At 72.5% G+C, this 55,656-nt stretch carries 57 protein-coding genes and 1 tRNA gene (2 of these 58 only partly in view); 28 read left to right on the top strand and 30 right to left on the bottom strand.

What is annotated here, in order from left to right; translation table 11 throughout:
* Positions 1-994: the 5' portion of a hypothetical protein gene (locus ACFYYW_RS12565; RefSeq protein WP_387647825.1), read on the bottom strand. The gene continues 482 nt to the left of window position 1, outside the view; the window shows 994 of its 1,476 coding nt (coding positions 1-994); the start codon lies at positions 992-994; the stop codon falls past the left edge of the window.
* Positions 995-1,096: 102 nt separating this feature from the next.
* Here ACFYYW_RS12565 and ACFYYW_RS12570 point away from each other — a divergent pair, with 102 nt between their 5' ends.
* Positions 1,097-3,097 carry a hydantoinase/oxoprolinase family protein gene (locus tag ACFYYW_RS12570; RefSeq protein ID WP_387647828.1) on the top strand — a complete coding sequence of 667 codons (2,001 nt, stop codon included), beginning with the start codon at positions 1,097-1,099 and terminating at the stop codon, positions 3,095-3,097.
* Positions 3,094-4,794: a hydantoinase B/oxoprolinase family protein gene (locus ACFYYW_RS12575; protein ID WP_387647831.1), complete on the top strand. Its 1,701-nt coding sequence runs from the start codon at positions 3,094-3,096 to the stop codon at positions 4,792-4,794. Before ACFYYW_RS12570 ends, ACFYYW_RS12575 begins: the two co-directional genes overlap by 4 nt.
* Here the strand turns inward: ACFYYW_RS12575 and ACFYYW_RS12580 are convergent.
* From ACFYYW_RS12580 to ACFYYW_RS12625, 10 genes are all read right to left on the bottom strand, one after another.
* On the bottom strand, positions 4,737-5,351 hold the full coding sequence (locus ACFYYW_RS12580) for a Uma2 family endonuclease (RefSeq protein ID WP_387647833.1): 615 nt from the start codon (positions 5,349-5,351) through the stop codon (positions 4,737-4,739). The two genes, ACFYYW_RS12575 and ACFYYW_RS12580, sit on opposite strands and share 58 nt — an antisense overlap.
* 21 nt (positions 5,352-5,372) lie before the next feature.
* Complete coding sequence (locus ACFYYW_RS12585) at positions 5,373-6,011, bottom strand: adenosylcobinamide amidohydrolase (protein ID WP_387647836.1); 639 nt, start codon at positions 6,009-6,011, stop codon at positions 5,373-5,375.
* Complete coding sequence (locus ACFYYW_RS12590) at positions 6,008-6,784, bottom strand: ABC transporter ATP-binding protein (protein WP_352323661.1); 777 nt, start codon at positions 6,782-6,784, stop codon at positions 6,008-6,010. The genes ACFYYW_RS12585 and ACFYYW_RS12590 overlap by 4 nt, the downstream gene beginning before the upstream one ends.
* Positions 6,781-7,830, bottom strand: coding sequence for an iron ABC transporter permease (locus tag ACFYYW_RS12595; RefSeq protein ID WP_364411939.1), 1,050 nt, complete (start codon positions 7,828-7,830; stop codon positions 6,781-6,783). Before ACFYYW_RS12595 ends, ACFYYW_RS12590 begins: the two co-directional genes overlap by 4 nt.
* A gap of 2 nt (positions 7,831-7,832) precedes the next feature.
* Positions 7,833-8,798, bottom strand: a complete 966-nt coding sequence (locus ACFYYW_RS12600) for an ABC transporter substrate-binding protein (protein WP_387647839.1) — start codon at positions 8,796-8,798, stop codon at positions 7,833-7,835.
* Positions 8,799-9,035: 237 nt separating this feature from the next.
* Positions 9,036-9,893 (bottom strand): Gfo/Idh/MocA family protein, encoded by an 858-nt coding sequence (locus ACFYYW_RS12605; protein WP_387647842.1) that lies wholly within the window; start codon positions 9,891-9,893, stop codon positions 9,036-9,038.
* A 72-nt stretch (positions 9,894-9,965) separates the two neighbouring features.
* Positions 9,966-10,802, bottom strand: coding sequence for an SDR family NAD(P)-dependent oxidoreductase (locus tag ACFYYW_RS12610; protein WP_387647844.1), 837 nt, complete (start codon positions 10,800-10,802; stop codon positions 9,966-9,968).
* Positions 10,799-12,016, bottom strand: coding sequence for a cytochrome P450 (locus ACFYYW_RS12615; RefSeq protein WP_387647847.1), 1,218 nt, complete (start codon positions 12,014-12,016; stop codon positions 10,799-10,801). The genes ACFYYW_RS12610 and ACFYYW_RS12615 overlap by 4 nt, the downstream gene beginning before the upstream one ends.
* Positions 12,013-12,969, bottom strand: coding sequence for a phosphotriesterase-related protein (locus ACFYYW_RS12620; RefSeq protein ID WP_352323668.1), 957 nt, complete (start codon positions 12,967-12,969; stop codon positions 12,013-12,015). Before ACFYYW_RS12620 ends, ACFYYW_RS12615 begins: the two co-directional genes overlap by 4 nt.
* On the bottom strand, positions 12,954-13,721 hold the full coding sequence (locus ACFYYW_RS12625; RefSeq protein ID WP_387647850.1) for a phytanoyl-CoA dioxygenase family protein: 768 nt from the start codon (positions 13,719-13,721) through the stop codon (positions 12,954-12,956). Before ACFYYW_RS12625 ends, ACFYYW_RS12620 begins: the two co-directional genes overlap by 16 nt.
* A 59-nt stretch (positions 13,722-13,780) precedes the next feature.
* Here ACFYYW_RS12625 and ACFYYW_RS12630 point away from each other — a divergent pair, with 59 nt between their 5' ends.
* Together ACFYYW_RS12630 and ACFYYW_RS12635 are read left to right on the top strand one after the other, a co-directional pair.
* Entirely contained in the window at positions 13,781-14,707 is a 927-nt protein-coding gene (locus tag ACFYYW_RS12630; RefSeq protein ID WP_387647853.1) for a TIGR03621 family F420-dependent LLM class oxidoreductase, read from the top strand.
* On the top strand, positions 14,700-15,284 hold the full coding sequence (locus ACFYYW_RS12635) for a histidine phosphatase family protein (RefSeq protein ID WP_352323671.1): 585 nt from the start codon (positions 14,700-14,702) through the stop codon (positions 15,282-15,284). Before ACFYYW_RS12630 ends, ACFYYW_RS12635 begins: the two co-directional genes overlap by 8 nt.
* A gap of 10 nt (positions 15,285-15,294) precedes the next feature.
* Here the strand turns inward: ACFYYW_RS12635 and ACFYYW_RS12640 are convergent, their stop codons facing one another.
* The 5 genes from ACFYYW_RS12640 to ACFYYW_RS12660 all read right to left on the bottom strand — a co-directional run bounded on the left by ACFYYW_RS12640 (position 15,295) and on the right by ACFYYW_RS12660 (position 18,313).
* Positions 15,295-16,092: a maleylpyruvate isomerase family mycothiol-dependent enzyme gene (locus ACFYYW_RS12640; protein ID WP_387647856.1), complete on the bottom strand. Its 798-nt coding sequence runs from the start codon at positions 16,090-16,092 to the stop codon at positions 15,295-15,297.
* A gap of 35 nt (positions 16,093-16,127) precedes the next feature.
* Entirely contained in the window at positions 16,128-16,871 is a 744-nt protein-coding gene (locus tag ACFYYW_RS12645) for a hypothetical protein (RefSeq protein WP_387647858.1), read from the bottom strand.
* Between the two features lie 43 nt (positions 16,872-16,914).
* The gene (locus tag ACFYYW_RS12650; RefSeq protein WP_352323674.1) at positions 16,915-17,154 is read right to left on the bottom strand and encodes a hypothetical protein; all 240 of its coding nucleotides are present in this window, start codon (positions 17,152-17,154) and stop codon (positions 16,915-16,917) included.
* 100 nt (positions 17,155-17,254) lie between these two features.
* On the bottom strand, positions 17,255-17,491 hold the full coding sequence (locus ACFYYW_RS12655; RefSeq protein ID WP_352323675.1) for a DUF397 domain-containing protein: 237 nt from the start codon (positions 17,489-17,491) through the stop codon (positions 17,255-17,257).
* Entirely contained in the window at positions 17,492-18,313 is an 822-nt protein-coding gene (locus tag ACFYYW_RS12660; protein WP_352323686.1) for a helix-turn-helix transcriptional regulator, read from the bottom strand.
* 232 nt (positions 18,314-18,545) lie between these two features.
* On the opposite strand from ACFYYW_RS12660, the gene ACFYYW_RS12665 reads away from it, so the two are divergent.
* Together ACFYYW_RS12665 and ACFYYW_RS12670 are read left to right on the top strand one after the other, a co-directional pair.
* Positions 18,546-19,040 carry an ATP-binding protein gene (locus ACFYYW_RS12665; protein ID WP_352323676.1) on the top strand — a complete coding sequence of 165 codons (495 nt, stop codon included), beginning with the start codon at positions 18,546-18,548 and terminating at the stop codon, positions 19,038-19,040.
* Between the two features lie 77 nt (positions 19,041-19,117).
* A complete protein-coding gene (locus ACFYYW_RS12670; RefSeq protein WP_387647862.1) occupies positions 19,118-21,535 on the top strand; it encodes a helicase-associated domain-containing protein in 2,418 nt (805 codons plus the stop codon).
* On the opposite strand, the gene ACFYYW_RS12675 is transcribed toward ACFYYW_RS12670, so the two are convergent.
* Complete coding sequence (locus tag ACFYYW_RS12675) at positions 21,529-22,554, bottom strand: ABC transporter substrate-binding protein (protein WP_387647865.1); 1,026 nt, start codon at positions 22,552-22,554, stop codon at positions 21,529-21,531. The two genes, ACFYYW_RS12670 and ACFYYW_RS12675, sit on opposite strands and share 7 nt — an antisense overlap.
* An 85-nt stretch (positions 22,555-22,639) precedes the next feature.
* Here ACFYYW_RS12675 and ACFYYW_RS12680 point away from each other — a divergent pair, with 85 nt between their 5' ends.
* Genes ACFYYW_RS12680 through ACFYYW_RS12690 form a run of 3 tightly spaced genes read left to right on the top strand, consistent with a single transcriptional unit; the run spans position 22,640 to position 25,598 of the window.
* Positions 22,640-23,791, top strand: coding sequence for a FecCD family ABC transporter permease (locus tag ACFYYW_RS12680; RefSeq protein WP_387647867.1), 1,152 nt, complete (start codon positions 22,640-22,642; stop codon positions 23,789-23,791).
* Positions 23,788-24,795, top strand: coding sequence for a FecCD family ABC transporter permease (locus ACFYYW_RS12685; protein WP_387647870.1), 1,008 nt, complete (start codon positions 23,788-23,790; stop codon positions 24,793-24,795). The genes ACFYYW_RS12680 and ACFYYW_RS12685 overlap by 4 nt, the downstream gene beginning before the upstream one ends.
* Positions 24,795-25,598 (top strand): ABC transporter ATP-binding protein, encoded by an 804-nt coding sequence (locus ACFYYW_RS12690; RefSeq protein WP_352323682.1) that lies wholly within the window; start codon positions 24,795-24,797, stop codon positions 25,596-25,598. Before ACFYYW_RS12685 ends, ACFYYW_RS12690 begins: the two co-directional genes overlap by 1 nt.
* 15 nt (positions 25,599-25,613) lie before the next feature.
* On the opposite strand, the gene ACFYYW_RS12695 is transcribed toward ACFYYW_RS12690, so the two are convergent.
* Positions 25,614-26,252, bottom strand: a complete 639-nt coding sequence (locus ACFYYW_RS12695) for a TetR/AcrR family transcriptional regulator (RefSeq protein ID WP_387647872.1) — start codon at positions 26,250-26,252, stop codon at positions 25,614-25,616.
* A gap of 37 nt (positions 26,253-26,289) precedes the next feature.
* Here ACFYYW_RS12695 and ACFYYW_RS12700 point away from each other — a divergent pair, with 37 nt between their 5' ends.
* On the top strand, positions 26,290-26,607 hold the full coding sequence (locus ACFYYW_RS12700) for a rhodanese-like domain-containing protein (protein ID WP_352323684.1): 318 nt from the start codon (positions 26,290-26,292) through the stop codon (positions 26,605-26,607).
* Positions 26,608-26,626: 19 nt separating this feature from the next.
* On the opposite strand, the gene ACFYYW_RS12705 is transcribed toward ACFYYW_RS12700, so the two are convergent.
* On the bottom strand, positions 26,627-27,880 hold the full coding sequence (locus ACFYYW_RS12705; protein ID WP_352323685.1) for an ArgE/DapE family deacylase: 1,254 nt from the start codon (positions 27,878-27,880) through the stop codon (positions 26,627-26,629).
* Between the two features lie 67 nt (positions 27,881-27,947).
* Here ACFYYW_RS12705 and ACFYYW_RS12710 point away from each other — a divergent pair, with 67 nt between their 5' ends.
* A complete protein-coding gene (locus tag ACFYYW_RS12710) occupies positions 27,948-28,883 on the top strand; it encodes an endonuclease/exonuclease/phosphatase family protein (protein ID WP_387647875.1) in 936 nt (311 codons plus the stop codon).
* Positions 28,884-28,958: 75 nt separating this feature from the next.
* Complete coding sequence (locus ACFYYW_RS12715) at positions 28,959-29,279, top strand: co-chaperone GroES (RefSeq protein ID WP_352327236.1); 321 nt, start codon at positions 28,959-28,961, stop codon at positions 29,277-29,279.
* Here the strand turns inward: ACFYYW_RS12715 and ACFYYW_RS12720 are convergent.
* Positions 29,274-30,203, bottom strand: a complete 930-nt coding sequence (locus tag ACFYYW_RS12720) for a hypothetical protein (RefSeq protein ID WP_387647878.1) — start codon at positions 30,201-30,203, stop codon at positions 29,274-29,276. The genes ACFYYW_RS12715 and ACFYYW_RS12720 overlap by 6 nt on opposite strands.
* Positions 30,204-30,275: 72 nt before the next feature.
* Entirely contained in the window at positions 30,276-30,731 is a 456-nt protein-coding gene (locus ACFYYW_RS12725) for a TIGR02611 family protein (protein WP_352327238.1), read from the bottom strand.
* A gap of 149 nt (positions 30,732-30,880) precedes the next feature.
* Here ACFYYW_RS12725 and ACFYYW_RS12730 point away from each other — a divergent pair, with 149 nt between their 5' ends.
* The 3 genes from ACFYYW_RS12730 (at position 30,881) to ACFYYW_RS12740 (ending at position 34,078) form a co-directional block, all read left to right on the top strand.
* Entirely contained in the window at positions 30,881-31,786 is a 906-nt protein-coding gene (locus tag ACFYYW_RS12730; protein WP_387647882.1) for a phosphotriesterase, read from the top strand.
* A gap of 223 nt (positions 31,787-32,009) precedes the next feature.
* Positions 32,010-33,299, top strand: a complete 1,290-nt coding sequence (locus ACFYYW_RS12735) for a histidine kinase (protein ID WP_387647884.1) — start codon at positions 32,010-32,012, stop codon at positions 33,297-33,299.
* An 80-nt stretch (positions 33,300-33,379) separates the two neighbouring features.
* On the top strand, positions 33,380-34,078 hold the full coding sequence (locus ACFYYW_RS12740) for a response regulator (RefSeq protein WP_387647887.1): 699 nt from the start codon (positions 33,380-33,382) through the stop codon (positions 34,076-34,078).
* Positions 34,079-34,130: 52 nt separating this feature from the next.
* Here the strand turns inward: ACFYYW_RS12740 and secY are convergent, their stop codons facing one another.
* Positions 34,131-35,420: a preprotein translocase subunit SecY gene (gene secY / locus ACFYYW_RS12745; RefSeq protein ID WP_387647890.1), complete on the bottom strand. Its 1,290-nt coding sequence runs from the start codon at positions 35,418-35,420 to the stop codon at positions 34,131-34,133.
* An 85-nt stretch (positions 35,421-35,505) separates the two neighbouring features.
* Between secY and ACFYYW_RS12750 the strand changes: the two genes are divergently transcribed.
* A complete protein-coding gene (locus tag ACFYYW_RS12750) occupies positions 35,506-36,102 on the top strand; it encodes an AAA family ATPase (protein ID WP_387647893.1) in 597 nt (198 codons plus the stop codon).
* On the opposite strand, the gene ACFYYW_RS12755 is transcribed toward ACFYYW_RS12750, so the two are convergent.
* Entirely contained in the window at positions 36,044-36,664 is a 621-nt protein-coding gene (locus ACFYYW_RS12755; protein WP_352327244.1) for a TetR/AcrR family transcriptional regulator, read from the bottom strand. The two genes, ACFYYW_RS12750 and ACFYYW_RS12755, sit on opposite strands and share 59 nt — an antisense overlap.
* 52 nt (positions 36,665-36,716) lie before the next feature.
* Between ACFYYW_RS12755 and ACFYYW_RS12760 the strand changes: the two genes are divergently transcribed.
* Complete coding sequence (locus ACFYYW_RS12760) at positions 36,717-38,990, top strand: excinuclease ABC subunit UvrA (RefSeq protein WP_387647896.1); 2,274 nt, start codon at positions 36,717-36,719, stop codon at positions 38,988-38,990.
* Here the strand turns inward: ACFYYW_RS12760 and ACFYYW_RS12765 are convergent.
* A complete protein-coding gene (locus ACFYYW_RS12765) occupies positions 38,899-39,678 on the bottom strand; it encodes a putative hydro-lyase (protein ID WP_387647899.1) in 780 nt (259 codons plus the stop codon). The genes ACFYYW_RS12760 and ACFYYW_RS12765 overlap by 92 nt on opposite strands.
* Before the next feature lie 224 nt (positions 39,679-39,902).
* On the opposite strand from ACFYYW_RS12765, the gene ACFYYW_RS12770 reads away from it, so the two are divergent.
* Both ACFYYW_RS12770 and ACFYYW_RS12775 read left to right on the top strand, forming a co-directional pair.
* Positions 39,903-41,534 (top strand): sodium:solute symporter family protein, encoded by a 1,632-nt coding sequence (locus ACFYYW_RS12770; RefSeq protein ID WP_364390790.1) that lies wholly within the window; start codon positions 39,903-39,905, stop codon positions 41,532-41,534.
* A gap of 48 nt (positions 41,535-41,582) precedes the next feature.
* Positions 41,583-41,750, top strand: a complete 168-nt coding sequence (locus ACFYYW_RS12775) for a hypothetical protein (protein WP_387647902.1) — start codon at positions 41,583-41,585, stop codon at positions 41,748-41,750.
* 123 nt (positions 41,751-41,873) lie between these two features.
* Here the strand turns inward: ACFYYW_RS12775 and ACFYYW_RS12780 are convergent, their stop codons facing one another.
* Together ACFYYW_RS12780 and ACFYYW_RS12785 are read right to left on the bottom strand one after the other, a co-directional pair.
* A complete protein-coding gene (locus tag ACFYYW_RS12780) occupies positions 41,874-42,113 on the bottom strand; it encodes a hypothetical protein (protein WP_352327066.1) in 240 nt (79 codons plus the stop codon).
* A complete protein-coding gene (locus ACFYYW_RS12785) occupies positions 42,113-42,337 on the bottom strand; it encodes a DUF6158 family protein (protein WP_125631040.1) in 225 nt (74 codons plus the stop codon). The genes ACFYYW_RS12780 and ACFYYW_RS12785 overlap by 1 nt, the downstream gene beginning before the upstream one ends.
* Positions 42,338-42,433: 96 nt before the next feature.
* Here ACFYYW_RS12785 and ACFYYW_RS12790 point away from each other — a divergent pair, with 96 nt between their 5' ends.
* On the top strand, positions 42,434-43,366 hold the full coding sequence (locus ACFYYW_RS12790; RefSeq protein ID WP_352327067.1) for a LysR family transcriptional regulator: 933 nt from the start codon (positions 42,434-42,436) through the stop codon (positions 43,364-43,366).
* A 331-nt stretch (positions 43,367-43,697) separates the two neighbouring features.
* On the opposite strand, the gene ACFYYW_RS12795 is transcribed toward ACFYYW_RS12790, so the two are convergent.
* Positions 43,698-44,225 carry a histidine phosphatase family protein gene (locus ACFYYW_RS12795; RefSeq protein ID WP_352327068.1) on the bottom strand — a complete coding sequence of 176 codons (528 nt, stop codon included), beginning with the start codon at positions 44,223-44,225 and terminating at the stop codon, positions 43,698-43,700.
* Positions 44,226-44,464: 239 nt separating this feature from the next.
* On the opposite strand from ACFYYW_RS12795, the gene ACFYYW_RS12800 reads away from it, so the two are divergent.
* The 7 genes from ACFYYW_RS12800 to ACFYYW_RS12830 all read left to right on the top strand — a co-directional run bounded on the left by ACFYYW_RS12800 (position 44,465) and on the right by ACFYYW_RS12830 (position 49,286).
* Positions 44,465-44,541, top strand: a tRNA-Ile gene (locus ACFYYW_RS12800).
* 910 nt (positions 44,542-45,451) lie between these two features.
* Complete coding sequence (locus ACFYYW_RS12805) at positions 45,452-46,414, top strand: phosphotransferase enzyme family protein (protein WP_387647907.1); 963 nt, start codon at positions 45,452-45,454, stop codon at positions 46,412-46,414.
* A gap of 53 nt (positions 46,415-46,467) precedes the next feature.
* A complete protein-coding gene (locus ACFYYW_RS12810) occupies positions 46,468-46,770 on the top strand; it encodes a hypothetical protein (protein ID WP_387647910.1) in 303 nt (100 codons plus the stop codon).
* Positions 46,767-46,970 carry a hypothetical protein gene (locus tag ACFYYW_RS12815; protein ID WP_387647913.1) on the top strand — a complete coding sequence of 68 codons (204 nt, stop codon included), beginning with the start codon at positions 46,767-46,769 and terminating at the stop codon, positions 46,968-46,970. The genes ACFYYW_RS12810 and ACFYYW_RS12815 overlap by 4 nt, the downstream gene beginning before the upstream one ends.
* A gap of 607 nt (positions 46,971-47,577) precedes the next feature.
* Positions 47,578-47,904: a hypothetical protein gene (locus ACFYYW_RS12820; protein WP_387647915.1), complete on the top strand. Its 327-nt coding sequence runs from the start codon at positions 47,578-47,580 to the stop codon at positions 47,902-47,904.
* A 78-nt stretch (positions 47,905-47,982) separates the two neighbouring features.
* Positions 47,983-48,270 carry a hypothetical protein gene (locus ACFYYW_RS12825; protein ID WP_387647918.1) on the top strand — a complete coding sequence of 96 codons (288 nt, stop codon included), beginning with the start codon at positions 47,983-47,985 and terminating at the stop codon, positions 48,268-48,270.
* A gap of 680 nt (positions 48,271-48,950) precedes the next feature.
* The gene (locus ACFYYW_RS12830; RefSeq protein WP_387647921.1) at positions 48,951-49,286 is read left to right on the top strand and encodes a hypothetical protein; all 336 of its coding nucleotides are present in this window, start codon (positions 48,951-48,953) and stop codon (positions 49,284-49,286) included.
* On the opposite strand, the gene ACFYYW_RS12835 is transcribed toward ACFYYW_RS12830, so the two are convergent.
* The 3 genes from ACFYYW_RS12835 to ACFYYW_RS12845 form a co-directional block, all read right to left on the bottom strand.
* A complete protein-coding gene (locus tag ACFYYW_RS12835) occupies positions 49,283-49,696 on the bottom strand; it encodes a nuclear transport factor 2 family protein (RefSeq protein ID WP_387647924.1) in 414 nt (137 codons plus the stop codon). The two genes, ACFYYW_RS12830 and ACFYYW_RS12835, sit on opposite strands and share 4 nt — an antisense overlap.
* A 539-nt stretch (positions 49,697-50,235) precedes the next feature.
* Positions 50,236-51,504: a cytochrome P450 gene (locus ACFYYW_RS12840; protein ID WP_387647927.1), complete on the bottom strand. Its 1,269-nt coding sequence runs from the start codon at positions 51,502-51,504 to the stop codon at positions 50,236-50,238.
* A gap of 187 nt (positions 51,505-51,691) precedes the next feature.
* The gene (locus ACFYYW_RS12845) at positions 51,692-53,581 is read right to left on the bottom strand and encodes a hypothetical protein (RefSeq protein WP_387647929.1); all 1,890 of its coding nucleotides are present in this window, start codon (positions 53,579-53,581) and stop codon (positions 51,692-51,694) included.
* 182 nt (positions 53,582-53,763) lie between these two features.
* On the opposite strand from ACFYYW_RS12845, the gene ACFYYW_RS12850 reads away from it, so the two are divergent.
* Positions 53,764-55,656 carry the 5' portion of a hypothetical protein gene (locus ACFYYW_RS12850; RefSeq protein ID WP_387647932.1) on the top strand. The gene runs 180 nt beyond the window's last position, so the window shows 1,893 of its 2,073 coding nt (coding positions 1-1,893); the start codon lies at positions 53,764-53,766; its stop codon lies beyond the right edge, outside the window.

The raw sequence follows: 55,656 nt of genomic DNA on the forward strand, positions 1-55,656 counted from the left end.
GGTAGCGGGTCAGCGCGGCCTCGAAGGCGGTGTCGATCGCGCCCCGGCGCGGCGCGACCTTGGCCGCGGCCAGGGTGGCGGTGATCTCCCTGACACCCAGCATGGTGGCCGACTTGCCGCCGCCGATGAGCATGCCGATGACGTGCCCGTCCTTGTCGCCGATCACCGGCGCGCCGGCCAGGCCCTGGTCGGCCAGCGCGCCCAGCTTGACCGGCTCGTCCACCTTCTTCTCCGGGTCGGCGAACGGCCTGCCGGACACCCCGGCCTGGCCGCCCTTGGCCAGGTGGGCGATCTGCACGGTCTCCTGGACGCCGGGCCCCGGCCGGCCGAGGAAGCCGGCCACGTTGGTCGGCGAGCCCTCCTGCTCGGGCACCTTGTCGGCGAGCGGCGCGGTCGGCATGCCGACGCTGCCGGCGGCGGGCGTGAGCGGGACCAGCACGGCGGGGGTGTCGGGGGTCTTGCCGGCCTTGATGCACTTGTACTTCAGGCCCTGGCCGGGCGGCGAGACGTTGGTGAACACCGTGATGTCGGTGGTCACGTCGATGATGCAGGTGGCGGTGCTGGTCTTGGGCGGGTAGCACTCCTGCAGGTGGTGGTCGAGCAGGTCGTCCTTGAGCTTGTGCTTCTGGTAGTCGAGCGGGATCTTGACCTTGTGGTGCTCGGCGAAGATCTTGTTGGCGGCGTAGACGGCGACGTCATCGGGGTTGACGGCGTTGCGCCTGAGCGTGACGACGTCGCCCTCGGGGTTGACGACCGTCCCCGTGCCCGAGGCGAACGGGATGTCGTAGGAGCGCTCCACGTGTTTCAGCTCGCCGATGTGGTCGAGCAGGGTGATCTCCACATGGGACACCGCCTCCACCCGCACCACGGCCGGCGTCACCAGGTCGGTGATCCCGCTGGGATGGTTGTGGGCCGCGGCGGGAAGAGCCGCGGGGATCGCGAGCAGCACGAGCGCCGCCGCCACGCCGCCCGCCAGAGCTGTGATGCGCGCCATCTTGGCTCCAAACACTGAATAGGTCCAGGTTCCCAATCAGATGCCGTAAGTCAATAGATCGATACATAGACAAGCGCTTGCTCGGGGATCTACCGTACCGGGATGGGGTTCGCGATCGGCGTCGACGTCGGCGGCACCTTCACCGACGTGGTCCTGAGCGGCCCCGGCGGGGTCGTCGCCGTGGCCAAGTGTCTGAGCACCCACGACGACCCCATCGCGGGCATACTCACCGGCGTTACTCGCGCGCTCGGAGCCGTGGACCCCGCCCGGGTCACCCGGGTCGTGCACGCCACCACGCTGGCGACCAACGCGGTGCTCGAACGCACCGGCGCGCGGGTGGCGTTCGTGACCACCCGGGGCTTCCGCGCCGCCGTCCCGCTCGGCCGTTACGCCCGCGTGGAGGAGGACCGGTACGACCTGCGCTTCACCCCGCCCCCTCCCCCGGTCGCGCCCGGCGACTGCTTCGAGGTGGACGAGCGCGTCTCGGCCCGCGGCGCCGTGCTGACCCCCCTGGACCCCGGCTCGGTGCGGCGGGCCGCGGCGGAGATCGCCCGGCGCGGCATCACCTCGGCGGCCGTCTGCCTGCTGCACTCCTACGCCGAGCCCGCCCACGAACGGCAGGCCGCGGCGATCCTGCGCGAGCACGTGCCGCACGTGGTGGCCTCCTGCGAGATCTGGCCCGAGATCCGCGAGTACGAGCGCGCCACCACCACCGTCATGTCCGCCTACATCGGCCCGCTGATGACCTCCTACCTGTCGCGCCTGCGCGAGCGCCTGGCCGCGGTCGGGATCGACGCGCCCGTGCACGTCATGGAGTCCGGCGGCGGGGTCGTCTCGGCCGAGCTGGCGGCCCGGCGCGCGGTGTCCACCATCGAGTCGGGCCCGGCCGCCGGGGTGCTGGCGGCGGCCGGGACCGGGCTGCCGGACGTGATCTCGTTCGACATGGGCGGCACGACGGCCAAGGCGTGCGTGGTGCGCGGGGGACGTCCGGAGATCACCCACGAGTTCCACGTGGGCGGCAAGGGCAGCTTCGGCGGGCGGCGGGCGGGCACCGGCGTGCCGATCAAGACCCCGGCCATCGACCTGGCCGAGGTCGGCGCGGGCGGCGGCAGCATCGCGTGGCTGGACCCGGCGGGCGCGCTGCGCGTCGGGCCCCGGTCGGCGGGCTCCTCCCCCGGTCCCGCGTGCTACGGGCTCGGCGGCGGCGAGCCGACGGTGACCGACGCCGACCTCGTGCTCGGCTACCTCTCCTCGGCCTCGACGCCGCTGTCGGCGCCGCTCGCGGCCAAGGCCGTGGACCGGCTGGCCGGGCCGCTCGGGGTGTCGCGGGAGGAGGCCGCGCACGCCGTGCACGAGATCGTCAACGCCTCGATGGCCGCGGCCGTGCACGTGGTGACGGTCCAGCGCGGGATCGACCCGCGGGGGTTCGCACTGGTGGCGTTCGGCGGCGCGGGGCCGATGCACGCGGCCGGGGTGGCGCGGCGGTTCGGGATCGCGACGGTGGTGGTGCCCGCGTACTGCGGGGTGGCCTCGGCGGCCGGGCTGCTGGCGGGGGCGCTCTCGACGGACCGGGTGTTGTCGCGGCTGGACGCGGCCGACCCGGAGGAGGTCTTCGCCGCGCTGGCCGCCGACGCCGCCGCCGATCTGGGCCTCGCCCGGGTGCGGGTGGCCCGGTCGGTGGACGTGCGGTTCAAGGGCCAGTCGCACGACCTGACCGTGGACTGGGCGGAGTCGCGGGAGGAACTGGCCTCACGATTCTTCGCGAAATATGCGCAGGTGTATGGGATTGTCCAGCAGGGGGAGATCGAGCTGGTCAGCTACCGCGTCCGCGTCACCGACGCCACCACGCCCACCCCCACCCCCGGCCCCGCTCCCGCCCGGCCCGCGCCGTCCGGTGGCGGCGCGGAGGGGGGCAGGCGGGCGTACTTCCCCGAGGCCGGGGGGTGGCTCGACGTCCCGGTGCACACGCGGCGGACGCTGGACCGGGTGCGCGGCCCCGCGATCGTCGAGGACGCCGAGTCCACGATCGTCGTCCCGCCCGGCTGGCGGGCCGCGGCGGAGCCGTCGGGCGCCGTGCGCCTCACCCTGGAGGATGCGCCGTGAACGACGCGCTCACCGCCGAGGTGCTGAGGAACGCGCTGGTCGTGGCCGCCGAGGAGGCCAGCATCGTGGTGGTGCGGTCGGCGTACTCGACGTTCATCGTGGAAGGCTCCGACGCCTCGGCGGCGATCCTGGACGCCGGGGGCCGCCTGGTCGCGCAGTCCATGGCGACCACGCTGATGAACAGCATGGCCCTGAAGGCCGCGCTGCCGGAGCTGCTGAAGGACGTCCCGCCGCACACCATGCGGCCCGGCGAGGCGTACGCGCTCAACGACGCCTACCGGGGCGGCGTGCACACCAACGACCTGCTGGTCTACCGGCCGGTGTTCGCCGGCGGGGTCCCCGCGTACTTCACCGCCACCATGATCCACGTCTCCGACCTGGGCGGGCTGTCGGCCGGCGGGATGGCGCCGCTGGCCACCGACATCTTCCTCGAAGGGCTCCAGCTCCCGCCGGTCCGCCTGGCCACCCGGGACGGCCTCGAACCGGCCGTGGAGGCCGTCCTGCGGGCCAACAGCCGCACGCCCGACAAGGTCATGGGCGACGTGCGGGCGCTGGTGGCCGGGACGGCGGTCGCGGCGGCCCGCGTGGCGGCCCTGATGGCCGAGTACGGCGTGGCGGGCCTGGCCGCGGGCGTCGAGGACTACCTGGACCACACCGAGACCAGGACCCGGGCGGCGCTGGCGGAGCTGCCCCGGGGGCGGTTCGAGGCGTCGTACCCGATCGACGACGACGGGGTGCGGCCGGGGGTGGCGCACCACGTACGGGTCGCCGTCACGCTCGGCGGGGACGCGGCCGTCCTCGACTTCACCGGCACCGGGCCGCAGGTGCCCGCCGCGATCAACGCCTCGGCGTCGCAGTCGCTGGCGGCGGCCGTCTTCGCGGTGCGCTGCTTCCTGGACCCGACGATCCCGATGAACGACGGCTGCCTGCGCGCGATCGAGGTCGTCCTGCCGGAGGGCTCCCTGCTGAACGCCCGTTCCCCGTATCCGTGCGGCGGCCGGTACGTCCCCATCTACGCCGCCATGGAAGCCGTGTTCCAGGCGATGTCGGACGCGATGCCGGACCGCGCGATCGCGGCCAGCGGGATCCTCCAGCCGTTCTCGATCGCCGCGGTGGGGGCGCCGTACTGGATCCACCTGTCCTACGACTTCGGCGGGGTGGGCGCCCGGCAGGGGCTGGACGGGCCGGACGCGACGGGCGTGCATTTCGGCATCGGCCGCAACTCGGTGCCGCAGGCCGAGCCGGTGGAGAGCCGCTGCCCGCTGATCGTGGAGTCGGTCGGGACGATCGCCGACTCCGGCGGCCCCGGCCGCTTCCGGGGCGGGCTCGGCTCGCGTACCGTCTACCGCTTCCTGGCCGACTGCCACGTCACCACCCGCGGCGACCGCCTCCGCCTCCCGCCCCCGGGCCGGGACGGCGGCCTGCCCGGCAGGGTGGGCGGCTTCCACAAGCGCCACCTGGACGGACGGGTGGAACGCCTGGCCTCGAAGGTCAACAACGTGCGGTTCGCGGCGGGCGAGGCGTTCGTCGTGGAGACCACGGGCGGCGGCGGCCTCGGCCCCCCGTCGGAAAGGGACCCGGCGGCGATCCTGGCCGACCTGGAGTCCGGCCACATCACCCCCGAAGGCGCCGCGAACGACTACGGCTTCGACCCCCGCGCGGCCACCAGGACGGCTGGGTCGAAACTCACCGGGTAGGGCGCTGAGAGACTGACCGTGGTGCCCGCCTCGTACGCGACGGGCCCCTTGTAGGAGTCGTCGTCGAGCTCGTAGACGTAGAGCGTCGGCCCCTCGTCGGGCTCCACCCGCCAGTAGACGGGGATTCCGGCTGCCGCGTAGGACAGCACTTTGTTCGTACCGTCGAACAGCCGGGTGTGCGGGCCTGCGACCTCCACGGCCAGCAACACGTCGCCGGCCGCGAGCGGCCCCGATCCGCAGGCTTTCTCGGGCACCACGACGAGGTCGGGGATGTGGAGGCACTCCTCGTCGGTGCGAACGCCGGCCCCGGGCAAGGGCTCCAGCCCGGGCGGGGCCGCGTCGTCGAGAATCACCAGCAGCCGGCTGATCACCCGCTGGTGATCGGGGGTGGAGGGAGGACTCACCACCAGGCTCCCGTAGACGCGCTCGTAACGGTTCCCGCCGTTGGGGAACGTAAGGAGGTCATCGTCCGGGCCGGGAAGAACGGTGCACCTTGTGGGGGGTTCGATCGGCGTTGCGGTCACCCACTCAGTATCGGGAGTCACGCCCTTGTCCACATGCTGCTTCCCCCAAAATCGTCACCTGTAGTCACCGGGCCGCCACGCCTCGGCGCCGCGGCGGACGGCGGTGTGGACGGCGCGGGCCGCGCGGGCGCCCCACTCCGAGCGGGGCCCGCCGAAGAGCTGCTCCGGGCCGTCCTGCGGCACCACCACGCAGACGGCGTCCGAGGCGGTGCCCGTGCACGGGTAGCCGGCCTCGATCAGCGCCTGGGTCTTGGCCTCGGTGACCGTCATGACCAGGTTCACCAGGGCGGCGTCCGTCATGGCGACGGGCAGGACGGTCACGATGTTGACGGTGCCCGCCCGCATGGGGGCGAGTTCGGGGTCGGCGGCGCCCTCGGGGGCGGCGGCCCAGGTGGGGACGCGCAGCCCGACGGTGGCCACGGCCTCCGCTCCCCCGTCGGCGGCCCGCACGTACCGGTCGACGGAGGCGGCGGTCAGCATGCCGACGCCGGGGCCGGGCGGGCCCAGCTCGACCAGGTGGTCCACCGGGTCCATCCGCGCGTAACCGGCCACGACCTGGGCGTTCAGCACCCATTCGCGGGGGCCGATGCCGCCGCCGAGCATGGCCGAGGAGATCATGCGGAAGCCGGGCCCGAACTCCCACAGCAGGGAGCCCAGCCGGGTCCCCTCCTCCACGCGATAGGTCAGCTTCACGTCCCACCTCGCACCAGGTGCACCACGGGCCGCCCGTCGGGGCCCGGCTCGATCTTGACACGGGCGTCGAAGTGCCGGCCGATCAGCGCCTCGGTGAGCACCTGTTCGGGGCGGCCCGTGGCGGCGGCGTGGCCGTCGGCCAGCAGCATCAGGCTGTCGGCGTACAGGCCGGCCACGGTCAGGTCGTGCAGGGTGGTGACGACGGTCAGGCCGTCGGCGCGGCGCAGGCGGTCGACCAGTTCCAGCACCTGCTGCTGGTGGCCGAGGTCGAGCGCGGTGGTGGGCTCGTCGAGCAGCAGCACGGGGGCCTGCTGGGCCAGCGCCCTGGCCAGCACGACGCGCTGGCGCTCGCCGCCGGACAGCTCGCCGACGCGGCGTCCGGCGAAGGAGGTCAGGTCCAGCCGGTCCAGCACGGAGGCGGTCACCTCGCGGTCGTGCCGGCTCTCCCGTCCCAGGTAGGGGATGTACGGCGTGCGTCCCAGCAGGGCGTAGTCGAAGACCGTCATGTCGGGCGGCAGGGCGGGCGTCTGCGGGGCGTAGGCCAGCAGCCGGGCGCGCTCGCGGGGCCTGAGCGCGGCGAGCGGGCGCTCGTCGAGCACGACCTCCCCCTGGTGCGGGACGATCGCGCCCATGACGGTCTTGAGCAGCGTGGACTTGCCCGCGCCGTTGGGCCCGATGATCGCCAGCCACTCGCCGCGCCGCACGTGCGCGTCGACGCCGGTCAGCACGTCGCGCTCGCCCAGGCGCACCGACAGGGCCCGTACGCCGATCACGTGGCCACCCGCCTGGTCATGCGCAGGACGCCGACGAAGAACGGGGCCCCGACGAACATCGTGACGACCCCGATGGGCAGCTCGGCCGGCGCGATCACGGTACGGGCGATGAGGTCGGCCGCCACGAGGAAGGCCGCGCCGCCGATCAGCGACAGCGGCAGCACGATCCGGTACGAGCCGCCCGCCAGCCGCCGGACGACGTGCGGCACGACCACGCCGACGAACCCGATGAGCCCGCTGACCGCGACGGCCGACGCGGTGGCCAGGGAGGCGGCCACGAGGACGGTCAGGCGCACCCGGCCGGCCCGTACGCCGAGGCTGCCGGCCTCCTCGTCACCGACGCTGAGCACGTCCAGCATCCGGCCGTGCAGCAGGAGCAGGACGGAGGAGACCGCGGCGTACGGCAGCACCAGCAGGAGCTGGTCCCATCCGCCGCCGACGTCGCCGAGGATCCAGGAGTAGATGCGCTCCAGCTCCTCGACCTTGAGCTGCTGGACGAACGTCTGGATCGCGGTCAGGAACGACGTGACCGCCACCCCGGCCAGCACCAGGGTCGCCGTGCCGCCGCCGGTGCCGCCGCCGGAGCGGCCGGCCGCGTTGCCCAGCGTGTACGCCAGGAACACCCCGCCCACCGCCCCGGCGAAGGCGGCGACGGGGATGCTCGCGCTCGAGCCGGGCAGCAGCACGATGGCCAGCGTCGTGGCCAGCCCGGCGCCGGAGGCGGCCCCCAGCAGGTACGGGTCGGCCAGCGGGTTGCGGAACACGCCCTGGTACCCGGCGCCGGCCATGGCCAGCAGGCCGCCGACGACCGCGGCGACGAGCACCCTGGGCAGGCGCAGCTCGTACAGCAGGCCCTGCTCGACCGGGGCGAGGCCCGAGTCGGCCGAGACGAACGGCAACCAGTCCACCACCTGGAGGACCACCTGCCACGGCGAGATGTCCGCCGCGCCGCCGAGCAGCCCGGCGACCATCGTGAGGGCCAGCACGGCGAGGGCGCCCGCCACCCAGACGGGACGCGCCCTCGACGGCTGCGCCTTGCCTGTCACGCTCAGCCCGCGCCGCCGGCCTTGGCCACGGCCGCGCCGATCGCCTGGGCCAGGTCCACGACGCGCGGGCCCCAGCGGGAGGCGAGGTCGTCGTCGAGCTGGATCACCTGGTCGTTCTTGACGGCCGACAGGTTCTTCCAGCCGGGCCGCTTGACCAGCGTCTCCTTGCTCTGCTGGCAGCACTTGACGTCGGCCAGGAAGATCAGCGCGGGGTCGGCCTGGGCGACGAACTCGGCCGACAGCTTGGGGTAGCCGCCCGCTGCGTCCGGGGCCTGGTCGGCGATGTTGGTCAGCCCGAACATGGCGTAGACCTGGCCGATGAACGTCTTGGACGTGGCCGCGTACGGCGTCTGGTCCAGCTCGTGGTAGTAGGTGAGCTTCTTGTCCTTGGGGGCGTCGGCGGCCAGCTTGGCCATGGCCGCCTTCATGCCGGAGACGACCTCGTCGGCCTTGGCCTTGTTGCCGGTGGCCGCGCCGATCTCGCTGATCTCCTCGTACGCCTCCTCCAGCCCGGTCGCGGCCGGTTCGAGCAGGACGGGCACGTTCACCTTGGCCAGCTCGGCGACGATCTTGTCCTGGTCGTTGGAGAGGATGACCAGGTCGGGCTTCTTGGCGATGATCGCCTCGACGTTCGGCTTGAAGCCGGACAGGTCGCTCTTGGGCGCCTCCGGCGGGTAGTTCGACTGGTCGTCCACCGCGACGACCTGGGGGCCGGCGCCGACCGCGAACAGCGTCTCGGTGTGGGTGGCCGAGAGCGAGACGATGCGTTCGGGCTTCTTGGCGAGGGTGACCTTGCCGTTGCCCGCCTCGACGGTGACCGGGAAGTCCCCGGCGCCCGCAGCCGCGGTGGTGGGAGGGGGGCTGTCGGGGGAGTTCGAGGGGGCGACGTTGGCGCCGGTCTGGCCACATCCGGCCAGGACGAGCGTTCCCAGCAGCGCGCCCGCGAAGGCCGTGCGTACGGGCCTCACGAGTAGTCCTTTCACACTGTCGGAACCGAGAGACCCGCGATGAGCGACGGATCACCCTTTTCCACGAGGGTTGATGACGTCGGCGCAGAGGCAGGCGACCTGGCTATGACAGTTGCGGGACAGCGCCGGAATCGCACCGGACTTCGCTGCAGCACTGCGCGTCGGACAAACGTTATCAATGCCCCAGACGTCCTCGACGTCAAGGGGTCTCGGGGGCAGGCGCGCAAAGGCCCCGGGTCAGGCGGCGAGCTGCGCCTCCGCGGCGGCGATGATCTCCTGGAGGCGCAGGCCATGCGCCGCGTCCAGCGGGTGGCCGCCGCCGCGCCGGACGGTCTGGGCGAACTCCTCGGCCACGACCTCGAAGGGGTCCTCGTCGCCGGGCAGCAGGACGGCGTTGCCGGTCCTGCCGTACACCTCGAAGGTCGAGGGCGGCAGGTCGCCGACGGCCGCCATGCACAGGGACGCCTCGCTGACCGCGCCGCCCTCGTGCTCCAGCAGCAGGCCGGTCCAGCCGAGCGGGTTGCCGTGCGCGCGCACGCCGACGACCGGGCCGAGCGCGGCGTCGAGCAGGTCGATCACGTGCGGGCCGACGTCCAGCAGGGCGCCGCGCTCCAGCCGCCACGGGGTGGCGAACGGGTTGCCGCCGAGCAGCGCGCCGGAGATGTTGGCGGCGTGCCCGCCGAACGGCTGAATCTCGGCGCAGCGGGCCAGGAACGTGCGGGTCGGGGTGGCGTAACGCATGGTGAGCATCATCTGCGAGGGCACGCCCGTCTCCGCCACGGCCTCGGCCACCCGCATGGCCCCCTCGACGGAGTCGGCGAGCGGCTTCTCCAGCAGCAGCGCCTTGCCCGCGTGGGCGGCGCGCACGGCCAGCTCGGCCTGCACGCCGGGCGGCACGCAGAACGCCACGGCCTCGCAGGCGTCGAACAGCTCCTCGACCCGCTCGTACACGGGGGCGCCGAGCCTGGCGGCCTGCTCGGGGCGGCGGGCCCAGACGCCGGCCAGCCGGGTGTGGGGGCCTTTGGCCAGCATCGGCGCGTGCGCCATCTCAGCCCAGGGCCCTGCCCCGATCAACCCGACCGCGACCGGCTCCATCCGTCCCCCTTAGTCCGCTTTTCTCCAGACCTTAGATCCCCCGTCCGGGCTCCCGTCCATCGGCCCCTCCGGTCAGGTGCGGGAGCGGTGGATGGCGTGTTCCGGGCGGTGGACGAGGGTGCCGCCGTCGAGGGCGATGGTCTGGCCGGTGATGCAGCGGGACTCGGCCGAGGCCAGGAAGCCGACCAGGTCGGCCACGTCCTCGGGGGCGCAGGGCCAGGGCAGGAGGCGTTCGGCGGCCTTGTCGGCGAGCTGCTCCGGGATGAGGGCGCGCTCGGCGGCGGCGGTCATGACCAGGGCGGGGGCGACGGCGTTGCAGCGGATGCCGCGGGCGCCGTACATGGTGGCGACGTAGCGGGTGAAGCCGACCAGGGCCGCCTTCGAGGTGCCGTACGCGGCGTGGTCCACGTCGCCGGTCAGGCCCGACACCGAGGACGTCAGGACGATCGCGCCGCCGTCGCGCATCACCGGGACGACGTGCTTGACCAGCAGCATCGCGCCACGCAGGTTGACCTCCATCGTGCGGTCCCAGACGGCGGCGTCCATGGCGGTCAGGTCGCGGTCGCGGCCGTAGACGTCGCGGTCGAGGCAGGCGGCGTTGGAGTGCAGCACGTCCACCCGGCCGAAGGCGGCCACCAGCGCGGCCACCGACTCCTCCACCTGCTTCTCGTCCGACACGTCGCAGGTCAGCGCCATGGCGGCGCCGCCCCGGGCGCGTACGGCGGCGGCGGTGGCCCGGGCGGGGGCGGCACGCAGGTCGAGCACGCCCACCCGGGCGCCCTCGGCGGCCAGCCGGGCCGCGCACGCCGCGCCGATGCCGGACCCCGCCCCCGTCACCAGCGCCACCCGCCCGCCGAACCGCCCCTCGGACCGCCCGCCGGGCCCCGCCCCGGGGGGATCCGCGGTCACCACTCCACCTCCAGCGCGCTCAGCCCGCGGCCGACCAGCGACCTGCGGTAGGCGACGGGCGCGTCAGGGGCGAGTCGCAGGCCGGGCAGACGGCGCCCGAGGACGTCGAGCGCGGTGCGCAGCTGCAGGCGGCCGAGCGCCGCCCCGACGCAGAAGTGGATGCCGTACCCGAAGACCAGGTGGTCGGCGGCGTTGGGACGGTCGATCACGAACCGCTCCGGGTCGGGGAAGACGGTCTCGTCGTGCCCGGCCGAGTCGGTGGACAGCAGGACGAGCGAGCCCGCCGGGATCGTCACGCCGTGCAGCACGACGTCCTGCACGGCGTGCCGGAAGGAGCCCAGCGAGGCGCCGTCGATCCGCATGCACTCCTCGACCGCCCCCGGGATCAGGGCGGGCGGCACCGGCCAGGCGTCCTCGCGCAGCAGCCGCAGCACGCTGTTGCCGAGCTGGTTGGGGACGGTGTCGTTGCCCCCGAGCAGGATCGTGGAGATCAGCTCGACGACCTCCCGATGGCTCAGCTCGTCGCCGATCAGCGAGGTCATCAGGGACGTGAAGTCGTCCCGCGGCTCCTTGACGCGGGCGGCCACCAGGCGGTCGACGTAGTCGAGGTAGGCCAGGAAGCTGTCGGCCAGCTCGAGCTGGCGGGCCGGCGGCTGCGGCGACAGGAACAGCAGGAACCAGTCCTTGACGTGCGCCTGCACGAACGCCTCGTCGGCCTCGGGCACGCCGATGAAGCGGGCGGTCAGCTTGACCGACGGCTCGTGCCCGATCTCGGCGACGAAGTCGGCCCGGCCCCTCGGCGCGACCCGGTCGAGGACGTCCTCGTTCAGCCGCCGGAAGCGCTCCTCCATGGCGGCGACGGCCCGCGGCGTGAAGGCCCGGGAGACCGAGCGGCGCAGGCGGGTGTGGTCGGGCGGGTCCACGTTGGCCACGAAGCTGGACAGGAACGAGCCGTGCTCGCCCAGCTTGGCGCGGGTCTGCGGGGTGAGGCTGCGGGAGATCGTCAGCGACCCCTCGGAGGAGAAGCGGGCCGGGTCGCCGTACGCGGCGCGCACGTCGGCGTGGCGGGTCAGCACGTACGCGCCCAGGTGCTCGCTGCGGAACACCGGCCGCCCGGCGCGCAGGCGGCGCAGGAAGTCGTACGGCGCGGCGACGTGCCAGTCGGCGGCGACGTCGAAGTCCTGCGCCGAGGCGGGGGTCGTCGCAGAGGTCATCGCAGGATCCTCCTGGGGTTGTCGACGAGCATCTGGTGGAGCTGGTCGCCGGTGACGCCGCGGCTGCGCAGTTCGGGCACGACGTCGCGGGAGATGTGCAGGAGGTGGTAGTTCGGGTGGCGACGCCGTACGACGTCGGGATCGAACCGGTCATTGAAACAGTACGAATCATGACCTAGAACCATTTTTCCGGCGTGGCCGCGTTCGCACATCGCCGCCACCACCGCCACCCGGTCCTCGAACGAGCTGATCGTCTCGATGCCGAACCGATCCATGCCCAGGTAGGAGCCGCCGGCCACCAGCTCCTCCAGGTACGCCAGGTCCGTCGAGTCGCCCGCGTGCCCGATCACCACCCGTTCCAGGTCCACGCCGAGCGAGCCGAGCAGCCGCTGCTGCTCCAGCCCGCCCCTGGAGGCGCTGTGCGAGTGCGTGGTGATCGGCGCGCCGGTGGCCAGGTGGGCCTCGGCCACGGCCCGGAACACCCGCTCGCACCCCTTGGTCATGCCGAGGTGGTCGGAGGCGCATTTCAGCATGGCCGCCTTCACCCCGGTCCGCCCGATCCCCTCGGTGAGGTCGCGGACGAAGAACTCGGCCAGCCGGTCCGGGCCGCCGAACAGCGACCCCGGCCCCCGGTTGCCGAAGTACGGCGGCAGCGCGTCGTAGGTGTAGAGCCCGGTGGCGGCCACGATGTTCACCGACGTCAGCTCGGCCACCCGCTGGACGGCCGGGACGTACCGGCCGAGCCCGACGACGGTCAGGTCGACGATCGTGTCGATCCCCTCGGCCTTGAGCGCGTCGAGCTTGGCCGCCGCCTCCCGCGCCCGCCGCTCCAGGTCCCAGCCCTCGGGGACGTCCGGCCAGTTCCACAGGATCTCCGGGCTGAGCCCGAACACGTGCTCGTGCATCAGCGTCGCCCCGAGGTCGGCGACCGGCCCCCTCACGGTCTCAGGCACGGGAACCTCTCGTGCTCGAAGGGCCGGTTGACCTCCAGGCCGAGCCCGTCGGTCTGCCGGTACGGCAGCCCGGTGTAGAGGGCGTCGGCGTCGAAGTAGGTGACGGTGAACGACAGGCGGGCGGCGTCGCGGCGGTTGGCGGGCGCGCCGTGCACGGTGAGCGCGTGGTGCACGGTGGCGTCCCCGGCCCGCAGGTCGAGCGGCGGCGACAGCTCCAGCTGCGCGAGCCAGGGATGCTGGCTGAGCTGGTCGTCCCCGGCGCGGGTGAAGCTGCGCCCGAGCAGGCCGTAGCGGTGGGAGCCGCTGTAGAAGCGCAGCGACCCCATGTCGGCGGGCACGTCGGCCAGCGCCAGCCACACCGTCAGCATGGCCGAGCGGTCCATGGGCATCCACGGGAAGTCCTGGTGGAACTCGGTGGCGCCGTGCTCGCCCGGCTCCTTGACCAGCAGGTTGGTGACCTGCACGCGCACGGCCCGCACCCCGCCCAGCAGCCGTACGGCGTTGCGGCCCATGGCCGGGCTGGTGCTCAGCGCGCCGAACAGCTCGTCCTCGGCGGCGACGTCGCGGGACTGGCCGAAGGCCCGGTCGACCGGCGTGTCCGCGGCCCGGCCGCGCGTCCGCAGGCGCTCGCGGGCCCGTTCGCGCAGCTCGCCAACCGTGTCCGGGGCGACCAGCCGGTCCAGGCGGACCCAGCCGTGCTCGCCGAAGAACGCCACCTCGTCGTCGGTCGCCTGGCGTACCGGGATCTCCATGGCCACCAGTGTGCCACTCCAAGCAAGCGCTTGGTAAGATCCGGGTCGAGGAGGATGCCGTGCGAGGGTTCAGGTTCGGTGCGGTGCTGCGCGGGGCGCGGTCCGGCAAGGAGTGGGCCGAGCGGGCCAGGCGGCTGGAGGCGTCCGGCTTCGACGTGCTGCTGGTGCCCGACCACCTGGTCGGCCCGCGCTTCGCGCCGGTCGCTGCGCTGACGGCGGCGGCCTGCGCCACCACCCGGCTGCGCGTCGGCACGCTGGTGTTCGCCAACGACTTCCGGCACCCGGCCGTGCTGGCCAAGGAGGCCGCCACCCTGGACCTGCTCTCCGGCGGACGCCTGGAGCTGGGCCTCGGCACCGGCTGGATGGCCGACGACTACGGACGGGCCGGGCTGCGGCTCGACCCGCCCGGCGTGCGCCTCGACCGGCTGCGCGAGGCCCTGGAAGTGATCAAGGGCCTGTGGGACGGCGGCCCGCTGACCTACGAGGGCGCGCACTACCGCCTGGCCGGGCTGGAGCAGGAGCCCCGGCCGGTGCAGCGCCCGCGCCCGCCGATCCTGCTGGGCGGCGGCGGCCCCCGGATGCTCGCCCTGGCCGCCGAGCACGCCGACATCGTCAACCTCGGCACCCGCGTCAAACCGGACGGCACCGGCCCCGACCCGCGCGACGCCGGGCCGGAGGCGTTCCTCGCCAAGCTGGCGCTGCTGCGGCGCAGCCCCCGCCACCACCTGCTGGAGATCGGCACCAGCGTGATGCAGGTGGGCGAGCGCAAGCCGGAGGAGTCGTGGAGCGCCGCCGACAGCTCCCGGCTCGGCGACACGCCGCAGGTGCTGCTCGGCACCCGCCGCGACATCGCGGACCAGCTGCGCCACTGGCGCGACGCGCACGGCGTCACCTACTTCGTGCTGCACCACGAGCGTGACCTGGCCGCCTTCACCCCGGTCGTCGAGGAGCTGGCGGCTCTGCCGGATGATGGACCTCATGGATGAGATGTTGTTGCTGAGGCACGGAGCCACCGAATGGAGCACGGCAGGCCGGCACACCGGCCGTACCGACCTGCCCTTGACGCCCGAGGGGGAGGACCAGGCCAGGGCGCTGGCGCCGCTGGTCAAGGCGTCCGCGTTCGGGCTGGCGCTGGTCTCCCCCGCGCAGCGGGCCCGCCGTACGGCGGAGCTGGCCGGTTTGACGGACTACGAGGTCGACCCCGACCTGTGGGAGTGGGACTACGGCGGCTACGAGGGCATCACCACGCCGGACATCAGGAAGACCCGGCCCGGCTGGTACCTGTGGCGTGACGGCGTGATCCCCGGCGACGCCGAGCATCCCGGCGAGAGCGCCGCCGAGGTGGCCGCGCGCGCCGACCGGGTGATCGAGCGGGCCCGCGGGGCCGAGGGGCGGGTCGTGCTGGTGGCCCACGGCCATTTCCTGCGCGTGCTGGCCGCCCGCTGGCTCGGCCTCGACCCGGCGGACGGCCGGCTGCTGCGGCTCGACACCGGCACCTACTCCCGGCTCGGCTTCGAGCACGCCGAACCGGTGCTGCTGAGCTGGAACTCACCGGTCGCCTGAGGGGGGTTCGTCAGTCGCAGCCCAGGGTGGCGGCGGCGCGGATCAGATCGCGCGTGAGCTCTCGGTCGCCCTCCGACGCGTGCGGGAAGGCGTCCGGGGGCCACCGGCCGGCCACCAGCCGGCAGAAGTCCACCGCGCCGGCCGAGATCATCCCGGCGTCCGCGCCCGGGGTGCGCGAGAGCGGGACCGTCCACGTGCCGCCACCGGGCCCGGTCAGCACGACGGTGACCGAGACGTCGGGGCGCGGCCCGCGCAGCGCCCGGGGCAGCAGCGCCAGGCCGAACCCGGCGATCAGGCGCACGTGCCCGGCACGCGGCGGCGCGGGCGGGCGGCCGGTCGCGGCCCTGATGTCGTCGGCGTGCGTCCAGGTCTCGAACGTGCGCTGGATCAGGGCCTGGCGCAGCGGCGCGCGGGCCGGGCGCACCCCCGCCAGCGCCACCTCCACCCCGAGCAGCACCTCGCCGGCCCTGGAGAGCCGGTCCAGCAACGCCCCGGCCTGCTCCCGCCAGCGCCGGTGCTCCGGGGCCGCGCCCGCGCCGGGCAGCCCCATGAAGGCGGCCACGGTGGCGTCGTTGGCGGTCAGGTGCGCGACCAGGTCGCGGACCGTGCCGTGCCGGGCGATCGGCGCGTCCCACTGGGCCGGGCTCAGCTCGGCGAGCAGGTCGTCCATGAGCGCCACCTGCTCGGCGTACGGCACGGTCACGGACGCCACGCCACCGGCGGCGGGCGCGCGCCGGCGGCGGGCCCCCGACAACACGGCCGCGCGCAGCCCCGGCGGCGGGCCGCCGTAGAGGTACGGGTCCGTCATGGCTGCCTCCGCAGCCGACGCTAACCCGGCCGCGGTCACCGCGCCAGACGGCTGCCGGGAAACGGCGCGAGCAGGGTCTCCCGCCAGGGGCCTTCGAGGTAGCCGCGGGCCCGCCTGCCCCAGTCGAGCAGCCGGGAGTCGGGCGCGACCTCGTCGTCGAGCCCGAGCGCGGCGTCGCGGGCCCGCTGGGTGGCCAGGTGGTCGTCCAGCGAGACGGCCCACATGGTGACCGCCTCGGTGTCGCAGAACAGCACCTCGTACAGGCCGGTCAGGGTGTGGCCGTGCTCGGCCAGCAGCGGGGCGCGCTCGGTGCGGACGGCCTCCAGGTAGTCCAGCGCGGCCCCGGGGCGGACGCGGGCGCTCTCGAAGAGGTAGAACTCGGCGGCGGGGGCCGCGGCGAGCGGCGGGCAGCCCGGCGCGGCGCCGAGCGGCCTGGAGAAGGCGGAGAAGCGCAGGTCGTCGATGTCGGACAGGAACAGGCGCTGGTCCACGCCCTGGTAGATGTCCATCATCTGGCGCCAGCCGCCGTCCCACCCGCCGTGGCAGTCCCACAGCGTGACGGCCTTGAACTGCGGGTGGCCGGTGATGCCCACAGCGTAGAAGGCGCCGACGAGGTCGATGTCGCGCGACCTGATGGACATGCCGGTGGTCAAGGCGGGCTCGGCGCGGCTCTCGTCCTCGCGTTTGTAGCGGGTCAGCCAGGTCAGGTACTCCAGCGGCCGCCTGGAGTTCATCGGCCGGAAGTCGACCTCTTCGAGCAGGTGGATCGCGCGCCGCACCACGCCTCCTCTATCAAGCATTTGCTTGGCATGAGGATAGCGATCAGGTCAGCGCCTGGGAAGGCCGCGGCCCCCTGCCGGTCAGCCACTCCAGCACCCGGCGGTGCCCGGAGGCGGCGTCCTCGAAGTGGCCCCAGTGCCAGTAGCGCGGCTGGTCGCGCAGGCCGGTCACCCAGGTGCGGTAGGAGATGGCGGCGCCCGCGGGCGCCACGCCGTACGTGCGGACCACGACCTTGCCGCCCGGCGCGAGCAGCACGTCGTCGGCGATCGGGTACAGATTCATCCGGTCGAGCATGTACGACATCCTGACCTGCGGAAATTCCCCGCCGGTTACACCTCCGGCGCGCCCCCGTTAAGGGAGCGCGCCGGAGGTGAACAGGCTGTTACACGAGAAGGCCGTCGAACTCCCCGTCCTTCGCGCCGAGCACCAGGGCCCGGATCTCGTCACGGGTATAGATGAGAGCAGGACCGTCGGGGAAGCGCGAGTTGCGGACCGCGATCCCTCCGTCGGGAAGCTCCGCGAGCTCCACGCAGTTGCCCTGCGAGTTGCTGTAGCGGCTCTTGCGCCAGGCGACCTGGGTGAGGTCGGCCGCGGGCATGCCGTTGTAGGTGTGGTTCATCTACATCTTTCTGAGAAGACCGCCGATGAGCTCGACGGTGCCCCCTGGCGTGGTGCTTTCCACGCACAGTTGCTCCATGGCGGTGAGGTACGGGTCGATGTCCTCACGTTTGTCCAGGTACAGGGCACCCCAGAGCTGCTCGACGTAGACAACGTCCGACAAATCGGACTCGGGAAACCGCAAGATGCTGAACGCGCCCCCCTCGGCGGCGTGCTTGCCGAACCTGAAGGGCATCACCTGGAGGGTGATGTTGGGCAGGGCGGCGACTTCCAGCAGATGCTGGAGCTGCTCGGACATGACCTCTCGCCCGCCGATGGTCCGCTTGAGCGCCGCCTCGTCGATGACGGCCCACAGCTTGGGGCCGTCCTTCTGGGTGAAGCGCTCCTGGCGCTGCATGCGCATGTGCACGCGGCGCTCGATCTTGTCCGGACTCGCGTCGGGGTTGCCGAGCTGGAAGACCGATCGCGCGTACGAGGCCGTCTGCAGCAGGCCGGGCACGAACTGCACCTCATAGGTACGGATCACGCTCGCGGCCTCCTCCAGGCCCACGTACGTCGTGAACCACGAGGGCAGCTCGGCGGAGTACTTGTGCCACCACCCGGGGGTGTTGGCCTCGCGGACCATCTCCAGCAGGGCACGGCGTTCGGCATCGTCGACGACGCCGTACAGGGTGAGCAGGTCCTCCACGTCACGTGTCTTGAACCCGACACGCCCGAGCTCCATCCGGCTGATCTTGGACTCGGACGCCCGGATGTGGAACCCGGCCTGGCCGCGGTCGAGACCGGAGGCCTCGCGCAGGCGCCTGAGGCTCGCACCCAGCATGATGCGCCGAACGGTCGAGCCGGAGCCGGGCGGATCAATGGACACGTGCTGCTCCTTGTGTCGTTTCCTTGAAGACACAGTCTGTCACTTGGCGGCCGAAAGATCATGGGCCGCGGACAAGATCCCCTTTCCCCCATATTGACCACTTGAGGAGAACCGTAGCGCTTGCACGAGTTGTCTGCACGTGCATTCGCTCTTGCACCTGCACGAGAGATTGCCGCAGAATGATCACGTGCAATCCACCACGGCGCCCGGCCAGTGGACCACGTTCGACTGGTGGCCGCCCGTCGGCTGGTGGCCGGAGGCGGCTCGCGATCTCCTGGTGACCGGCCCGTCCGCGAGCGCCACGTACGTGCTCCCGCCCACCGCCTCCTCGGTCCACTCCGCTCGCAGCTTCACCACGGGGACCCTGTCCGGCTGGGGGCTCGGCGAGCTGGCCGAGAACATGGAGCTGGTGGTCTCCGAGCTCGCCACCAACGCCCTGCGCCACGGCCTGCGCCTCGACGAGCCCCACTGCCAGCGTCCGGTCCACATGTCCCTGGTGCGCCGCGGCTCGCTCGTCACCAGCGCGTTCACCGATCCCGGCACCTCGGTGCCCGTGCTGCGATACCCTGGCCCCCTTGACACCGGCGGCCTGGGTCTCCACATCGTCGAATCACTCAGCCTCCGCTGGGGGTGGTCGGCACTCGCGCCCCACGGCAAGATCGTCTGGGCAGTCCTCTCCTGACGGAGGGGTGCTCTGCACTACCGTGGATGGTCATGGCTCACGGTGAGTCCCACGCGACCCCATGAGAGTGCTGACAGATGGAAGATCACCTGCTCGGCTGGCTGCGCACACTAGACGAAAACCGGCTTGCCCGCATCCTGGCCAACAGGCCCGACGCCATCGCGCCGCCCTGGCCCCGCAGGCTCGACACGCTGGCCCAGCGCCTGGGCAACGGCTTCGCCGTCATGGAGGCCATGCGCGGGCTGCCGCTGCCCGCCCTGCAACTGGCCGAGGCGGGCCTGACCATGACCCGGCCGACGCCGGAGGGGTTGGCCGCCTTCCTCGGCGTCCCGGGCGAGACGGTGGCCCCCTGGCTCGACCATCTGTACGACCACGCCCTGGCCTGGCCCGACGCCGAAGGCGTGATCCATCTGGCTGAGGGCGTGGCCCGCTGGTGGGCGGCGCCGCTCGGCCTGGGCGAGCCGCTGGAGCACTACCTCAACTCCTGGACGATCAGCAACGACGCCCTGCGCGCCCTGGCCCGCGTGCTCGGCCTGCCCGCCCACGGCAACAAGCGGCGCACGATCGCCCGCGTCATCGAGCTGCTGTCCGACCCCGGCCGCCTCGACCGGCTGACGGCTACCGCCCCCGACGGCACGCTCGCGCTGCTCGGCCGCCTCGCCTGGGACGGCCCCGCCCGCGACGTCGACGGCGGCCGGTTCGTCACCCCCGGCACGCCGGAGAAGTGGTGCGCCGACCACGGCCTGCTGTTCCGCCCGAGCTGGCACGTCGCCGAGATCCCGCGCGAGGTGGCGCTGTGCCTGCGCGGCCCCGGCTACCATCCGCCGTTCCAGCCCGAGGCGCCCGAGGTGGCCTCGATCCCGGTCGACCCCGAGGAGGTCGACCACCTGATGACGCTGGCCGCGCCGCACGTGGTCGAGCGCTGCGCGGCCCTGCTCGACAACACCTCCAAGACCCCGCTGCCGCTGCTCAAGACCGGCGGCGTGGGCGTGCGCGAGGTCCGCAGGGTCGCCAAGGAGACCGGCTGCGACGAGGACGAGACCCGCCTGCTGCTGGAGGTCTGCGCGGTGGCCAGGCTGCTGGCCTGGGACGAGCAGTCGGGCGGCATGATCCCCACCGAGCGCTTCGACCGCTGGCGGCTCGACGAGGGCTCGGCCCGGCTGCGGGTGCTGCTGTCGGCGTGGTGGCGGATGGAGCGTTCGTCCCTGCGCAAGGTCGACGGCAAGTACGCCACCGTGCTCGGCGACGACCCGTCGGGCAGCGCGGTGGCCAGGGTGCGCAGGGCCGTGCTGGCGGCGCTGGCCCACCTGCCGGCCGGCACCGCCTTCGCCGACCGCGACAGCCTCGTGCGCAACGTCCACTGGCACGCCCCGCTGCTCGACCAGGCGCTGCTGGCCGAGTGCGCGCCGGCCGTGCTGGAGGAGGCCACGCTGCTCGGCCTGCTGGCCAACGGCGCGCTCACCGACCTCGGCCGCGCCCTGGCCGGGCTGACCGCCGACCCCGGCGACGAGAACGACGACGCCGTCCCGCAGGTCGAGCACGATCCGGTGCTGGCCGAGGCGTCCATCAGGGCGCTGGCCAGCGTGCGCAGGAGCGCGCTGTTCGGGCCCGACCTCACCGCGGTGGTGACCGGGCCGCCGTCGGCCGAGCTGGCGGCGCTGCTCGACCGGGTGGCCGAGCGCGAGTCGCGCGGCGCGGCCTCGGTGTGGCGTTTCACCACCGAGAGCGTGCGCGGCGCGCTCGACCACGGCTACGACGCCGACGAGCTGCTCGACGAACTGGCCACGGTCGGCACGATCCCGCAGCCCCTGGAGTACCTGGTGCGCGACACCGCGCGCCGGCACGGCGAGGTGACGGTCTCCACGGTCGGCTGCGTCGTGCAGGCCGGCGACACCGCGCTGCTCGCCGAGATCGCCGGGCACCGGCGGCTGGCCCGGCTGGGCCTGCGGCTGCTGGCCCCCACGGTGCTGATCAGCGCGGCCCCGGCCGAGCGCACGCTGGCCGCCCTGCGCGAGAACGGCTACTCCCCCGTGCCCGTCTCCGACACCGGCGAGATCACCATCCACCGGGCCAGGGCCGAGGAGCCGCACAACGGCAAGCTGATCCTGCTGCCCGGCGGGCAGGTGGCCGAGCTGTCGGAGTTCACGCCCGGCTCGGAGCCGCACCCGCCGTACGTGATCGCCGAGCCGGCCCCCGACCCGCACGAGCACGCCCGCCGCCTGGTCGAGGCCGGCCGGGACGACTCCGGCAAGCACGGCCGCACCTGGGCGGTCATCGGCAGGATGGCCACCAGGCTGCCGACCGCCCAGCAGTCGTTGCTCGGCTTCGTCGTCGACCGTGGGGTGCGCGCCGGCATCACGCTGGCCGACGGCCTGACCGCCACGATCAGCCACGGCGAGCTGCGCGGCGGGGCGCTCGACGCCTGGTGCGAGGAGGCGGGCGACTACCTGGAGTTCCCGCTCGCCGAGATCGTCGAGGTGCGCGGGGCCTACTGAAGCTTCTTGGCCTTCTTCAGGTTCGACACCAGCTCCTCCAGGAACGCGGCGTAGCCCTGGTAGCTGAAGGGGGCCTCGGCGCGCCAGGGGTAGAACTGGCCCGCCTTGACCGCCGGGAGCTTGGCGAAGGTGGGCTTCTTCAGCATCTCCTCGGGCTTGAGCGACTGGGTGCGGGTGTCGTAGAGGATCACGTCGGCGTCGTAGGTGTCGGCGTTCTCCCAGCTCAGGGTCTGGAAGAAGCCGCCGTCGTCGACCTTCGCGGGCTTGACGATGTTCAGGCCGTTCTCGGTGAGATGCACGATGTCGGGGTACTCGGGCGGGTTGACGACCCACATGGCGTCGGCGCCGCCGGACATCATGAGGATCTTGAGGTCCTTGAAGGCGGCCAGTTCCCTGGTCGCGGCCTCCATGCGGGCCTTGGCCTCGGGCACGCCCCGGAGGTCGGCGCCGAGTGACCTGGCCAGCTCCTCGTACCTGCCGATCACCTGGGTGGCGCTGCGGCCGGTGAGCATGACGCCGGCGGTGGGGGCGACCTGCTCGATGGTCTCCTTCGACTTCGCCGGCACGTACCACAGGTCGCCCTTGACGTACATGCTGCTGACCAGGAGGTCGGGCTGGAGGGAGATGTACTTCTCGACGTTGAACTCGTCCCAGACGTTGCCCAGGCCCTCGACCTTGGCGATGTCGACGTTGCCGACCTGCGGGTCCCTGGCTCCGTCGGCGAGCTTGTGCGGGCCGAAGACGGCGACCGGGCGCACGCCGAAGTCCCACAGCGCGGCGGCGGCGCCCACCTGGGCCACCACCCGGGACGGGCGTTCGGGCAGGTCCAGCTTCTTGTCGCGGTCGTCGGTGAACGTCCAGCCCCGCGCTGCGGAGGCGGCGGGCGCGGCGGAGGCGGTGGCGCCGCCGTCGCCGCCGGCCGCCCGGGTGCCGCCGCCGCAGGCCGACAGTGTCAGGGCCGCCGCGAGCCCTGCCGTGGCGGCCAGGAAGCCTCTGCGCGCGAGTACCGGTCCCGACATGTCCATCTCCTAAGGTTAGGCTTGCCTTCTTACGGAGACATTAGATTAGCCTTGCCTAAGTTTGACCGCTACGAGAGGGGGTCGGGTGCGCCCGGCTGAGGACACGGCTGAGCCCGCCGGCGGGCGTCCGGCGGCCACCGCGGAACACCGATCCGGTTCCGCGCCGGGCACCGGGGAGGGGCCGCAACCCCACCGGTCCGGTCCCGCGCCGGCCACCATGGAGGGGCCGCAACCGCGGCGGTCCGCGTCCGTGCTGGTGAGCGGGCTGGTCGTGACCGCGGGGGTGCTGGCGCTGGTGGCGATGGCGAGCGTGGCGCTCGGGGCGCGGTCGGTGCCGCTCTCGACGGTGATCGACGCGCTGCTCGCCCCGGACGGCTCCAGCGACCACGTCGTCATCCGCGAGCTGCGCATCCCGCGCACGCTGCTCGGCATCGGCGTCGGCGCGACGCTGGGCCTGGCGGGGGCGCTCATCCAGAGCCTGACCCGCAACCCGCTGGCCGACCCCGGGCTGCTCGGCATCAACGAGGGCGCCGCGCTCGGCGTCACGCTCGCGCTCGGCCTGTTCGGCCTCTCCGACCCCGCCGTGTACGTCTGGTTCGCCTTCGGCGGCGCCGCGGTGGCCTCCGTCGTCGTCTACGCGCTGGCCGCGGCGGGCCGCTCCGGCGCCGGCCCGGTACGCCTGGCGCTGGCCGGGGTCGCGCTCGGTATGGTGTTCACGGCCGTCGCCTCGGCGATCCTGCGCATGGACGCGCAGACCTTCGACCGGATGCGGTTCTGGCTGACCGGCTCGCTGGCCGGGCAGGACGCGGACACGCTGGTGCGGCTGGCGCCGTTCATGGTGGCGGGGCTGGCGCTCGGGCTGACGCTGGCCAGGCCGCTCAACATGCTCTCGCTCGGCGACGACGCCGGGCGCTCGCTGGGCGTCGCGGTCGGCAGGACGCGCGTGCTCACCGGCGTGGCCGTCACGCTGCTGTGCGGGGCCGCGACCGCCGCCGCCGGGCCGCTGTGGTTCGTCGGGCTGGTCGTGCCGCACGCCGTGCGCGCGCTGGTGGGCGGCGACCAGCGGTGGGTGCTGCCGTACTCGGCGCTGGCCGCGCCGGTGCTGCTGCTGGGCGCCGACGTCGTCGGACGGCTGATCGCGCGGCCGGGAGAGGTGCAGGTGGGCATCGTGTGGGCGGTGATCGGCGCGCCGATCTTCATCCTGCTGGCCCGGCGCAGGCGGGTGGCGGCGCTGTGACCGTCCGTCTCGGCCCCTGGTCCGTACGGCTCGCGCCCCGGTCCCTGCTCGTCTGCGCCGCCCTCGTGGCGGTCGGCTGCGGGGTGGGCGTGGCGGCGATCGCCACCGGCGAGTTCACCGTCTCCGTGCCCGACGTCCTGGACGCCCTGTTCGGCCAGGGCACGCCGGTCGCCGAGCTGATCGTGAGCAGGTTGCGGGCCCCGCGCGTGGCCACCGGGCTGCTGGTGGGGGCGGCGTTCGGGGCGGGCGGCGCGATCTTCCAGAGCCTGACCAAGAACCCGCTGGGCAGCCCCGACTTCATCGGCTTCACCGCCGGCGCCTCGACGGGCGGCATCCTGGCCGTCGTCGCGGGCGGCTCGGCCATGACGATCGCGGGCGGCGCGCTGGCCGGCTGCGTGGTCACCGCCGTCCTGGTCTACGCGCTGGCCTTCCGGCGCGGCGTGCAGGGCTACCGGCTGGTGCTGGTCGGCATCGGCGCCAACACGCTGCTGCTGGCCGTCAACAACTACCTGCTGACCAGGGCCAACATCAACGACGCGGCCACCGCGGGCGCGTGGCTGACCGGCAGCCTCGCCGGGCGCGGGTGGGACCACGCGATCCCGGTCGCGGTGGCGCTGGCCGTCCTGCTGCCGGTGTGCGCGCTGGTGGCGCGGCCGATGCGGATGATCGAGATGGGCGACGACGCGGCCAGGGCCATGGGCGTCAAGGTCGAGGCCGTACGGGCCGCCGCCGTCACCGCCGGGGTGCTGCTGACCGGCGTGGCCACCGCCGCGGCCGGGCCCGTCGTCTTCGTCGCGCTGGCCGCGCCGCAGATCGCCCGCCGGCTGACCCGCTCCCCCGGCGTCACGCTGGGCGCCTCGGCGCTCATGGGCGCGGTGCTGCTCACCGCCTCCGACCTGGTCGCCCAGCGGTTGCTCGCGCCGACCCAGCTGCCCGTCGGGGTGGTCACCGCCGCCGTCGGCGGCACGTACCTCGCCCTGCTTCTGCGAAAGGACCGTCACTGATGGCTGACCACCGACTGTCGGGCACCAGCCTCACCCTCGCCTATGACCAGCGGGTCGTGGCCACCGAGCTCAGCGTGGCGATCCCGGACGAGTCCTTCACCGTGATCATCGGCCCGAACGCGTGCGGCAAGTCCACGCTGCTGCGCGCGCTGGCCAGGATGCTCAGGCCCAGGAAGGGCGCCGTGCACCTGGACGGCAGCCTGATCACCGCGCTGCCCTCGAAGGAGGTGGCGCGGCGGCTGGGCCTGCTGCCGCAGAGCTCGATCGTGCCCGACGGGATCAGCGTGGCCGACCTGGTGGCCCGCGGCCGCTACCCGCACCAGCGGCTCATGCGCCAGTGGTCGAGGGCCGACGAGGCGGCCGTGGCCGAGGCCATGCGCGCGACCGACGTCGCCGGGCTGGCCGACCGGATCGTGGACGAGCTGTCCGGCGGGCAGCGGCAGCGGGTGTGGCTGGCCATGGCCCTGGCCCAGGAGACGCCGATCCTGCTGCTGGACGAGCCCACCACGTTCCTGGACATCTCCCACCAGATCGAGGTGCTCGACCTCTGCGCCGACCTGCACGAGGCCGGCCGGACCATGGTCGCCGTGCTGCACGACCTCAACCAGGCGTGCCGGTACGCCACCCACCTGATCGTCATGCGGGCCGGCGAGGTCGTGGCCGAGGGCGTGCCGGCCGAGATCGTCACGCCCGAGCTGGTCCACCGGGTGTTCGACCTGCGGTGCGAGATCATCCAGGACCCGCAGTCGGGCACGCCGATGATCGTGCCGGAGGCACGGCGGCGGGTGACCGCTCCCGCCTGAGCCGGACGACTTGCGCTAGACCGGCCGGACGAGGGCGGCGGCCAGGGCCGTGATGCCCGCGGTCGCGCGCTCGCGGCCGTACTCCTCGCGCAGCACCCCGGCCGCCTCCGCGCCCATCGCGGCCAGCAGGGTGTGGGCCAGCACGTCGGCGTCGGCGCCGGGCCGCGCCTCGGCCAGCAGGATCGCGACGTGGCGGTGCCAGAAGCGGTAGGCGCCGATGCGGTAGCGGGCCCCCGGGCTGGCCGTCTCCGACATCCGCACCAGGTCGAGGTGGGCGTAGAGGTAGTCGAGGTAGGCGGCCGTGAAGGCGGTCAGGCGCTCGGCGGCCGGAGCGCCGGGGCCGACGGGCGGCGGCCCGGACAACACGCGTTGTTGCAGGTCGCGCTCGCGGGCGTCGAGCAGCGCCACCGCCAGCCCCGACTTGTCGCCGAACCTGCGGAACAGCGTGCCCTTGCCGACGCCCGCCGCGGCGGCGACCGCGTCCATCGACACGGCCTCCACGCCCTTCTCGGCGAACAGCCGCGCGGCGGCCGCGAGCACCTTCTCCCTGTTGCGCGCCGCGTCCGCGCGTTCCCTGACCGGTTTGCCGGTCAGCAGCTCCAGCGGCTCGCTTGACGAACCGGACTGCGGTCCGTTAGGTTCCTGGCCATTCACACATCCGGACTTTAGTCCATTTCGCTCGGAGGCCACAATGACCATCACCCGCGAGGAGCTGCACGCCCGTCTGGGCAGCGTGACCGTGCTCGACACGCTCGGCGGCTCCTACTACGCCCAGCAGCACCTGCCCGGGGCCGTCGCCCTGGTGGAGAGCGAGGTCGCCGAGCGCGCCGCCGAGCTGCTGCCCGACAAGGACGCCACCATCGTCACCTACTGCTCCAACCCCGCCTGCGGCAACAGCAAGGCCGTGGCCAACCGGCTGACCGCGCTCGGCTACACCGACGTGCGCCGGTACGTCGAGGGCATCGAGGACTGGGTCGGGGCCGGCCTGCCGGTCGAGTCGTCCCTGTGACGGTCGTACCGGGAACCGCTCACAGGACGCCGCAGCGGCGCACCGCGAGCAGCGCCAGCGCGCGGGTGACCTCGCGCAGCTCGGCCAGCTCGACCTGCTCCCTGGGCGCGTGCGCGAACCGGACGTCCCCCGGGCCGTAGTGCAGGGTCGGGACGCCGCCCGCCGCGTACAGGCGCAGGTCGCTCCCGTACGGCGCGGCGGCCTCGGCCGGACGGCGGCCCGCGACGTCGGCGACGGCCTCGTTCACCGCGCCGAGCAGCTCGTGCCCGGCGGGCAGCCGGCCGCTGGCGAACTGGCCGCCCGGCCAGGTCACCGCGGGCGGGTTGTCCCGCAGCCACGGGTGGCCGGTCGAGGCGACGGCCTCCTCGAAGGCCGCCCGCGCCGCGGCCGGGTCCTCCTCCAGCCGCACACCGAGGCGTCCCTCGGCCACCAGCAGGTCGGGCACGGTGCTCGCCCAGTCGCCGGCCCGCACGGTGCCGACCTCGATGGGGTACGGCATGGGGTTGTCGCCGAAGAGCTCCGGCACGTCCCGGTTGCGTTCGGCCTCCAGACGCCTGATCGCCTCGAACACCGGCCAGAAGACCTCGATCGCGTTGACGCCCTCGTACCGCGTGGCGCCGTGCGCGGCGCGGCCGGCGATCTCCAGCCGGAAGGTCTGCGCGCCGGCGTTGGCGGTGATGACCGCGCCGCTGGTCGGCTCGGTGATCACCGCGGCCTCCGCCGTGTGCCCCCTGGCCAGGGTGGCGAACGCGCCGAGGCCGCCGTCCTCCTCGCTGATCACGCAGTGCACCGCGAGGGGCCTGGCCAGGCGCACCCCCGCCCGCTTCAGCGCCCGTACGACGGCCAGGTTGGCCACCAGGCCGGCCTTCATGTCGCAGGCGCCCCTGCCGTGCAGCACGTCGCCGGTGATCCGGGCGGCGAACGGGTCGCTGCCCTCCCATTTGGCCAGGTCGCCGGTCGGGACGACGTCCACGTGGCCCTGGAGGGCCAGCGCCGGCACGCCTTCGCCCTCGGTCACGGCGACGACGCCGTAACCCTCCTGCCTGGGGGCCTCGGTGCCGGGGAAGCCGGCGCGCGCGGTGAGGTCGGCGAGGTCGAGTTTCCAGACGTCCACGTCCAGGCCGGCCTCGGTGAGCAGGCGGGCGAAGCGGTGCTGGAGGTCGGACTCGGCGTCGGTGCCCGTGACGCTCGGGACGCGCACCGTCTCGGCCAGCAGGCCGACGGTCTCCGCCTCGTCGATGGCGTTCAGGACCCTGGCTTCCACGTCGCGCATGGAGCACACTTTCTCACGCCGTGAACGCCTTTCACGATATATGGCGATACAGAACGTGCGTAGCTGGATGAGCTGGATCGCGGTGACGCCGTTCGCCGTCTGGGCGGCGGTGCGTCTGAGCGGGTTCGAGCCGGATTGGCCGTGGGTGCCGGTGGTCGCGTTCACGCCGCACGCGGCGGTGGGGGCGGCGCTGGGCCTGGCCCTGGCCGGGCTGCTGCGGCGGTGGGCGGCGGGGGCGGTCGCGCTGGTCACGGTGCTGGCGCTGGGCGCCGCGGTGCTGCCCCGCGCCCTGCCCGACGCCCTGCCCGACGCCCTGCCCGACGCCCTGCCGGCCGCCCACGGCGCGCCGCTGCGCGTGCTGGCCGCCAACCTGCTGCTCGGCACGGCCGACGCGGCCGGCCTGGCCGCGCAGGTCAGGTCGCTGCGGCCGGACGTGCTGACGTTGCAGGAGTTCACGCCCCTCGCCGAGCGGCGGCTGGCGGCGGCCGGGCTGCGCGAGCTGCTGCCGTACGCGGTGACGTGGCCCGCCCCGGGCGCGGGCGGCTCGGCCGTGTACGCCCGCCATCCCCTCACCGCCGGCGAGCTGATCGAGGCGGGCGGGTTCGGCCAGGCCACGGCCGTGCTGAGACATCCCGACGGGGCCCGGGTGGAGATCGTCTCGGTGCATCCGTGTGCCCCCAAGCGCACGGGCAGGCGGCCGTGCTGGCTGGCGGGCCTGCAACGCCTGCCGCGCGGCGACGGACGGCTGCGCGTGCTGGCCGGCGACTTCAACGCCACCCTCGACCACCTCCCGCTCCGCGAGCTGCTGGCCGCCGGGTACCGCGACGCGGCCGACGCCATGGGCCGGGGCCTGTCGGCGACGTGGGGCGGATGGGGGCCGCTGCCCGGCGTGACGATCGACCACGTGCTGGCCGGCGAGCGCATGGCGGTGCGGGACTTCCGGGTGCTCGCGCCGGTCGGCAGCGACCACCGTCCGGTGTACGCCGAGCTCCTGCTGCCGTGACCCGGACGCCGGCGGGAACAGGACCTGGAACGATCGCGGGATTCCGGAGCTGCGGCGGCTCGTAAACTGTGACCCGTGGAAGCGCCCAAGTTCGAGATTCAGATGCTGCACGACCGAGTGATGATCCGGCTGGAGCAGGAGGCCGAGGAGCGGCGCAGCGGCTCCGGGATCGTCATCCCCGCGACGGTCAAGATGGCCAACCGGCTGGCGTGGGGCGAGGTCTGCGGCGTCGGCACGAACGTGCGCGCGGTCAAGGTGGGCGACAAGGTGTTGTTCAACCCGGAAGACCAGTTCGAGGTCGAGGTGCACGCGCGGGTCTACCTCGTCATGCGCGAGCGCGACCTGCACGCGGTGGCCACCCAGGAGACCGACCACGGCACGGGCCTGTACCTATGACACGCGGGTCCTGGCGAAGTTGACCCACAGCTCGGCGGCCCAGGTGGCGGCGGGCACGTCCGCGAGCACCCGCGTCGTCCGGCCGGTCAGGTCGAGCACCGACAGGCGGCGGCCCTTCCCGGCCGTCGTGACGGCGATCAGGTGCGTGTCGTCCCACCAGCCGAACAGGGCCGCCGGCTTGACGGCCACGCGCTGGGCGATCGTGCCGGTGGCCAGGTCGACCAGGCACACCTGCTCCTTGAACCGCGAGGGGCACCACGTCGTCAGGCGTTTGCCCGAGGGCGCGTAGGAGTCCTCCGGGCCGGTCGGCAGGCCCACGTTCGCGTACGTGCGCAGCACCGCGCCGTCCGTGGGGCGGTAGACGCGCAGGCCGGTGCCGTACATGCTGACGAGGTTGCCGTCGGGGCTCCACCAGAAGCCGGCCCGCCGGGCCAGGCCCGCCACGCGGACGGTGCTCGCGGTGCCCGCGCGCACGTCCACCACCGTGAAGCCGAGCACCCGCCACGTGCCGCCGATCTTCTGCTCGACGGTGAGCGCGACCTTCCCGCCGTCCCTGGACCAGGACGCGTAGGCCGCCGTCATGGGCTTCTTGACGGTACGGATCCGCGTGGACCTGCCGGTGGCCCGGTCGGTGACGACCACGGAGTCGTAGCCCGCCCGGTACGAGGACGGCACCCCGGCCGTCAGGCGGCCGTCGGGCGAGACCGCCACCTCCGACAGGCCCTTCTGCCGGGTGAAGGCGTCGCCGGCGGCGGCGCGCAGGTACGTGCGGCCGGTGCCGAGCCCGTACGCGCTGAGCCGGACCGGGTCGCCCGGTTTCTCGTGATATTTCATGCCGCCGGTTTCCGGCAACGTCAGGTCGGCCCGAGCGGCGGCCGGGGCGAGGAACGTCAGCGACAGCACGACGGCGAGGTGAGCGATCACGCCCGCAGAATAGGCAGGGAAAGGCGGCGATTCCGGGAGCGATAACGACCCGGTCTGAAAGCCCCTCCGGAACTAGACGAAACGCTGGGCGATCTCCAGCAGGTCGATGCCGAGCGTCAGCATGCCGAAATAGACGATCACCGCGGCGGCGGCCACGGTCACCAGCAGCACGAGGATGCGCACCGTCCAGCCCTGCCGCTTGTACCACTGCGTCCAGGCGTGCAGCGTCTGCTTGCCGAACTCCAGCACCCGGTGGGCCCAGTGGAACTCGGTGGCCAGCACCGCCAGCCCGGCGAACACCACGAGCCAGCCCGGCCCGGGGAACGGCACCATGATCAGGCCGCCGACCACCATCACCGCGCCGATGACGCCGACCACGATCTTCAGCGTGAGCGCGCCCGCGCGGGTGGACCGTATGCCGTCGAGCCGGCCCTTCAGGCCGCCGCGGCGGGCGGGCATGGCGGAGCGGTCGGCGGCCTCGTCCTTCATCACGTCGGCGTCGCCCGTCTCGGAGTTCTGGATCGGCACGTCTCCCCCGTGTCGTCGGCTGTCTCTCAGGATACGGCCCACATCGACAGGAACACTTGCAGACCACTAGCAGGTCGCCAAACAGGACGAAGAGTAAAATTTCCCGCCAGAAGGAAGGGGATTCCGGCAACTATCGGTTAATGTCTGCTATGCCCGAGGTCATCCTTCGCACCGTCACCGGCCCCATTCGCGCGGCAGCGGTGAACGGCGCCGTACTCCCCCACGAGCACCTGCGCAACGACATGCGCTGGGCGGTCGGCATCGACTCCGACCCCCACCGCTGGCTCGACGAGGAGACCACTGTCACCGCGGAGCTCCGCGAGCTGCGCCAGTCCGACGAGCTCAACCTGGTGGTCGACCTGACCTGCCTCGGCATGGGCCGCGACGCCGCCGCCCTGGCCCGCATCGCGGCGGGCAGCCGGGTGCCGGTGATCGCCTCCACCGGCTTCTTCGCCCAGCCGTTCAGCGACGTCGGCGACGAGGACGTCGAGCAGCTCACCCGGCGCCTGATGACCGAGATCTCGAGCGGCGTGGACGGCACGGGTGTCTTCCCCGGCGTGATCGGCGAGGTCGGCAGCTGGGGCGCCGAGCCCACCGCCCGCGAGGAGCGCTGCCTGCGCGCCGCCGCCCGCGCCTCCCGGCAGTCGCGCCTGCCCGTCGCCACCCACGGCCAGAACGCCCTGGCGCTGCTGGAGATCCTGCTCGGCGAGAACCTGCCCGGCTCCCGCGTGGCCGCCGGCTACTCCGGCGACCTGGGCGGCGCCCGCAAGATCGCCGAGGCGGGCGCGTACGTCAGCCTCAGCGTCCTGGCGCTCGGCCCCGACCAGGCGGCCAGGATCGCGCTCGGCCTCATCGAGGACGGCCACGCCGACCGCCTGCTCCTCAGCACCGGCCTGAGCCGCGTGGCCCAGGTCCAGCGGTACGGCGGCTGCGGCTACGCCCACCTGTTCCACAGCCTGCTCCCCCGCCTGCGCGAGGCCGGCACCGGCGAGGACGTCATCCGCCTGATCACCCGCGACAACCCCCTGCGCTGGCTGACCGACGGCATGCGCTGACCCGACCGGCTTCCCCGCACCTGCTGACCGACGGAACGCGCTGACCCGGCCGGCTCCCTTGCGCCGGCTGACCGACGGGATGCGCTGACCCGGCCGGCTCCCCTGCGCCGGCTGGCCCGCGGACCCGACCGGCTCCCCTTCACCGGCTGACTCGCGGACCCGGCCGGCTTCCCTGCACCGGTGGGGCTGATCCGGGACCTTTCGGCAAGATCCGGGGAGGGCGGTGATCGGACCTCGTCGTCCGGAACTCGCTAGGATCAGGGGCGACACGAGCCTGGCCGGGTGGGGGATGGTGAGCGAGCACACGCAACGCGGCGGGCGCCTGCGCAGGCCGTTCGCGGCGCTGTCGCGCCTGAGCCGGGTGGGCGACGTCCCGGTCGTGGTCATGCTGGCCTGGGCCGGGTGGCTGGCCGTCCCGTGGTCGTTCAGCGGCCTCGCGCAGGCCAGGGCCGCGGCAGCGGCGGCCGCCGCCGACGCCGAGCCCCCGCCCTCGTCCCACGCCTCCGACACCGCCCCACCGCCGTCCACGCGCGCCTCCCACAGCACACCGGCGTCCGCGCTCGCCTCCCACAGCACGCCGGCGTCTGCCGCCGGCTCTCGCATCGGGTCGCCGTCCGGGGCGGCCTCGCAGAGCACGTCGCCGTCCGCGTTCGTTCCGGGGGTGTCCGTTGCCGGGGGCGGGGGGCTGTGCGGTCCGGGGGCTGGGGAGGCGGCTTCGGGGCGCGGGGCCTGGCCGGTGGGTGCGGCCTGGGGGATCCCGGCGCCCGCGGTCGCCCACCCCGCCGCCACCGTTCGTCCCGCCGGGCCCATCGGTCCCGCCGGGCCTACCCGTCCTGCCGGGCCTACCGGTCCCGCCGGTCCCGCCGCCACCGCCGATGCCTTCGCGACCGCCACCACCCCGTACGCGCCGGAGGCTGTCCCTCCCGGTGAGGCCGGGGCGGTGGCGGCCGAGCGCGCCCGGATCGCCGGAGAGGTGCACGACGCCGCCGGTCATGGGCTCGCCGCCATCGCGATGCAGGCCGGGCTCGCGCTCGTCGTCCTCGACGACGACCCCGAGCAGGCACGGGCCTCGCTGCGGGCGATCAGGGAGACCAGCACGACCGCCCTGGCCCACCTGCGCGCCGCGCTCGACGGCATCGACCCGCCGGCCGGCGACCTGACCGGCCTCGTCGCGGGCGTACGCGCCGCCGGCCTGCCGGTCGACGTCGAGCCCGCCGACCCCGCCGTGCCCGCCCACCTCAAGGACGCCGTCTACCGGGTGGTCCGCGAGTCCCTGACGAACGTGCTCCGGCACGCCGGCCCGACCAGGGCCTCGGTGCGCCTGGCCGACGGGCCGTGCGGGTTCGTCCTGGAGGTGGCCGACCGCGGCGCGGGCTGGAACGGCGCCGCCGAGGGCCGCGGGCTGGCCGGGATGCGCGCCCACGTCGCCGAGGCGGGCGGCTGGCTCACCGCCGGTCCCCGCGAGGGCGGCGGCTTCCAGGTGACCGCCCGCTTCCCCCGGTCCGAGGCATGACCGCGCCCGGCCCAGGCCCTCACCGGCCAGCCCCGGACGCGCACGCCGCCGGCGCAGGCCCTCACCGGCCAGGCCCGGACGTGCACGACCCCGGCGCAGTCCCGCCCGGCGCCGACGCCGGGGGGCGCGCGATCAGGGTGGCGGTCGCCGACGACCAGGCCGTCGTGCGGATGGGGCTGCGGGCGCTGCTGGAGCGGGAGCGCGGCATGGAGTGCGTGGGCGAGGCGGCCGACGGCGCCGCGGCGCTCGACCTGATCCGCCGTACCCGTCCCGACGTGCTGCTGCTCGACATCCGTATGCCCGGCACCGACGGCCTGTCCACGTTGCGCGCCGTGGCCGCCGATCCCACCCTGGCCGGCATCCGGATCGTCGTGGTGACGACGTTCGCCGTCGACGAGTACGTCTTCGCCGCCCTCCAGGCCGGGGCGAGCGGCTTCGTGCTCAAGGACAGCGCGCCCGACGAACTGGTCAACGCCGTGCGCGTGGTGGCGGCCGGCGAGGCGCTGCTGTCGCCGTCCATCACCAGGAAGGTCATCGGCCTGTTCGGCCGCGGCGGCGCCGAGCCGGTCGAGGGTCTGGGCACGCTCACCCCGCGCGAGCGCGAGCTGGTGGCGTGGGTGGCGACGGGCCGGTCCAACGACGAGATCGCCAGGGAGCTGGTGATCAGCCCCGACACCGTACGCACGCACGTCAGCCGGGCCATGGTCAAGCTGCGCGCCCGCGACCGGGCCCAACTGGTGGTGTTCGCCATGCGGGCCGGGCTCGCGCCGCCGCTCTGAGCCGGGCCGTGCGGACCGGGCTCGCACCGCCGCGCCTGGCCGGGCCCGCGGCCTATCGCAGGAAGCCCTCGTAGTTGCGCTGCTGGAGCTGGGCCTCGATCTGCTTGACCGTGTCCAGCCCGACGCCGACCATGATGAGCACGCTGGTCCCGCCGAACGGGAAGTTCTGCTGCGTGCCGGGGTCGCGCAGGATCGCGAACGCCACCAGCGGCAGCAGCGCCAGCACGCCGAGGTAGAGGGCTCCGGGCGCGGTCAGCCGCGACAACACGTACGCCAGGTAGCGGGCCGTCGGCGCGCCCGGCCGGATCCCCGGCACGAACCCCCCGAACCGCCGCATGTTGTCGGCCACCTCGACGGGGTTGAAGGTGATCGCGACGTAGAAGTAGGCGAAGGAGACGATCAGCAGCACGTACACGCTCATGTAGAGCGGATGGGTGCCGGCGGTCAGGTTGCGCGAGACCCAGGCGCCCGCCTCCGCGCCGAGCAGCGGCGCGGCCAGCGTCGGCACGTAGAGCAGCGACGAGGTGAAGATCACCGGTACGATCCCCGCCTGGTTGACCTTGAGCGGGATGTACGTGCTGCTCCCCCCGTACATGCGCCGCCCCACCATGCGCTTGGCGTACTGGACGGGCACCCGCCGCTGGGCCTGCTCGACGAACACCACCGCCGCCACCAGGCACAGCCCGGCCGCCAGCATCACCGCGAACCCGAACGGCGTGAGCACGAAGATCTTCGCCATGTACCCCGGGAACACCGCCACGACCTGCGTGAACATCAGGATCGACATGCCGTTCCCGATCCCCCGGTCGGTGATCAGCTCGCCCATCCACATGACCACGCAGGTGCCCGCGACCATCGTCGCCACGATCACCGACACCGCGAGCAGCCCCTGGTCGCGCAGCAGCGGACGGGCACAACCGGGCAGCAGGTTCCCCGACCGGGCCAGGGTGACGACGGTGGTGGCGTTCAGGACGGCGAGACCGACGGTCAGGTAACGGGTGTACTGGGTGATCCGCGCCTGCCCGTTGGACCCCTCCTTCCTGAGCGCGTCGAGCCGCGGCACCACCACGGCGGACAGCTGCAGGATGATGCTGGCCGTGATGTAGGGCATGACGCCCAGCGCGAACACCGACAGCTGCAACATCGCGCCGCCGCTGAGCATCTGCATCATGTCGAAGACGCCGCCGCTCGCCGAGCCCACGCACTGCCGCACGGCCACGACGTCCACGCCGGGGGCGGGCATGATCTGGCCGAGGCGGAACAGCACGATCAGCCCCAACGTGAACAGCAGTTTCCTGCGCAGCTCCGGCACCCGGAATGCTCTGGCGAAGACGGTCAGCATGAGCAGGAAGTCTGTCCGCGGGCGGGCCGGACGTCGTCCGCCCAGGCGAGGCACCCGAATACGCAGATCCGCGTAGGTTGGGCGCATGACGACCGTGTGGGTGATCAGCGGGCCGCCGGGGGCGGGCAAGTCCACGGTGGCGGCCGAGCTGCTGGCCCGCCTGTCGCCGGTGCCGGCCCTGCTCGACAAGGACACCGTCTACGGCGACCTCGTCGCGGAGGTCCTGCGGGCCCACGGCCGCGACCAGGGCGAGCGCGAGGGCCCCTGGTACGACCGGCACGTCAAGCACCATGAGTACACCGGCCTGACCAGGATCGCCGCGCAGATCCGCGGCCACGGCTGCCCGGTGCTGCTCGACGGCCCGTTCACCGCGCAGGTGCACGACGCGGCGCGGTGGGCGCGGTGGGTGGCGGAGCTGGGCGGCCCGCCCGTGCGCCTGTTGTGGGTGCGTTCGGACGGGCCGACGCTGCGCGCCCGGCTGGAGGCGCGCGGCCTGGCCAGGGACGCCGGCAAGCTGGCGGCCTTCGCCGACTACCTGCGGAACATCCGGGTGGACGAGCCGCCCGTCGTGCCGCACCTGGAGATCGACAACCGGCGGGGCGCGCCGCCGGTCGGCGACCAGCTCACGGCGGCGGGTACACCGCCGCGAACACGGCCGGCAGCCGGGGGACGAGCCGGGTGAACCGCCCCTCCTCGTAGGAGGCGCCCGGCTCGTTGCTGAGCTGCTGGGACACGGGCCCGGCGATCAGGCTCGCGGCCAGGGCCAGCCCCTCCTCGCCCGCGGCGTCGGGATGCAGCTCCCCGCGCCCGACCGCGGCCCTGATCAGCTCGGCGAAATGCTCGTGGACGGCCAGCGCGGGCGCGTACGCCTCCGGCGAGGGCGCGAACCCCGGCACCGGCCGCCAGAACATCAGCTGGGCCAGCACCTGGTTCTCCATGATCCACCGCGCTCCGGCCTCCAGGGACGGCCCCATGGCCGCCAGCCCCGGCTCATGCGCCTCGGCCCCCCGCCGCACGGCCTCCAGATAGCCCTCCTGCCCGCGCCTGAACAGGGCGTCGTAGACCGCGTGCCGGGACGGGAAGTACTTGTACAGCGACGGCGGCTGGATGCCGAGCCGCCTGGCCACGGTCGCCAGGCTCAGCCCCGCGACGCCCTCCTCCGCCATCACGTCGAGGGCGATGCCGAGGATCTCGGCCTGCGTCTCGGCTCGTCGTCGTGCTCGCCGGTCGGGAATGTCAGCCACATGGAATAGCTTAGGCTATAGGTAGTAGCCAAAGCTATTGGGGGTGTGTCCCGTGTCGCGCGACATCGAGCTGATCGGCCTGCGGCAGAACAATCTCAAGGACGTCTCGCTGCGGCTGCCCAAGGAGCGGCTGACGGTGTTCACCGGCGTGTCGGGGTCGGGCAAGTCCTCGATCGTGTTCGGCACCATCGCCACGGAGTCCCAGCGGCAGCTCAACGAGACCTTCAGCGCGTTCGTCAGGAACCGGCTGCCCAAGCACGAGCGCCCGCGCGCCGAGCGCATGTCCGGCCTGACCGCCGCCGTGATCGTGGACCAGAAGCCGGTCGGCGGCGGCGCCCGCTCGACCGTGGGCACGATGACCGAGGTGCACGCGATCCTGCGGGTGCTGTTCTCGCGGCGCGGCGAGCCGTCAGCGGGGCCCGCGACGGCGTACTCGTTCAACGACCCGCAGGGCATGTGCCCGGTCTGCGACGGCCTGGGGAAGAAGGTGGAGGCCGACGTCGGCAAGATGCTCGACGAGGACCTCTCACTGAACGAGGGCGCGATCCGCATGGCCCCGCCCGGGTCGTACGTGTGGCAGCTCTACGCCAGGTCGGGGCTGTTCGACCCGGACAAGCCGCTGCGCGGCTTCACGCCGCAAGAGCGAGACCTGCTGCTGTACGGCGGCGGCTTCAAGGTCAGCCGGGGCGAGTACACCAACACCTACGAGGGGCTGGTCACCCGGTTCGAGCGCGTCCACCTCAAGCGCGACCTCGACCAGCTCGACAAGGCCGCGGCGCCGTACGTGCGGCAGGCCACCTGCCCGGAGTGCGGCGGCCGGCGGCTCAACGCGGCCGCGCTGGCCTCGCGCATCGACGGGCTGTCCATCGCCGACCACTGCGCGATGGAGGTGACCGACCTCATCGGCGTGCTGGAGGGGCTGGACGACCCGGTGGCGGAGGCGGCGGTGGAGTCGTTGCGCCGGATCGACGCCATCGGCCTCGGCTACCTCAGCCTCGACCGCGGGACGCCGACGTTGTCGGGCGGCGAGGCGCAGCGGCTCAAGACCGTGCGCAACCTGGGCAGCAGCCTCACCGGCATGACGTACATCTTCGACGAGCCCAGCGTGGGGCTGCACCCGCGTGACGTCCACCGGCTCGGCGACCTGCTGGTCGAGCTGCGCGACAAGGGCAACACGGTGCTGGTCGTCGAGCACGACCGCGACCTGATCGAGCTGGCCGACCACGTGGTGGACATGGGGCCGGGCGCGGGCACGCGGGGCGGCCGGGTGGTGTTCGAGGGCACGGTGGCGGCGCTGACGTCCGGCGGCACGCTGACCGGCCGCATGCTGCGGCGGGTCACCGGGCTCAAGGACGCCGTGCGCGCCCCGGCCGGCTGGCTGACCGTCGAGAACGCGAACGCCCACAACCTCAAGGACGTCACCGTACGCGTGCCGCTCGGCGTGCTCACCGCGGTCACCGGCGTGGCCGGGTCGGGCAAGAGCACACTGATGCGCCAGGAGCTGGTCGCCCGGCATCCGCACGTGGTGCTCATCGACCAGTCGGCCATCGGCGGCTCGCCGCGCTCCACCCCGGCGACCTACCTCGACGCCATGGACCCGCTGCGCAAGCTGTTCGCCGACGCCCACGGGGTGCGGCCGGGGCTGTTCAGCTTCAACTCGGCCGGCGCGTGCCCGGTGTGCAAGGGGCGCGGCGAGATCAAGACGGATCTGGCGTTCATGGACCCGGTGACCCGGGTGTGCGACGCGTGCGGGGGCAGCCGGTACAGCGAGCAGGCGCTGTCGTACACGGTGGAGGGCCGCACGATCGCGGACGTGCTCGCGATGACGGCCGAGGAGGCCGCGGGCCTGTTCGACCTGCCGGGCATCGGCGGGCTCGGCGCGCTCGGGCTCGGCTACCTGACCCTCGGGCAGCCGCTCAGCACGCTGTCCGGCGGGGAGCGGCAGCGGCTCAAGCTGGCGCACCGGATGCGTGAGCGCGGCCAGGTGTACGTCTTCGACGAGCCGACGACCGGCCTGCACATGGCCGACGTGGACACGCTGCTGGCCCTGCTCGACCGGCTGGTGGACGGCGGCGACACGGTCATCGTCGTCGAGCACGACCTCGACGTGGTCAAGCACGCCGACTGGGTCATCGACCTCGGCCCCGAGGCAGGCCGGCACGGCGGCGAGGTGATCTTCGAAGGCACCCCGGCCGAACTGACCGAAGCATCCACCTATACCGCGAAATATCTGGTCAAGTCACTCGATAGTCGTCGTCCCGGACGTCCAGCACGGCCATGTGACCGGGCAGATGACCGATCGCATACTCCACGCCGCTCGCCATGACCGCCGCCTGCGGCGTCACCCCGCAGGCCCAGAAGAGCGGCACGTCCCCCGGCCGCAGCTCCACCGGGTCGCCGAAGTCCGGACGCCCCAGGTCGAGCACGCCGATCGCGGCCGGGTCGCCCACGTGCACCGGCGCGCCGTGCACCCGCGGATACCTGCCGCTCACCTCGACGGCCGTCCGCACCAGCTCCTCCGGGACCGGCCGCATCGAGACGACCAGCGGCCCCGACAACGAGGCGGTGGACTCGCAGGACACGTTCGTGCGGTACATCGGCACGTTCCTGCCCTGTTCCAGGTGCCGTACCGGGACGCCGGCGGCCAGCAGCGCCGCCTCGAAGGTGAAGCTGCAGCCGATGAGGAACGGCACGAGGTCGGCCCGCCACTGGCCGGTCACCTCGTCCAGGTCGGCCACCGGCTCGCCGTCGCGGTAGAGGCGGTAGCCGGGCAGGTCGGTGCGCAGGTCGCCGCGGAACAGGGTGGTCGACCAGGCGCCCGGCTCGCCCACGTCCAGCACGGGGCAGGCCTGGGGGTTGCGGTGGGCGAACAGCAGCAGCTCGTACCGCAGGGCGGCGGGCACGGCGATCAGGTTGGCCTGCGTCCAGCCGCGGCACCAGCCCGCGGTGGGCACCCGTTCGCCGACGCGGAAGCGGGCCCGCGCCTGGGCGGGGGTCAAGGTGGCGACGTCCACCTCTCGACACTATGGCGACCGCCCCACCCGGTCCACAACGCCGCTCCACGCACATCACTGGCACCACGCCGCCCACGAGAACCCACGCAAACCCCCGCGCCACACCCTCAACCCCCACTACAACCAACGCACAGCACCGGCACCACACCCCCACGACAACCGGCGCCCGCCGCTCGCGGTCCGAGGCGCGGCTATCGCGGCCTTTTCCGGGTAGCGGGCCGGTTGTGCGATTAGACGTCAACCTTCTCGACTACCTGCTCATCGCGGTCTACTTCGCCACCGTGCTCGCCATCGGGTTCGCCGCCCGCCGCCGGATCAGCTCCAGCCTCGACTTCTTCCTCGCGGGCCGCGGACTGCCCGCCTGGATCACCGGGCTGGCGTTCGTGTCGGCCAACCTGGGCGCGATCGAGATCCTCGGCATGGCGGCCAACGGCGCCCAGTACGGCGCGATGACCGTGCACTACTACTGGATCGGCGCCGTCCCCGCGATGGTGTTCCTGGGCATCGTGATGATGCCCTTCTACTACCGCTCGAAGGTGCGCAGCGTCCCGGAGTTCCTGCGCAGGCGCTTCAACGGCGCCACCCAGTTGCTGAACGCCCTCATGTTCGCGGTCGCGCAGATCCTCATCGCCGGGGTGAACCTGTACGCGCTCGCCCTGGTCATGGAGGCCCTGCTGGGCTGGCCGCTGCCGGTGTCGGTGGTGGTCTCGGCGCTGATCGTGCTCTCCTACATCACGCTCGGCGGCCTGTCCTCGGCCATCTACAACGAGGTGCTGCAGTTCTTCGTGATCCTCGCCGGGCTGATCCCGCTGACCGTCCTCGGCCTGGTCAAGGTCGGCGGCGTGGCAGGGCTGTTCGACAAGGTACGGCAGAGCGCGCTCGGCGAGGGCGGCCTGCACACCTGGGCCGGGACCGCCGGCGCCAACCCGATGCAGGCCCACTGGATCGGGATCGTCTTCGGGCTGGGGTTCGTGCTCTCCTTCGGCTACTGGACGACGAACTTCGCCGAGGTGCAGCGCGCCCTGTCGGCCAGGAACACCAACGCGGCCCGGATGACCCCGATCATCGCCGCCTTCCCCAAGCTGCTGATCCCGCTGGTCACGGTGCTCCCCGGGATGATCGCGCTGGTGCTCTTCGGCGACCTGGGCAAGGGCCAGGACTACAACGACGCGATCCCGCTGCTCATGCGCGACCTGCTGCCGAACGGCGTGCTCGGCGTCGCGGTGACCGGGCTGCTGGCCTCGTTCATGGCGGGGATGGCGGCCAACATCAGCGGGTTCAACACGGTGTTCACCAACGACATCTGGCAGGCCCACGTACGCCCCGACCGGCCGGACGGCCACTACCTGAACGTCGGACGCGTCGCCACCGTCGCCGGCGTGGCGCTCGGCGTGGGCACGGCGTTCATCGCGGCCGGCTACTCCAACATCATGAACTACCTCCAGGCGCTCTTCAGCTTCTTCAACGCGCCGCTGTTCGCCACGTTCGTCGTCGGGCTGTTCTGGCGGCGGATGACGCCGTGGGCCGGGTTCTGGGGGCTGCTGGCGGGGACGCTGAGCGCCTTCGCATCGTACTTCGCCTACAAGGCCGGCGTGGTGGACTTCGGCACCGAGCTGAACGCCAGCTTCTGGGGCGCGGGCATCGCCTTCGCCGTGGACGTGGTGGTGTCGGTGATCGTCACGCTGGTCACCACGCCCAAGCCGGAGCGGGAGCTGCGCGGCCTGGTGTACGGCCTGAGCGCCGCGGACCTGGAGGACGACGCCCTGGCCGGCGACACCCGCTGGTACCGCTCGCCGGTGCTGCTCGGCACCGCCGCCGTGATCCTGGCCGCCCTGTTGTACGGAGTGATCCTGTGACCCTGTTGTACGGAGTGATCCCGTGAGTCTGTTGTACGGAGTGATCCTGTGAGCGACATCCGGATGGTGATCGGCGGGCTGTTCCTGCTGTACGGCGTGATCCTCGTCGTCGCCGGCCTGCTGGGGGACGCGGTGAACCTGTGGACGGGCCTGCCGATGGCCGCCTTCGGCGCCGCCTTCGTCCTGTGGGCCCGCCTCCGCCCCCTCAAGCCCTAGCCGTACGGGCTCGATCGAGCCCCCAGCCCGCAGGCCGCACGCCCGGCCTGCGGGCTCCGCACCGGCACCCTGCGGCGGCGCTGAACCGTCCGCGTCCGTTCAGTACTCGACTCAGTACTCGACTCAGTACTCGACCTCGAAGGTGTGGGGGCCGAGGCCGTACCCGTCGCCCCGCGGGACGACGTACCCCTGGCCCGTGAGAACGGCCAGGCTGTCGCGCACCTCGTCGTCCTCCAGGCCGGTCGCCCGGATCACCGCCTCCAGGCCGGCCACGCCGCCGGACCCGACCACCTGCGAGGCCACCGCCTCGTAGACGTGGATGTCGACGTCCGACAGCTCCTGCACGTCATGCCCCTCGGACATCAACGTTGCCTCGCCCCCTCCCTCAGCCTGGCCGGATCGACCTCGCGGTCGGGGAACCTGCGAAGGTATTCCGCCTCTAGCTCGTTGGTACGGGAAGTGTGACGTGCCAGAGCATCGTCTGATCCATGGAAGAATGTGTCACTACGAGTGGCATGGAGTTGCCGCAGCTCGCGTACCACATCCTCGTCGCTGAGCTGGGCCGGATCTATTCCCATCGTCGTCATGGGTTCCCCCTACCCCAGACACCCCCGACAATATCTGTCACAATTCCTGACATATAGCCATTGTTTGGGAGCGATTCGTCGCCTTACCTTCCCGGTATGGACCTCGAGCTCAGGCACCTCAGGATCGTCCGCGCGGTAGCGGACGCGGGAAGTGTGAGCAAGGCCGCGTCCCTGCTCGGGCTGGCGCAGCCGGCCCTCACCGCCCAGCTCAAACGGATCGAGAGGGTGCTCGGCGGCGCCCTGTTCGAACGTGACCGCCACGGGGCGCGTCCCACGCGACTCGGCGAGCTGGTGCTCGCCCGGGCGCGCGTGCTGCTCCCCGCGGCCAAGGAATTGCAGGACGAGGCCGTACGATTCGCCCACACCCCCTCCCCCGGCTTCCGCATCGGCGCCACCAACGGCCCGATACTCGGCGGCCTGGTCGACCGGCTGGCCGCGGAGCGCACGGTCACCACGTTCACGTCGTGGTCAACGCACGAGCTGATCAACATGGTCGAGCTCGGCCGCCTCGACTACGTGCTGACCGGCGCCTGCGGCGACTCCGGCACCCCCACAGGAACGCTCCTGTGGGAGACGATCAGCGTCGACCCGGTCTTCGCCCTCGTCGGCGAGGACCATCCGCTCGCCAAGGAGAAGGAGGTGGAGCTGGCCGACCTGGCCGGCGAACAATGGGCCGTCACCCCCGGCGACGGCTGCTTCGCCGACTGCTTCGCCATGGCCTGCGCCCGTGCCGGCTTCACCCCCGGAACGATCTACGAGACGGACGTGCCCACCTGCACCCACCTCGCCCAGGTGGGCCGCGCCGTGGTGCTCTGCCAGGCGACCCACCAGGCCCTGCCGGGGCTGGCCATGGTCCCGCTCTCCGGCGCGCCGCTGCGCTGGCGGCAGCTCCTCGGCCGCCACCCCACCGCCCCCGACGCCACCTGGGTCGTCGCCCAGGCCAAACAGGCACACACCGAGGCCGTACGCCGCAGTCCGGTCTACTCCGATTGGCTCGCCCGCAACCCGGCGTACGGCACCGCGCCATAACACCCTGATAGGAGTGAAGTAATAACTCCTCGCCCCCTGGGCCCGCCGTTACCGTGACGGCACCCCTAGTGGCGGGAGACAACCCAGCTCCACCCGCCGGCGCTGATCGCGGACGCGATCGGCGCATCAGCCATGTCCGGGTCCCGCCGCCACCACCATTCAGGCCCCACCCCACCCTGACCCGGCCCCCGCCTCCAGGCAAGCCACCATGCCACCCCGCACCTCCGGCACCATGCCACCCCGTACCTCCGGCACCATGCCACCCCGCACCCCAGGGCGTCAGGCCAGCTCGTACTCCAAGGTGTTCATGCCACCTGCGCACACCAAGGCGCTATGCCAGCTCGTACTCCCACCCGGGCCGCCACTCGAACGGCGCGTCCACCAGGTCCTCGAGCGGAGTGCCGTCCAGCAGGTGCTGCAACGCCCACCGATTGGCCGAATGGGACACCACCAGCACCGTGGCCCCCTGCCACTCCTTCCGCAGGTCCTCGAGGAACGCGGCCGTCGCCGCCACGACCTGCCGATAGCTCTGCCCGCCCGGCCACGGCGTGTCGATGTGCCGCCGGCGCAGGGCCGCGACCTCGCTCACCGGCCGTCCGTTGTAGCTGCCGTAGTCGCACTCCCTGAGCCGCGCGTCGAGCCGGACCTCCTTGACGCCCCCGAACGCCACCTCCACCGTCTCGACCGCCCTGCGCAGATCCGAGCAGTGGACGACGTCCACCTCCCGCCTCCGCACCCCGAGCTCGGCGGCCAGCTCCCGCCCCCGCTCGGACAACTCCCCGGGCAGCCACCCGGTGGCGACGCCGATCTCGTTGTCCACCGTGATGGAGTGCGTCTCGTACACCACCTTGATCGCCATATCGGCACCGTACCTCCCCTCCCAACCCCTCCCATTCCGCCCACAGCAAACACAACCCCCAACCGAGACCCGAATATGATCGACACGACTCCACCAACCTTGCCCGGCATGGAATGATGTCCGCGGGACCTCGTCCCCATCCGGCCGTGCGGCACTCCCGGATCCGATGCTCTAGCCTTGACATGCGCGAGCCTCACCAAGATCCACCAGCCGCACACCGCATGTCACAACTGAATCCAGGGGCGGTAGCTCAGCCGGTCAGAGCATCGGACTCATAATCCGTGGGTCGTGGGTTCAAGTCCCACCCGCCCTACCAGGCATTCCCTTGATCGTCAGACCTCATCGGACGGGGCGCTGACTGCCGGATCGGACCATTGCTGGACCATCCAGCGGAGCTTCATGAAACGCTGCTGCTCACCGCACGCCGAGGGATCATCGCTACCACCTGCTTAGGCCGGTGCTGCGCCTTCTTGCCGAGGCCAGCGATCTCGCAGGCAAGCGCCAGGTCATCAAGCTGGTCGCGGCGCGCGCTAAGGCTCTGTCCATGTTGGGCCGCCACAATGACGCGCTCCACGTTCTACGGCAACTGGACGATCTAGCTCAGCAGGGCGGACGCGGAGACAGCTTGGGCTTCTGGAAGCCCGATCAGGTGTACTTCACCCAGAGCTGGATCTACAGCGCCGCAGGTATGGAAGCCCGTGCAGCTGAAAGCCGAGACCGGGGTGCTGCGGTACGGAGGAGACTGCGCGTACCAGGTGAACGTGGAGCTGCACCGGGCCTGGGCCATGGTCTCGAAGGGCGGCGTGGAGGAGGGCATGTCGCACACGACGGTCATGGCAGCGCTCCCGAGCGACTACCGGACCACTCACGTGGTGGAGACGGCCCGGATGGTGCTGCAGGCGGTACCGGTCGAGCAGCGGGAACGCCCTGCGGTGGGCGACTTGCGGTCGCTACTGCCCATCAGGCAGGGAAGCCGTGATCGGCGCTCCCATCATGACCTGCCACCGCACTCGACATCGGCTCGAGCGCCGTCTACCTGCCCATCACCCCGCTCAATCCCGCCCGCCCGGCCGTCGGCCTGCTGCAGAACCTCCTTTACGGCATCCGTAGCTGCTGGCTGACCTTCTCCCGGCAGCGCCACCACGCGGAGGCGTTCCGCGCCGATGTCCGCAAGACCGCCCATGACCGCTCACACCTGCTGTAATCCGGGCGATACGCTCACGAGCGTGGATCCTGAACGGCTGATCCCGTACGCGCGGGCGGCGTACGGATGGGACGGCGACGTCGCGATCACGGCGGGACCGCGCGGCGCGCTCGGCCAGATCTGGCGCGTGGACGCCGGCCCGGCGCGGTACGCGCTCAAGGAGATCTTCGCCAACCCGCCCTCCGAGCAGCTGATCCGCGCCGAGCTGGCGTTCGCGGGCCGGGCCGCCGAGGCCGGGGTACGGCTCCCGGCCAGCCACCCCGATCGCCACGGGCGTCACCTGCTCGCGACGCCCGCCGGCGGCTGGCTGCGCCTCTACGACTGGGTCGACCTGCGACCGGTCGACCTGACCGCCCCGGCCACCCCCGCGCGGCTCGGCACGCTGTTCGCCCGCCTGCACCTCTGCGCCCCGGCGGCGGACCCGCACGAAACCCCCGACCCCTGGTACGACCGCCTCCCCGCCGCCCCCGACTGGGCCCCGGTGTCCGGCACGGGCGCCGCATGGGACGGCCGGCTCGCCGACGTGCTGGGCAGGCTGCCCGGCCTGAGCGAGGCGGTCACCCCGGCGGCCCCCGGCGAGCTGATCGTCTGCCACCGCGACCTGCACCCGGAGAACGTGCTGGCCGACCCCACCGGCGCGCTCGTGGTCGTGGACTGGGACAACCTGGGCCCGGCCGCACCGAACCGGGAGCTCGCCCGGGCCCTGTTCGACTGGTTCGACGACGATCTCGACGCGATGCGCCGCATGTACGAGGCGTACGTGCGCGCCGGCGGGCCGGGGCGGGTCGAGCGGATGACGGACTTCTCCATGCTCGTCGCGTCCCGGCTGAACTTCCTGCTGGTCCAGACCCGGATTGCCCTCGACGAGCGGGCTGAGCCGCGGCACCGGGCATGGGCGGAACGTGAGATCGACGAGACGTTGCGTATCACGCCGACGCCGCAGCGGCTCGCCGACGTGCTGGAGGTCATCCGCATGCCTGGGTGAGAGACCGGTCGGACCCAGGGGAGAAGGTGTGCCGATGCCGTGACGGTGAGCGGATGCCGGGCGGCCACGTGGCCGCCAACCGGAGCGCCACCCTCAACAGAGATCGCTACGCTCCCGCCCGGCAGAGCCACGCCGAGCGCGGGAACGCCGTCCAAGAGATCACTCTCGAATACCTGGCACCAGCAGGACCAACTGCCCTGTGCCGCTTCGGCGAGCACGTGATCGTCCAGCTTGACAGCGGTGCCTGGCGGACCGATGAGAAGGACCCGTCGGTGGATTGTGTGAAGTGCAAGGACTCACCCAACCCGTCGCCCTACGACAAGCACGAACCGGGCGCGGCCGAGGTCGCATCATGACCGGTCACCCCACGGAGACTGCGGCGAACCTGGACCAGGAGGAGCGTCAGCTCGATGCCCTGCGCTCCACGTACCCCGGCTGGGACATCCTCATCGACCACAAGAACCCAGGGCAGCGGTGGGTAGCCGAGCTGCATCGGCCGATGACGAGGCAACTGGCAAGCGCCGGAGTGCTGCCGCGGCCGGCCGGCCACCAATGATGCGCATGGCCTGGGCTTGCTGCTCTCACGTCAGGCCCGATTGGTGCACGCCGTAGGCCGTTTCCTGCCCTCCTGCTGATGACTCCCGGCTCATCGCCCCACACGTCGATGAGCCGGGCCTGATCGAGCCGACCTCCGATTAGGGCCGGAGGCCGGCTGGCTCCATCCCAAGGAAGCCCAGAAGGCGCGGAGCTTCCGCAGCCATACCCCCGCGCCGCCCGGCCCTGGCTGCACAGCAGCCCATACCCGCCGTCCACCGCCCAGCCGCGCGAGAAGCCATTCCCCCGGCATCGCGACCGCCTGGTCCACCTCGACAGCTGACGGCTCGCACGGTGTACCGTGCCCACCCCTGACGATTAGGCCGCCTCCGGCCACCGTGCTGAAAACCTTGATCGAGCTTCACCGGAGATGGAAAGCATGAGCAGCACGGCCGCTCAGAGCTTTCGCGAGCAAAAGCTGGACATGAGCGAGCCCGGCTGGCTCGGCCGACGCGACCCCGCCGATCAGGCGCGCGTGCTGTGGTGGACCATCATCCTGATTCGCGACCGTCCAGAGTGCGGTCCCGGCTTCCAGTCGAGGGCCGGCCTTCATGAGGAAGGAGTCGAGGATGTACAGAGACCGTCTGCTCATCGCCAGCCCGCTGATCGCCACCCTCGTGTTCGGATCGATCGGAACCTCGCACGCCTCGGTCACCCCGACACCTGCAAGCGCCGGAGACAGTCACGTCGTCACAACCTCGAACAGCGCGCCGCCCGTGTGCAAAAGCCTGCCGAAGGGCCAGAAGAAGATCTGCAAGAACGGTTACTCGGACGGGTTCGCCGCAGAAAAGAAGTGCGGCCCGCCTCGCATGACCGGACAGATCACCGACGACGAGGCCTACGACATCGGCTACAACGCGGGCTACAACTCGGGCAGAAGGAACTGCCCGTCCTAGCCAACGGCCACGAGCCTGCCCAGCTATCCACCTGGGCAGGCTCGCCCAGACGGGACCGCCCCAAGCCGAGGGAGAGCCATGATCGTGCGTTTGATGTTGGCTGCCGTCATGACGGCTGCCACGACCGCCGGGGGCGCAACAAGCTCTGCCGCTACCGCCGACACCACGCCTACCAATTTCTCGCCAGCAACGTGTTCCGTGGCGGCGGACAGCTGCTACAAGATTGTTCGCCGTACTTACCCGAAGAAGGTGGTGTGCCAGATCTGCTGGGATGAGGAGCTACAACACCGCGTGCGGAAGCTCTGTTATACGCCCGAGGATGCGCTGTCACACCCGAAGAAGGATCCGGGGCCGATCAAGCGATAGTCGGCCATGAGCGGGCCCACCCCAGCTGGGTGCCCTTCGGGCCGAGGAAGTTCGGCCGCAGCCCTGACGCTGGGCTGCGGCCCGAACCATGATGGTCCTCAGTGGATCGTTGCTGGACCACAGAGCACGGTCAGGAACGGAAATGCCTGGTCATGAACGGCAACAGCAAACGGGCGATGATCTGCAGGTACGGCAAAGATCAACACCCAAGTCCGCGGGACTCATCATCCGTGGGTCATGGGTTCAAGTCCCACCCGCCCTACTCTTTAACACCGCATCCAACCTGGGGTTTCTCGAATCTCGCCACCCTCGGACCCTGTCCTTGATCATGGCTGGTTGCTCTTGTGTGCGGACCATGTACGCCGGTGGATCAGTCAGACCGCCATCGTCAGTTCAGACCCCGGTGACGACCATCAGATGACCAAGCCGGAAGCCTGAACGGCGCCTGCGTCTGCCGATAACTACATCCACCCAGGTCAGGCCCCTGTGAGGGTTTTGTGCGGCGTACGCGAGCGCCGGTCACCCGGGAGACGGAAACACGTACGGCGTGATGATCCGCTGCGCTCCTACGCTTGACCTACCTGACCGTCACGAACGCGTTCGCCGCGCTGCGTTGCTCCCCATGAGCATTCGGGACAAGGACATCGAGATCCTCGCCCTGCGCCACCAGATCACCGTCCTTGAACGCCGACTCGGCGCTGCTCGCGGCGGCTCACCGCCCGGCGGCGGTGCGGAGACTGGTGATCGAGGACACCCCGCCGCTGGGGAGGCATGCCACCGGCACCACCCGGCGAACCGGAGCCGACCGAGCCGAGCCCGAGCACGGCTTCGGCTTCGGCTTCGGCTTCGGCTTCGGCTTCGGCTTCGGCTGGCGGATGATCACTCCGATCCTGGACGCCTTCCGCACCCCCTCGCCCGGCTTCACGGACGTGTGCGGCTTCGTGTTACCGTGCCCCGGCTGTGATCTCCTCCCGCCATTGCCGCGCCGCTGTGCTGCTCGCTCCGCAGCCGGCTAGACGTCGTCTTCCGGGCTCAGGGCGCGCAGGACCGCAGAAGTGTCCAGGTAGAACGGGTGTATCTCGGTGATGCGATCATTCCTGATCGTCATCAGCTGCATCACCGAGGTCTCCAGGGCCCGGCCGGTGGCGCGGGCGCGCAGGATGCCGCGGTTCCAGACCACGACACTGCCGCCGTCGACCACATATTTCTGCCCCAGGAACTCCAGCGACTGCCATGCCTCGCTCATGGCCGCCATGAACTGCTCGATGCCGCTCGGTCCGCGCCAGGTGCCCCCGTAGGGCAGGGAGTCCGCCTGGTACATCACGACCTCCGGGTCCAGGCACTCGGCAAGCTCGCCGAAGTCGGCCTTGCCGAACCCCCCTGCGGCGATATAGGCAACTTCTGCCCGGTAGAACCTCTCCAGCACTGCCAGTGAGCTCCTGCCCTCGTTGCCCCCGAAGCCAGACCGTCAATCGTCGTTGCTTCTGCCATCATGCGCTCATCATGGCCGCCCCGGACACGACGCATCCGGCGGAAATCGGACGATTAAGGACTGGACATGGTGAAGGAGCCGACTTGGATGGGGTCGGCCCCTTCACGTTCACTGCCTCAACCAGGCGCGCGGACAGGGAAATCGTTCCTCCTCCCGGCGCACCTGCTCGGCGCCGATCTCCATGCGCGGCTGCCATTGGGTTGATCGGGGGTGGGCATTCGGAGCAGGCCGCCGTCGAAGGCCGGATGGAACAGGACGCCCAGGCGTACCGCCGCGTAGTCGGGGTTGGTCGCGCCGAGCGTGCGGGCATCCGGCCGTGGCACGACCTCCAGCAGGCCGGTCCGTCGACCACAACGGCGAGGTCAAGGGCCTCATGGCTCGTCGGATCTCCTCGCACAAGTGGGACACCAGCGGCGATTGCGCGACCGGCAGCCGGATCGGCCTGCCGTAACGGCGAGCGATGATCGACGCCGTCATCGCATGACCTGCGGGTGGCCATCGCCGCGGCGGCGCGGGTGGGCGGGGCGCAGGATCACCGGCAGCTCCTGGTGGCCGTTGCTGATCAGGGTGGGAACCGGTCGCAGGTCCTCGCCCGGCACCGCGAGGGACATCTCGGGGAAGCGCTCGAAGAGCCCGCGCAGGGCCTCGGCGACCTCCAGCCGGGCCAGGGGCGCTCCAAGGCAGAAGTGGACGCCGTACCCGAACGCCAGGTGGTCCTTGGCGGCGCGGGTCGCGTCGAAGGCGTCGGCGTCGGGGCCGTGCCAGCCGGGGTGGCGGTTGGCCGCGCCGTAGGCGGCCAGGATGGGCTCCCCGGCGGCGATGCGCTGCCCGTCGGGCAGGTCGAGGTCGGTGACGGCGAAGCGCAGAGGCAGATACTTGACGGCAGGCTCATGGCGCAGGGTCTCCTCCACGACGTCCTCCCAGGAGACCCGGCCGGTCCGTACGAGCTTGAGCTGCTCGGGCGAGGTCAGCAGAGCGACGACGGCCTGGTCTATGACGTTGACGGTGGTCTCGTAGCCGGCGTTGATCATCAGGTTCACGGTGTCGCGCAGCTCGTCGTCGGTGAAGCCGGTGCCGTCGGCCTCCTCGTCGCGGGCCTGGATGAGGAACGAGGTCAGGTCGTCGCAGGGGGCGGCGCGCTTGGCGGCGATCAGGCGGTCGATGCTCTCGTACAGGCTGACGGTGTTGGCCTGGGCCTCCTGCGGGGTGAGCGTGCTGTCGAAGACGCGATCGACGATGTGGCGGAAGTCGTCCCGCTGGTCCTCCGGCACGCCCATCAGGTGGCCGATGACGGCGATGGGCAGCGGGTAGGCCAGCCGTTCGCGCAGGTCGGCCGGCCGGCCCGGAGGCACTTCGGCAAGGTCGTCCATCAGGCCGGCGACCAGGGACCGGACGACCGGCTTGAGCCGGTCGACGCGGCGGGCACCGAAGGCCGGCGCCACCATGCGCCGCAGCCTGCGGTGGTCGGCGCCGTAGGCGGTGAACATGTTCCTGACCGCGATCCACAGGGCGAGCGGCCACGTGGCGGTGGTCTGCTCGAAGGCCGGGTAGTGGGCGCGGCCGTCCTTGGAGACGTCGGGGCTGGTGAGCAGGGTCTTCAGCACGGCAGGGTCGGTGACGGCCCACACCCGCAGGCCGAGGACGTCGACGGGGGTGGCCGGACCGCGCTCCCGCAGGGCCCGGTACTCGGCGTGCCGGTCGGCACCTGTAGGGTCGATGACGAACGGCGGGGGCTGGGACATGGCGTCCCCTCCTTTGGATCGCGGCGGCACCGGCCTCGCGGGTCCCCGCGCGGGGCCACTTCCCAGAGAACACCTCTGCCGCCCCGATGTCAGGTAGGGAGTTCCCGGCGATTCCCCCGATCTTCCGGATTCCCGATCCCCGGGCATGAATTAACCACATTTATGGGGCTTTACTTTCTTATGCGGGTTACACCACGCGAATGAGAGTTTCGCGGTGAATTGTTGCGTCGCCTCCGATCAGCACGACGCTCGACGAGACGGACAGGGTGGCGCGCAATCGTCGGCACAGGTCCAGCACGCCGTCGGTGAGATCGTCGTCCCACGGGGGCAGGCCCGCGTCCCGCGCCGCGTCGGCGGCCAGGTCCGCCCGCGTGAACGGCACGGCGTCGGCCTGCGCCAGCATGGCGGCCCGCTCCCCGTCACCGGCCGGCGCGAGGGACGCCCGCAGCACCAAGCCGAGCGCCCGGACCGCCGGGACGGCAGCCACCGGACCGGGCACCGCGTCCAGGCTCCGCTCCGCCGCCCGCAGCTGGGCCAGGTGTACCGCGGACACCACGGCGGCCAGCGCCACTGCCAGGGCGGCCCGGTGGGGCGCCTCGGCGAGCCGGTATCGTTCGGCCGCGCCGCGCAAGGCGGCCGGCACCTGCGGCCACTGCCCCTCAGTGGCGTGGACGACCGCGCGGGCGAGGTCGACGTCGGCCCGCGCGGCCTCCAGCGCGGCGCGCAACCCGGCCACGGCGGCGGCCGGCACGCGCGGCACCGCCTCCCGTTCCGCGTGGTCGAGGGCTTCGGCGGCCAGCGTGGTCCACAGCAGCGCCTTGACACCGGTGAGCGGGTGGCGCAGCTCGGCGTTCGTGGTCAGCGGGGCCTGCCCGATGATCATCTCGCCCCCGGCCGAGCGTACGGCCATGCCGCTGTAGAGACGGGCGAGCGCCAGGTCGGGGTCGGACGGCCGGGTCCAGATCGAGTCGTGCAGCCAGGGCCCCAGGAAGTAGATCCGGGTGCCCGGCGCGAAGCGCGCGACGTGGGCGAGCGTACGCCGGGCCATCGCCCGGACGAGCAGCCGTCGGCGGCCGGCGGCCAGAGTGAGCGTCTCGGCCGCGGCCAGGATCGTGGTCGCCACGACCGTCCCGGTGGAGGGGAAGAGGCACACGCCGGCCAAGCAGGGGAAGACCGCGGAGGTGAGCGCCGCGCGCGTCAGGCGGAGCGGAGCCTCGACCACGACAGGGCCCGGCTCGTCCTTGATGAGAGCCCAGGTCAGCAGGGCCACGGCGGTCAGCACCAGCCCGCCCGCCCAGCCGGTCAGCCACGGGTACCGGGCCCAGGCGGCGACGACCGCCTCACCGAGGACGGCGGCCGCCACCAAACCGGCGGCCACGCTCCCGGCCAGGTACAGGTTGGCGTTCGAGCGCGTCCATCTGTGCTCGCGGCGCACGCTCCACTGCCAGCTCAGGAGCTGGCACGCCACCAGCGCCGAGCACAGCCAGCGCAGCGCCGTACCGACCGGGCCGAGCCCGGACGGGACGAGCGCGGTGGCCGCGACCGGGACGGCGGAGGCGGCGATGCCGAGTGCGGCCGCCAGGTACTGGGAGGGGGCCGGCGGCTGGATGCCGCCGTAGGTGGCCAGCACGCGGAGCTGGGCGACGTCGCCGCGCCAGCGTTCCGGCCGGACCAGGGCGAACAGGAGGAGACTGCCGACGATCATGGGCGTGACCAGGGCCAGCGTATACCCGAGGTCGGCCAGGATCGGGCCGAACAGCAGCGCGCTCGCGACCATCAGCGGCGCCACGCCGAGCACGCCGGTCACCAGCCCCGCCACGGCGAGGACGGCGGTCACCGGCATCTCGCCGGCCGGCGGGAACGGCAGCAGCGCGTGCGCCGCCCACAGCACCGCGAGGAAGAGCACGGCCGGTTTGGCCAGCTTGAGCAGGTCGGCGAGCAGCGGGCGCGGCGCGTTCATGGCCATCACGATCCTGGTGCGCGGGCCGCCGCGCGCCGCCACGCGGAGGTGGACCAGGCCGCAGAACCCGGCCGCGACGAGCACGAGCAGGTACGGAGCGTGCGAGATGGTGGACATGAGCCCCTCCATATTCGGCTCCACTGGCCCCACTGGCTCCACGGTATAGAGCGGGGCGCGCGGACCGCCACAGACGGCCGGAAATGCTGGCGCGCGATGGTGGATTTCGGGATTATGCAGGAGTGCGCCATCCTTTTGAGCGGCTGCCTGGATTACGTACGACACAACTGATTCTTGCCGTGATGGCCCTGTCCCCCACGGCTTTGGCGTTCTCCCGCGGCACGCCGATTTCGGCGCCCGTCGTGTTCGGCGCCGCCACCGGGATGGCGATTCTCTGGTGGCGGGCCCATGCGACGGCGAGGGTGCTCTCGCCGTTGCAGCGCCGGCGCACCCTGCTGCTCGAATGGCGGGGCGGCCTGGCCGGGATCCTCCTCGCGGTCCTGGCCGCCCGGCTGCTGCCCGGCCTCGACGCGATCGGCCGCTGGTCGGCGGCCAACGCATGGTGGGTGGCCGCACTGTACGTCGCCGCGCCGACGGTCGTCACCGCCGTGGCCGAGGCCGTGCCGCTCCGCGTGGCCCCCACGAGCCTCCTGCGACTCCTGGCCGACCGGGGGACCTTCGTCTTCTACCTGGCGATGCTGACCGGCAGTGCGGAACTGGCCGAGTTCGCCGCCTGGGTCGTGGGCTACAGCCTGCTCTCCGAGCTCCTGATCCGTCCCGGCGACGACTGGACGCCGCGCGGCCTCGACGCGCACCGCTTCTTCGACGCCCCTCCCGTCATGCGGCGGCGCATCATCCAGCAGTGGCTGGACGACGCCGTCCGCCGCCCGGCCCGCCGGGACAGGCCTCCGGATCTGGCGTTCGTCTACAGTCTGTGCGCCCAGGTGAGCCCGGCGGCCACCGGGCACCCGGACGCGGCCGTCGCCTCCGTCCACGTGACGCCGCCGCGCCTCGGGAACGATCCGGCCGCCTGGCACGATCGCGCGCTGGAGCTGGTGGAGCTGGCTGAGGCCGAGCTGCCCGAGCCCGGCGAGCGGCAGCGGCACCGCCTGAACCTGGCCAGGGCCCGCTGCGCGAGCGCCCGCGGCGACATGAGCCTGACGCGCGGGTTCATGGACGAGGCGCTGGCAGCCTACGAGGAGGCCACCGCCCGATGGCGGACGAGCGGCCTGCACAACATCCGGGCCGAGTTCCTGGCCACCCTCGCGCTGGGCGCCATCCCGTCGCCGCTGACCACTACGCCGATGCCGCCAGAGAAGCTCCTGCCCCGCCTGCTGCCCCTGGTCGATGAGCCGGCGCTGGTCCCGCTCACGCGGCGCTGGGTGCTGCTGGGCGCATCCGTCTGTCACCTGATGCTGCGGCAGCAGGACGAAGCCGCCGCGCTGCGCGAGCGCGCCCGCGTGCTCGGCTCCGCCCTGACCGGCCGCCGCCGCCTGAACGCCGAACGGCGGGCGGCCGGCATGATCGTCCCCTCCCGGTCGGCCGACCGGCGCTGGGACGCCCTGATGACCGCCTCCTGGCACCTCGCGAGCGGTCTGATCCGCTTCGCTCAGACCGCCGCCCACGCCACCGATCCCCTGCCCGTCACCGATCTGTCCTCCTGGAGCCACGACGCCTCCCGCAGCCTCATCCGCTCGGCCGCCGAGATGTGGGTCCGCGGCGACCACGAGACGGCGGGCGCCACGCTGGAACGGGCCGCCGACGCCCTGGAGGCCGACCGGCTGCCCGCGCTGGCCGTTCAGGTACTGCTCCAGCTCGGCGTCGCCCAGCGGGCCGTCGATCCGCCGCGGGCGTACCGGAACCTGCGGCGGGCCCTGGAGATCAGGGAGACGCTGCGCGGCGGCCTGCTCGGCGCCGACCTGCGGATGCTGTTCGGAGGCGGGTCGGAGGACCTCTACATCGAGCTGGTGCTGCTGCTCGGCGAGGCGGCGTTCTTCCCCGGCGAGGCGTGGCCGCCGCACCCGTCGCGGGCCGCCTTCGAGCTCGTCGAACGGGCGCGCGCCCGATCGATGCTGGAGTTGCTGGGCACGGCGCTCGACCCCCCGGACGGCCTCCCCTACGCCCCGCTCACCGCGGCCGAGGGGGAGCTGCTGGCCGAACTGTCGCAGGCCGAGGAGTCCGGCGACACGGCCCGG

The sequence above is a fragment of the Nonomuraea sp. NPDC001831 genome (genome assembly GCF_042892035.1).
Taxonomy (GTDB): domain Bacteria; phylum Actinomycetota; class Actinomycetes; order Streptosporangiales; family Streptosporangiaceae; genus Nonomuraea.

Coding starts and splice junctions, on each gene's coding strand:
- ACFYYW_RS12570 (WP_387647828.1), top strand. CDS start 1,097: ATGGGGTTCGCGATCGGCGTCGACGTCGGCGGCACCTTCACCGACGTG.
- ACFYYW_RS12605 (WP_387647842.1), bottom strand. CDS start 9,893: ATGGAGCCGGTCGCGGTCGGGTTGATCGGGGCAGGGCCCTGGGCTGAG.
- ACFYYW_RS12615 (WP_387647847.1), bottom strand. CDS start 12,016: ATGACCTCTGCGACGACCCCCGCCTCGGCGCAGGACTTCGACGTCGCC.
- ACFYYW_RS12625 (WP_387647850.1), bottom strand. CDS start 13,721: ATGGAGATCCCGGTACGCCAGGCGACCGACGACGAGGTGGCGTTCTTC.
- ACFYYW_RS12635 (WP_352323671.1), top strand. CDS start 14,700: ATGGATGAGATGTTGTTGCTGAGGCACGGAGCCACCGAATGGAGCACG.
- ACFYYW_RS12640 (WP_387647856.1), bottom strand. CDS start 16,092: ATGACGGACCCGTACCTCTACGGCGGCCCGCCGCCGGGGCTGCGCGCG.
- ACFYYW_RS12650 (WP_352323674.1), bottom strand. CDS start 17,154: ATGAATCTGTACCCGATCGCCGACGACGTGCTGCTCGCGCCGGGCGGC.
- ACFYYW_RS12655 (WP_352323675.1), bottom strand. CDS start 17,491: ATGAACCACACCTACAACGGCATGCCCGCGGCCGACCTCACCCAGGTC.
- ACFYYW_RS12660 (WP_352323686.1), bottom strand. CDS start 18,313: ATGCTGGGTGCGAGCCTCAGGCGCCTGCGCGAGGCCTCCGGTCTCGAC.
- ACFYYW_RS12670 (WP_387647862.1), top strand. CDS start 19,118: ATGGAAGATCACCTGCTCGGCTGGCTGCGCACACTAGACGAAAACCGG.
- ACFYYW_RS12675 (WP_387647865.1), bottom strand. CDS start 22,554: ATGTCGGGACCGGTACTCGCGCGCAGAGGCTTCCTGGCCGCCACGGCA.
- ACFYYW_RS12690 (WP_352323682.1), top strand. CDS start 24,795: ATGGCTGACCACCGACTGTCGGGCACCAGCCTCACCCTCGCCTATGAC.
- ACFYYW_RS12700 (WP_352323684.1), top strand. CDS start 26,290: ATGACCATCACCCGCGAGGAGCTGCACGCCCGTCTGGGCAGCGTGACC.
- ACFYYW_RS12705 (WP_352323685.1), bottom strand. CDS start 27,880: ATGCGCGACGTGGAAGCCAGGGTCCTGAACGCCATCGACGAGGCGGAG.
- ACFYYW_RS12710 (WP_387647875.1), top strand. CDS start 27,948: ATGAGCTGGATCGCGGTGACGCCGTTCGCCGTCTGGGCGGCGGTGCGT.
- ACFYYW_RS12730 (WP_387647882.1), top strand. CDS start 30,881: ATGCCCGAGGTCATCCTTCGCACCGTCACCGGCCCCATTCGCGCGGCA.
- secY (WP_387647890.1), bottom strand. CDS start 35,420: ATGCTGACCGTCTTCGCCAGAGCATTCCGGGTGCCGGAGCTGCGCAGG.
- ACFYYW_RS12750 (WP_387647893.1), top strand. CDS start 35,506: ATGACGACCGTGTGGGTGATCAGCGGGCCGCCGGGGGCGGGCAAGTCC.
- ACFYYW_RS12780 (WP_352327066.1), bottom strand. CDS start 42,113: ATGTCCGAGGGGCATGACGTGCAGGAGCTGTCGGACGTCGACATCCAC.
- ACFYYW_RS12785 (WP_125631040.1), bottom strand. CDS start 42,337: ATGACGACGATGGGAATAGATCCGGCCCAGCTCAGCGACGAGGATGTG.
- ACFYYW_RS12790 (WP_352327067.1), top strand. CDS start 42,434: ATGGACCTCGAGCTCAGGCACCTCAGGATCGTCCGCGCGGTAGCGGAC.
- ACFYYW_RS12795 (WP_352327068.1), bottom strand. CDS start 44,225: ATGGCGATCAAGGTGGTGTACGAGACGCACTCCATCACGGTGGACAAC.
- ACFYYW_RS12810 (WP_387647910.1), top strand. CDS start 46,468: ATGCCGGGCGGCCACGTGGCCGCCAACCGGAGCGCCACCCTCAACAGA.
- ACFYYW_RS12815 (WP_387647913.1), top strand. CDS start 46,767: ATGACCGGTCACCCCACGGAGACTGCGGCGAACCTGGACCAGGAGGAG.
- ACFYYW_RS12820 (WP_387647915.1), top strand. CDS start 47,578: ATGTACAGAGACCGTCTGCTCATCGCCAGCCCGCTGATCGCCACCCTC.
- ACFYYW_RS12825 (WP_387647918.1), top strand. CDS start 47,983: ATGATCGTGCGTTTGATGTTGGCTGCCGTCATGACGGCTGCCACGACC.
- ACFYYW_RS12840 (WP_387647927.1), bottom strand. CDS start 51,504: ATGTCCCAGCCCCCGCCGTTCGTCATCGACCCTACAGGTGCCGACCGG.
- ACFYYW_RS12845 (WP_387647929.1), bottom strand. CDS start 53,581: ATGTCCACCATCTCGCACGCTCCGTACCTGCTCGTGCTCGTCGCGGCC.